The following is a 57,067-nucleotide window of genomic DNA, read 5'->3' as shown; positions in this document are numbered from 1 at the left end:
GCTGATACCATTAAGATTCAGATGTAATTTACCCGCTTGAGTGTATTCTGGTAATTCCCCGCTTGGCAAATCACCCACTCTCCATGGTTCACCGCTTTGGTTTTGTTCTCCTTTGATTGACATTCTTTCGATTATTCTAACATAACTTTGCATGGATATTTAACATTTTCAACAAATACTTGTATTAAAATGAATAAGATTTAAACTCATTACAATGCTAAAAAAGCAAATACTAATTTCTGCTGAGTCACCCAAAATCTACGACGAGTTTTCATCACTTGGTATCCCTTGCACATTTCGTCTTGGGAAAGTTGCTCACAACCCATCACAAGACTTAGATACAATTGAATTTGCTCACACACTTTCTTCATACTTAGCGCAAGGGGCTTTCCCAGACAACAATACGATAAGTATCGGAATTACAACAATTGTAGTCGTAAATAATCACAAGATAAAAAAACCTACCGATGAAAATAATTTGTACGAACTATTCATCCTACTTTCAAAAACACCACATACATTTGTAACCAGTTTTACGCTCCTTGACGAAGAAAACAATCATAGCCAAAGTAATCACAAAGAACATGTGGTAGAAAATTTTACGAACTACTTAGGGCAATCTTTCAACAACCCTCGAAGCAAGGTAAAGAATATATTTGATGATATGTTTTATAAGTACTCACTTGTTGGCGATCTAGTCAAAGAAGCGGTGAGTAATTTTATACATCCATTAGAAAATGCGAACCAAATACGTACCTCCATACCTGTATATCAAAATTCACTTAACACTTCAATCTTTAAACATGTCGATAAAAATGTTTACGAAACTACTTCATTTGATAAAACTGGGTCATCAACATCTTTTAGTATCTATAACGTTTCTACAAACGCTTCGTTACCTAAGACTGGCCACACATCAACAACGGAAGTATTTCGCGATAGTCAAAATATAGTCACTCAAAATGATACCGTTCACACGGTAGAGCAAAGGATTATTAACAATGAAGCACAAATAATATTGGATAAACCAGATAGAATTTTTCAACAAGATATGACACGCGAGAAAGATGTAAGCCAAATAGAAAAGACTGGTATTCATTTCAAGTTTAACATGAATTTAGACAAGTCTCACGACTCTGATAACAATTTACAAGATGTGAATAAAACGACGTTTAATAAAAGAGCCAATCAGAAATCAAATATACAAAAAGAGAGAGTTAAAGAACATGACAGCGATTTGATAAGTAATGAAAACACAGAAACAAGCACAAAAACACATACCGAAAAAGGCAATAAACAAAGTATACGGACAAGCACTCATACTAAAAAAGATTTTGACAAGCGAGAAAATATTATTAATAATGTCGGGAAAATAGTTGAGTTATATCAGTGGTTTTCACAAGGGGATTTCATTACCCGTTTTATTTTTGCGCTTATAATTGGTTTGGTTATTTCTCTAGTAATGTTTGGCATTGCAGTATTGTAACCACACTTTGCTATGCATTAGTATTTTTTTCGTAAACGGATGAAAAGGTTCGCAAAATGAGTCAAACCTGTGAATTAACTTTATATTTTTTTTCAAGATCAAAACCTGGTGGATACTATTAGGTGGAAGTTTTGTTATTTAAATAATGCGCTTACTTACAACTATTAAAGATTAGTGTGTCGCCAATAGTATGGTTTAGTTACTAAAATAAGTATAATAAGTTATGCATAAAAATATTTATGTCTCACAGGCGAGAAAAAAAATTAGTCCTTTAACATCATACTTTGAAAATTTTAGCCGTAATTTCACTAAGTCATACGAGAAAAAGGACAATTTATCGGGTGAAAATGTGAAAGTGAGCCAAACGCTAGGCAGTATTTCCTATGTGTATGAGAAAATCCGTAATTCCGTGGAGTATAAAGGCGAGAACGTAATCAGAAGAAATGCTGTTGAAAGAATACTCAAAAGACTTCTTTGGGAAAAACCAAACTTGGAAAACGTTGATTTTGAGAAAGTATCAAGCACTTTATTAAAAGAGTTGGTTCAGGCAAAATACCTCCAAAATGACACTATTCCGGTTGAGAGTATAGGTGAAGTTGCGCAAATACTAAGTAAGTTTAACTTCATACTAAAAAACGCTAAATATTTGGCTAAATCAAAAAAGGATATGGAAGGTTGGTTAATTGGCATCGCATCAAGTGAAATAGAAGACTTACTTGATCCTTCCAACCGTGATCTTTTTGTTGATCTAATGCATCACTGGTTTATGGCAAATTTTACATGGAATGACGATGAATTAACCGAAGAGGAGAAAAGTTTGCAAGTCTATTTAGCAGTTCACCGGTCTTATACCAAGTCGGATGATGCGATTATGCGTTATCATTTGCTCACTAAAATATTTTTAACATGGAACAAAAATACAAAAGAAGATATTACACAATTTATTGATAATTTTTCCGAGATCTATGGTTTAATTGAAAAAAGCCTAAGTCATCCCAAAAGATTTCTGATATATAGAAAAGTGAAAAAAAGTGTTGCACCTTTCGATATTCTCCACGAAGTAGCTGTAAGTGAAAAAACTACACTAAATAAACTTGTTAATAAACCACAATTGTTCGAAGAAAATATTAGGCAGGTCTGCCTTAAAAAATATCAAGCTATAAAAACCAAAACAAGGAGAAGTATCCAAAGAAGTGTTGTTTATATTTTTGTAACAAAAATATTTATCGCACTTCTTGTCGAAATCCCGATCGAAATATATCTCGATGGTTCAGCTGATATATTTCCTCTTGTTTCAAACGTATTATTTCCACCCTTTTTAATGATATTAGTTGGATCAACCATAAAAACACCGGGTGAAAAAAACACCGATATCATTGTTAGAAGAATTCAAAACATCGTGTATCAAAAAAATACAAATAAAATTAGTGAATTTGCCTTAACATCCGTCAATAAAGGCTCGAGGTTAAAAACTATTTTTTCACTTTTTTATCTAATTACCTTTTTAGTGGTCTTTATGCTTCTTGCATTTATTTTAAGTTATGCGGGTTTTTCCGTAATTGCAACATTGATTTTCTTTGCATTTCTATCGTTAGTTCTCCTTTTTGTTATGAAAATTAAATTAAACGCCAATGAGATTAAGATATATTCCGATGAAGGAACAATCGGATTAATATTTGAAGTTCTATCGCTACCGTTTTTAAATCTTGGAATGTATCTTTCTCAAGGATTTTCGAAACTGAATATCTTTTCTGTAATTTTAGATTTTCTTATTGAAGCTCCACTTAAATCGATGGTTGAGGTATTGGAGGAGTGGTTTGCTTTTATCAGGAAAAAACGTGATGAAGTTGTTGACGTACCTTAAATAACCACTACCTAAAAGGTTAAGGTTTTCTGGTGAAAAGTTTGATCACAGCTTCGCTTAAAGTACACGTTCAACACGTAGCTTTCGTGAAGTTTAAATAACAAACCCAATACCATTCTGTGCGAATACCACGATGTGCAAGTGACGATTAAAAAGCAACTTTCCCCTTGTATTAATCATGGCAAATAATCTCTCGAAGCAATAAATATACTTCATTTAATTAAAGTAAGTATTACAAGTACTTTCATTATTAATTTATATATTCTCAAAAAAACTGCTAAAATACACGTATGATTATAGGACATGGCATCTCTAAAAATTACGGCACGGAAAATATTTTAAGTAATATTTCTTTTAAAGCCGGTAACGGTAGAAAAATCGGCGTTGTCGGAGCAAATGGTTGTGGCAAAACAACTCTTTTCAAAATAATTGCGGGAGAGATAAGCACGGACTCCGGAAGTTACCACAATCACGGCGAAACAATTGGATATGTTCCTCAAGAATTTGAATTTCCCGACGTAACTATCGGAGAATATCTCAAGAGTAAATTAAGTGAAGAGTGGGAAGAGTATAAGATTGATATTCTAATAAGTAAATTAAAATATGTAAATTACAATCCGGAACAAAAAATATCAACACTTAGTGAGGGTCAGAAGATGAAGGCAAAAATGATTGAGATGTTACTTGTCGACCCAACCATTCTTATCATTGATGAGCCAACCAACCATCTTGATATTGAAGGTATTGTATGGTTTGAAAATTATATTAAAAATTTAAATGAAACAGTCCTTCTAATTTCTCATGATCGACAATTTTTAAACATGGTAGTTGATGAAATATGGGAAATCGAAAAATCAGGTATCATTCGCTTTGTTGGAAATTACGATTTTTACAAAGAAGAAAAATTAAAACTAATTGAGAAATGGGATAATGACTTCAAACTATTTCTTAAAAAGAAGGATAAACTCGAACAGTTGTTAGCGAGTGCGAGAAAAATATCGGACGGAAAAAGCCGAGGAAAGGCAGTCAGTTCAGCCAAAAAAAGGATCGAAAGAGAAACTAAGGGAGAGAACGAAAAACACAAATATGAATCAAAGAGGCTAAAGGATATCGAATTTGTGACAGATATTACACATCGAAAAATGATGCTTGCCTTCAAGAATGTAAGTAAAGTTTATGACACTAGGGAAGTTTTTAAAGATTTAAACTTTAGTGTCTTGGGAGGAGAAAAGGTTTGGTTGTATGGTCCAAATGGTGCGGGTAAATCAACAATCGTTAAAATGATAGCAGGAGACGAACAACCAACCCATGGTGAAATAGAAATTGGCAATAATGTAAAAATGGGTTATTTTGCCCAGAAACAATCAAAAATATTAGATAATCGAAACTTGCTTACATGTTACCTGGAAGAAACAGGCTGTGCATACGGAAAAGCCTTCGGGGAATTGAAAAAGTTTTTATTCGAGAATGACGACCTAAAAAAACCGGTCAAAAATTTAAGTCCGGGTCAAAGGGCGCGATTTGCTCTGGCAATATTTACTCACAATAATTATGATTTGCTAATCTTAGATGAACCGACAAACCATTTAGATATCGAAACCAAAGAAGTTGTAGAAAATTCTTTAAGAGAGTTCAAGGGAACGGTTGTGTTGGTTTCCCATGACAGGTATTTCGTCGAGCGTGTGGGGATTACCAAGATGGCAAATCTAAGAAACGCTACGCTAAGCGTCTACAACGTCTAAATAGTCCTCTTTTCTAGCTTGAAAATTACAAACGTTTAATAACAACATACATTCAAAAAAGGGGATACGTGACCAATCCAAGTTACTACCAAGGTAGATGAGTTTTCTTGCGCAATATAACTTACTGCTTCGATATTTCTCCGTTAATCATTTCTTTAATACAGTGTATTATAAAATATCGATGATTTATGAAAAACACTGATTACACTTATTTGATTTTTGCAATTTTCTTTAGCGTTATTGTTACCGTTGGTGTTTCTATATTTTTTAGCAAAACACAGAACGAATTGGCTAATAATACTTATTCAACCGATTTACCTCAAACAATAAATCTACAGGAATTAAGTAAAACTGCTGCGATAGATACCGAATGTGATACGCTTAACTTACTTGAACACGTTGCTTACACTCAAGACGAAATAATAAGTGTAAAACTAATTGATGACAAATTGTGTGAAATGGATCTAAGTTGGGATAAAAAGATTGTGTATCCCTCCGCGTGGCATGCTATGTATCAAAAAACAAAATGGCCGGAGATTTCTTTTTACGAAATATCCGAACGTGAAGATAATTTACCCGATATAACTTTTAGAAAAACCAGCCTTGTGTACGACAAAACTATCGAAAATTCGCTGGATGAATTTCTTACGGCTCAAGACGAACAAATAGCTCACATGGCAGATAATGACCTTTTGGTATCTCCGCTATTTGTGCGTGATAATGTCATTGAGCAAACCTCATATGACTTTTTTGGTTATGAGGCAATAAAAGTTCATGTAAGAGCCTCAACTAATCTTGATTCTTATTATTATATTTTTATCGATCAGGATAACGCAATATGGGTAGCCATATTTTACGACGACGAGCTTATTGCAACGAATAAAGAATATTTATCTCCGGTCGTCACTTCGATTATTACGAATTAAACAACTCTGGTAATTAAGGGCAAAATCTGTAATGCTTAATAAGTGATTAATCTGCCAAAAAATATCAATCCGGTTGCATATTTTTGTGTTGAATTTGGTATAGATAATGAGTTACCTACTTACGCCGGAGGGTTGGGGATACTTGCCGGAGAAGTAATAAGTGCCGCCGCTGATATTAATTTTCCCATGATTGGTATTGGCTTGCTTCATAAGGGTAGAAAATTTGTCCAACATATCGACGAAACCGGTTATCAGCACGATTTGGATTCTGTATTTGACCCAAACACCTCTTTTCTTAGGGAAACGACAATTAACGGAAAACCTTTGATTATTGAAATATCATGTGGAGAAACAATAAAAGTACGCTCGTATTACATTCGTCTTGCCGACCACACTTTATTGTTTTTTCTTTCACCAAATGTTGACGGAAATTCCGAGGATTGGCGAGGACTTCTAAATACCATCTACTGGGGAGATGAAGATACTCAAATCAAGCAAAACATATTACTTGGAGTAGGTGGCGTCAAATTACTTGAAGCCTTAAAAATTAAGCCCTCTTTCTATCATTTAAATGAAGGTAGGCCTGCTTTTGTCGTTACGGAATTGATTAAACATCTTTCTGGTGTAGACAAGAAAGATGTCGAAAATTCTTGGAATTTAGCGCAGCAGTCAATTGTATATACTAACCACACTTTGGTAAAAGCAGGGAATGTAAGTTATGATCCACAAAAAGTTAGGCATTACTTAGAATTGATTGACGTACACAAACAACTTGATATCAACTTTATTATTGAAAAAGGAATTGAACAAGAAAGCAAGAGATTTGATATGACGCGATTTGCCCTAAACGCTTCACACAAGGTATCCGCAGTTAGCAAAGCGCATGGTAAAATCTCAAAAAAACTCTGGCCAAACTATAATTGGTATGCAATAACAAACGGAGTGCATTTACCACGTTGGCAGACACATGCTTTCAGAAACACTTCCATACACGACCGAGACTTATGGGACAATCATGTAAGAAAAAAAGCTGACCTGTCAAAAATGGTGCTAAACAGAACCGGTTTCAAATACGACCACAATCGTCTTGTCGTTACGTGGGCTAGACGGGTAGCCGGTTATAAGCAACCAAAAGCTGTAATTTCTGACTTAAACCGACTCGTTAAGATAATTACCCGTGAGAACAAAGCTATTCAACTTTTGTTTGCCGGCAAAGTTCACCCAGGCGATGACCAAAATAAGTTAGTTCTCCAGGAAATTATTCGCTATATGCAAAACGAGTTATCGGGATACGCTATTTTTGTACCCGATTACGACATATCACTCGCTAAATCTCTCGTATCAGGAAGCGACATATGGTTAAACACACCTAAACCCAACGAAGAAGCATCGGGAACATCAGGTATGAAAGCCTTGTCAAACGGAGTTCTTAATATGACAACGGTGGGTGGTTGGGCAAAAGAGGTCAACTGGGAAAATGTAGGTTGGAAACTTGATGACAACAATTTAAGTGCAAGTATTTATTCATCACTAGAAGAAGCTCAAGACATTTATTATGAAACAACCGGCGATTACCCTAAAACGTGGGTCGAGAGAATGCGTAAGTCTATCGAGCTTTCCAAAAATTTCACAGCCGATAGAATGCTTAAGGAATACGTAAAGTATTTATATTCTTAAAGTTCCTCTTCTTCCTCTTCTTCTTCATCACCAAGAGTTACATGTGTGGCAATAGTAGGTTTATCGTCATTTAAGACCTCATCGGCTAGGTAAAAATCATCTCCGGGTTTTAGTCTCGTAGTGTAATCGTTATTTGAATCTGCCGTGTCATCATCGGACTCGGGATCAGGTGAAGATCCTGCAATCGTATTTTCACCATAAACTTCGTCGTCCTGCCTTTTAATTATTTGTTTAATATCGGTTCTCGACATACAGGGGAATTTTACTATCTCACCGGAATCAAAACAAGAGGATGTTGACAACACGATACCAGATGTTTCACAATGGTATAAGCTATCGAATATGCCAAAAGACACAAAAAGTAAACAATCGTTGGATCAGATTGACTCAATTGAGAGCCAGTTGGCGGAAGATAGTGAGGAAAAAGTAATTAGTGTACGCATCCCTAAAAAGAAAAGCGAAAAAGAGGTTCCTCAAGAAAAAGAAGAAAAGGTTAACTCTTCGGATGATTTGCCCACACATGACGAAAAAGAATCAGATACCGAAAAAGCTGGTGTACAAAAAGATACTCAAGAAGTGGAAAATGTATCCTCTTTTAGCTTGCTTGATGCCGACAAAAAAGATGAAGATACGAAAATGGATAAAATACATAGTCCAAAAACTCCTTCACCCGACACGACTGGTGACAATGAAAACCCCGGAGAAGCAAAAACCGAGACACCGGTTTCACCTGATATAAAAAAGGATCCGAAAGAAGAAATTAAACAATGGCTCGATAGTGCCGATGGTGAAAACTCAAACGATGAACCTTCAGGAAATAAATTAAAAATATTTATTGTCTTCGTTATTGTCGCAATTGTACTCGGAGTCATAGGCGGAGGATTGTTTTATTATCAAAAAAATACACCTGATGCGATTGATAATACCCAGGTTACACCTACCCCGAATACCGTAATTCCAAGCCCAACTCCGCTACCCAATGTGACAACCAAACCTCTTGATTTGGAAAACATTAGTGTCAGTGTATTAAATGGATCGGGTAAAGCGGGGGAGGCGGGTAAGGCGGCTAAATTATTGACAGACGCGGGCTTCCAAGAAGCAACACCTGACAATGCCGACAGTTCAGACTTCACCATCACTTATGTTGTAGTTAAAAAAGATGCACCTGACGGATTGTATAAAGAAATTTCAGAGGTATTGGGCAAAACATATCAGGTAGAATTATCAGATGATATTCTCGATGACAAGTCAGAGTTTGACGCAGAAGTTACAATCGGTAGTTTAACTGCACAAGAAAGTCTTGAAAAAAGCGAATCCGAAGAAGAATAAGTTATTTGACTTCCTTTCCCACAGCCTCCGATAGATTTTTGTAACCGTCTTTTTTCATAAGGTCAACTATGCCTTCGTTTATTTGGGCGATAAGCTGAGGTCCCTGATAAATCATGCCTGTAATAAGCTGAACCAGAGTTGCACCCTTTTTAATTTTTGTATAGGCATCCTCAGCCGAGAATATGCCACCTGTTCCTATAATAGTTAATTTAGCTTTGTATTTTTTATATGTTTTCTCAATTAAAGCATTAGACAAATCCCAAGTGGGTTTTCCGCTTATCCCGCCTTTTAATCCTTCGGGGATAGTATCTTTGATGTTTTTATCCTTGTGATTTTTATTTAAGTTACCAATAACTACACCCGATACACGATATTTGATGCAAATTTTAAGCAACTTATCAAAGTCATTCCAGGCTAAATTGATAGGCATTTTAACAAATAGCGGTTTGTCGTATTTTATCGTGTTAATTTTCTTAAGTAGCTTGTCTAATTTTTCCGGTGTGGTAAACGGTTCCCCTCCGAATGTATTCGGGCAACTGATATTAAGAGTATACAAATTACCAACTCCCGCTTCGACTACTTTTTTGAAACACGAATAATAATCATTAATGCCACCGATGGTTGTTGAGGTAGTTGAACTATTTGTTTTAGCTATCGAAATACTGATTGGAAAATCCTGTGGAATATTGGATGTTTTTAGTTTTTGAATTATTTTTTTTACTCCAATATTTTTCAAGCCATAATAAACCACAAGCGCTTGTGATTTTGGCAATCGATATAACCTTGGTTTTGGATTTCCCTTGTAAGGTTTAAAAGTAATACTTCCTATTTCTGCAAATCCGAAACTGACATAGGGGAGTATGTCCACCAGGTTGGCGTTTTTGTCAAATCCTGCCGATAAACCAACGGGGCTTTTAAAGCGAATACCGTTTACTTTTTGCTCTAAGACGAAGTTTTCATAGTCGAAAAAATAACCGGTTAAGGTTTTGGTAAATGCGTACTTACCCAATAACCCCCCCACAACAGTAATCGTGTCGTGTACCATCTCAGGATCGAGTTTAAAAAACACCGGTTTCGCAAGGGTGCCGTAAAGGCGTGCTATCGTTTGGTAATTCATGCTAAACGCATTATAGCAAAAATCCGCACCTTTAACTTAGACTAATAGTGTGATGACTTTATATATTTATTTATAAAGTGTAAGTGTAAAGTGTAAAATACCGTTAATGGAAAATATAAAACCAAACGCCAGGGCATATGAACTGTTTCTTGCCCAGCATGGCATAAATCCGGTCGATGAAAAAGAGATCGTACCAGGTATAAACCCCCAACGTCTTTCGTATTTAAGACATTTAAGAGCACAGGAATATCTGCAAGGCAAAAAAGGAAGAAAAAAGAAATCTAGACGCTAATCATTAATCGACAACTATTCTCTCTCGGGCCAAGGATAAGGCATTAGTGAGGAAATAGGTATTTTATTTATAAGTCCATTCTCTTCAATAATTATTTGAATTTCAATATTACTTTTTAAGCTACTTTCCCATATCAACTGTTTACAAATATGACAATTTGGTCCCGTGATGGCAATAATATTAGTCTCACCATGTTGTGCGGCATGTGTCAAAGCGACGGCTTCAGAATGCATTGTCAGTGTCGCTGTGTCGGATTTGTAAGATGCACCTGTATAAATATTTCCCTTGTCAGTAAGCACACTTACACTAAAACCTTCGTTTTTGACTGGATAGCAATGCTTCATGGCTTTTTTGGCCATATCAAGCATTTTTATTAAATCGGCATGAGGTATGTCGTATAGCTTTCTTTTGTCTACTGTCGTATAAGAGTATTTCATAACTTGCGCTAAATATAGTTACATAGTCAATGTCTAACTATTTATTAGTCAAAAGGTTTTAATGTTATTGCAAGAAATCGGTAATTAAGTTTGCAATTGAAAATTTGGTATCGTTTCGCGGATCCTCGATAATAGTCCAGCCTTTTATCTTTACTAATTTTTCAAGTTCGTAATCATGCTTACCCACTACAACTGGAATATCCACTTTATCTAAAAAAGTAAAATCAGCGATACTGTCTCCAAAACCAATCGTCATACTATCTTTGTTTATGTCACTAAATATTTGTTTGACTATATCCTCTTTACTTTTGGAAAGTCCGTTATTTCTAATCACTTCACCCGAAAAGACATTATTCTTCTTTACAATTTCTGTCAAATAAGATGTATCGAAATTCAATTTGTGTACCAAAGGATATACGATTTCATTGATTGAACCGGATATTGCTATTGTTTTTGCGTTCACTCCATGTAGATAGTCAATACTTAATTTTGCGAATTCATAAACCTTATTAAAATTATATGCCCAAAACTTCTCTGCCTTAATTTTAATATCTTGATAACCTTTTCCCTCCAAACCCTTGGTGAATACATTAATTGATATGTCTACGGCTTGATCATAAGTAATAATATTTTTCTTGTATTGCAAAAAGGTTTCTTTTAGTTTGTCATATTGTTTGACAGGGAAGTCTCCTTCCGAATGCATAAATTCAACAAAATCAATCAGACTATAACCTTCATAAATAGTCTTGTCTATGTCAAAGATAGCTGTAATGTCTCTTGTCATGTGAAGATGTAAGTCATTTTATGGAAATTATAAATTATCGCGCCATCTAATAATATCACTTGATATTTTAAAACAATCGATTACTGGAAGATATAGCCATAAACATACGGATATTTCAACTGCTCTAGTTATCTATTTGACTTACACTTATGTAACTTTTTCAATTTCTTTTTTTATACTTTTCGAAAATAGTATACGTGTATGACCGACAATATCAAGTTTAATATTAATTGCACCCTTTATCGTTAGATTCTTATTCGGTATTACATGATTATCAAGTGAAGGATATATATTTACAATTTTAGAATTTACGCTTGTAATTGCATTTTGCCTTACCAGTAGTTTGGACCCAGGTTCAATTTCTTCTAAGTTAAATACTTTCAATTTCCCAAATACACTTCCACCAAACGGTACGGCAATACATATTGCCTTGTTTATACGTCTTTCGTAATCGGGTAACAGCAACAACTCCTTGGCAATAATTCCACCCTTACTGTGTGCAACAATTACAAAATTCTTGAGGTCGTTTTTGTCGATCAAGTTTTTAACTCTATTAACGCTTTCTTCTATCGAGAGAGTGCCGTGTACCAGATTTTTTACAGGAATTATTTTATAACCTTTTCTGTTTAACACATCACCAATTTGTTTCAAGCAATACCAATTTCCTCCAAAACCCGGAATGATTAAGGCTTGTTTTTCGCCAATATTCCATATGGCGGGAGGTGTTTTGTGAACAATCGACAATATTTTCAATTTGAGAATTAGAAAATATTCTCTAAATACATCTAAGATGTTTTTAATCATTATCGTAAAGTAACCAAATTTGTTAAATCGAAAAATAAAAAGAAGTTGTGTCTAACTTCGCTCAACGATCCCTTCTTTACTTTTTAACATCTTTAGAAAAAATACAGACTAGTTACACTATGTCGTAATTATATTTATTAACAAGAAGGTAAAAATACCTTGATATCCTGGAGCGGGAAACGGGTCTCGAACCCGCGACCTTCAGTTTGGAAAACTGACGCTCTAACCAACTGAGCTATTCCCGCGAATCTTTGAGCGGGATAAAATATTTCTTTCCCCCGCAATTAGCTTTCTATTCTACTACATGGCAAAGAATCGCTCAACGACATAAGCATACTGCGTTTACAAACTACACCTCGTGTATTCAAAAGCGATTACCAGTATTAATGATACGTAAAAAAGTACATTAAATATAAACGAAATATTTTTATATTTTCTTCTCTCCAGTAAATATACCAGGTGGTATGTCAATGCCAAAATAAATCCCAATATCCCGGCTATATAAATATCGGTAGATTTAATAATTGGTGTTTTTAGATACCCGATTGTAAACAATAGATACCCAAAAAATAACTTAAGGAAGAAAGTTTCACCTTCTGATAAAAGAATTTTTATGTTTACAGTCTTTTTTGTTACTACCCCAAGGGAAAACTTAAGGATAATAAAAATGCCTATAATTAGCGATATCGTAGCTAATTCTTCGCTTAAATATTTAAGTGTGTTAGTTTGTATTAGACAATTAAACATTGTTACTTTTCATTACTGATTCTAATTTTATAAATACAACTCCAACAATGCAAAGAAGAGTTGAAGTACAAGCCGACAGCATGCAGTATGGGCAAATTGATTTAAGTACAATTAACTGAAGATAGACGAAGTAGATTGAAGCAAGTAGTCCTACAAATGTAAAATAACTAACGATTTTAAGTAGTCTCTCCTTTTCAAGCAACCACGACAAGACACTAAGCACTAATACTAAGCCGTAATACAACATACCGGTTAACGACAGGGGGATTATACCAAATATTACAGAGTACTTACTGGTTGTAACTTCCTGACAGCCACCCAATGTACAACCACCAAGGGGATTGATGTAATGCTCGTACGTCAAATAGCCGGCATCAACTAATCCAATCAGCGCTATAAGTGACAATATTATCCAGATTTTTGACTTCCACTTCATTATTTAGTGTCGGGGTGGCCGGGCTCGAACCGGCGACCTCACGCTCCCAAAGCGCGCACTCTGCCAACTGAGCTACACCCCGAATATTAATTATTAAATTCCAACAAACTTCGCTTTCAACGCATACACGTGTATGTAGGTAAATAGCTAATCTTTTTCAGATAACTAAAAACTAATAGCCATCATCTAAATTGTGCCGAGGGCGGGACTTGAACCCGCACGACCAATAATGGTCACAAGATTTTAAGTCTTGCGTGTCTACCGATTCCACCACCACGGCATATTATTTATTTAAAAATCAAATCACCTGCAAGCAAAGCTTGACAAGATTTGTCGTTTCACTCCTCCTCACACCTTGTTCGGACAAGCTTGCGTGTCTACCGATTCCACCACCACGGCATATTATTTATTTTAAAAATCAAATCACTGCAAGCAAAGCTTGACAAGATTTGTCGTTTCACTCCTCCTCACACCTTGTTCGGACAAGCATGCGTGTCTACCGATTCCACCACCACGGCATATTATTTATTTAAAAATCAAATCACCTGCAAGCAAAGCTTGACAAGATTTGTCGTTTCACTCCTCCTCACACCTTGTTCGGACAAGCTTATGTGTCTACCGATTCCACCACCACGGCATATTATTTATCTAAAAATCAAATCACCTGCAAGCAAAGCTTGACAAGATTTGTCGTTTCACTCCTCCTCACACCTTGTTCGGACAAGCTTATGTGTCTACCTTCCTGCAACTACTAACGCACTGCCTATTGCAGGCGAGCTTACCCGCAAATGTTAAAGTATAAGTTTTTAGGTGTGTCAATAAGACTACCACCCTTAAAATAAATACATATTAAGTCGAACTTAATATTAGAGGTATTTTACCATTTCGACATAGCTTTGGGCAAAGTAAATATTAGCAAGGGAACATTCTCAAGCCAACGCCTCATCATCAATAATCTTATTAAAGATGTTTTGTTTACGGTTAAATATTACAACCTCGTATTTTTCTTTTAGTTTCGCCATCTCACTCTCGTTTTTGGTATTTAATGCCAAGTAATCCTCTCGCAGTTTATCGATTGTTTCCTTCCATGTAGGTTCGCTAATTAGCTTAGCCAGTACATTTAAATACTCCATAACGGGTACGGTTGTTAACATCCTTGACTCGAGAAGTTCCCATCTTGTCAAAACAAGTGAATTATTGACATCTTTGGCAAAATATTTAAGTAAAGGCAAATGTAATAATTTTTTCCTCATACGCGACAATCTGAGACGCAAACTACTCAGAGAATTCACTGCCTGATCCATACTCACCGCCTTACCCGAATATACTTCCGGGTATTCAAGTGCGTCAATCTGTAAATCAAGCTGAGCTTCAAATTCATATGCTGACATATATCCGACTCGTCCGATTGAGAGCAATTTTTCTAATTCTGCTTTTTGAATCTTTAAGGCTTCGTACTTCAGACTATTCTCAATTGTCTGCATGTCTTTTTCAATAATAATTTCACTTAAGATGCTATTTTTATCGTTAGTAATTTTTTGTTTCCATTCGCCAACCAGATCACTCGTCAAAACACCCTGTTTATACTTTCCAACAATCCCATACAATTTCTCATCGTGGACAAGTTTGTTTTGTTTTTTGGCCAGTTCTTCCATGCGATCCGGTAAATGCAAACCCAATTTAAACAATAAAGGCTTTATCGTTAGTGCATTTACAAATAAAGTAAACAAAAGACACCCCATGGTTAGATCAAATATTACTTCATAGTACGGATAAGTTGGCGGTATGGAAAAAACGAGAACGAGTGGTATCACTCCTCTTATTCCACCCCAGTTTAGAACATGTTGCCACGAAAGTGGAACGTTAGGCTCGTTTCTAAAAAAGCGAGTAGTGTTTGTAATTAAAAGCGTCAAGTATACAGAAAGTGATCTTGCCGCAAGCATTGCAATGATTGCATAGGCAATAAAAATATAATTCAAACTAAAGATATTAAGTTTTAACGTAAAGGAAGCGAGAAAAAATACGATTGATAAAGCAATAAAACCCAAGTATTCCCAGGTTTCCACCACAAAAGGCATGATTTTGTCGGATATTTTTGCCTTCCCAAAATTGCCCAACACAACTGCGGAAATGACACAGGCAATTACGCCCGAAAGGTGGAAAAAATGCTCGGCTGCTGCAAACGAGGTATAAGCCAAAACGATTGTTATCGATGCTTCAATCAATCTATCCGTGTGTATTTTTTCAATTATCCATATCGCGACAAAGGCAATTAGTACACCAAACACCATGCTTCCAAGAAAAATATATACGAAGTGAAAAAAACCCGCCAACATTGTGTGAGCCGTAAAATATGACGACCCTAACGCAATTCCAAGTAGAATTTTAAATAAGATGACAGCCGTGGCATCATTAAACATGCTCTCTCCATCAGCAATTAAACCCAACCTCCTTGGTGCCCCTAGATTTTTAAAAATCGCAAGTACCGCAATCGGATCGGTAGCAGATATCAACGATCCAAATAATAAAGCTGCATAAATTGGCATACCCGTGAATATATTTAATATAAGTGCCACTGTTAGTGTCGAAACGATAATCCCAAAGGTGGCAAGAAAAGTTATCGTTTTAAACTGGATTTTGAATTGATGAATGTTTATTTGGATTGCAGCCTCAAACAGAAGTATGGGTAAAATTATCATATAAATAATATCCGTGTTTAGTTTTATATGAAGAGGAAGGGTAAAATAATCAACCAAAAACTGAGCGGTAAATCCAAATAACAAAAGACCAACAGTATAGGGAAAACTGGATTTTGAACTAATATGCCGTAGAATTGCAATAATTAACAAAAAGACACTTACAAACCCTATGTTTATTATGATTCCGTGCATATTTAGATTATTTTACATTAGAAGTTCGTTATTATAGCAATTTAGCTTCGAGCAATTTATTTCTTACCACATTTAAACTAAATATTTCTAACACTACACATGGTTTTAATTATTTTAGTTTCTATATTTGGTTAGCTATAGTATCCTAACCGGAATAGACTGAATTGTTAGATTTGCAGCGGCGTCCAAATCCCAGAACTGATCCTGCGTCGTTGCGTTATTTGCAATGAATCTATATAGCTTGTGTTTTATATATTCCTTTGGACTCAGTCTTCTTTCAAGTTGGATATTGGGCTTAAGAACGTGTACCGACCACTGCGAAGGATGGATATCTATGTTAATTTCTTTGTGTTTAGCAAGACGTACAAGTATTTCATTAATACGAGGTTCTTCCATAAAACCATACTTGTATTTTACTAAAGTAATACTTCCTTTCTTATCGTCTTCAAAAAATTTTTTCACCTGATATTCTTTTTGTGTAGCGTGAGGTACTTTCAACCTGGATATATGAAGTAATAGTATGTGTTTGGGTAACATACCAACTCTTTCCCAGTATACTTGTTCAAGTGTAGAAACCGTACTATTTTCGTCCAGTATATTTTCCGAGGACATGAAGACCACCGATTTATCGACGAAGTGTTTTGCTGTCTTTTTTATGTCAACTAGGTTTTTAATTGTTAACGTACCTAAATCACGTAACGCATGCTCGGTATGTTTTTCACCCCAATTCCACGATTTCATAATTACATATAGTGAAAGGGCAATCATTAACGGCACATAACCACCTACAAAAAACTTAACTGAATTAGACAACAAAAAGCTTAAGTCAATCAAAGCCAGGGGTACAAATAACGAAAGGGCTTTTATTTTTGACCAGTTCCATTTATCAATGGTTACCTCGATCATAACTAAGGTAGTTATAAACATTACAAGAGATACTGCTAATCCATATGCAGCTGCCATGTTACTGCTGGATTTAAATACAATAACCAAACTAATGCATCCCACATATAATGCCCAATTTACAAAAGGAACATATATTTGGCCTTCATGGTGTTCATGTGTATGAATTGTTTTCGTGAAAGGCAATAATTTAAGATTAATAGCTTGAGTGGTCAAAGAAAATGCACCTGTAATTAATGCCTGCGATGCAATTATGGTTGCAAGGGTAGCCAAAACGACCATTGGAATTAGAGCCCAATTTGGATACAGGCTAAAAAATAAATTACTATTAATTACTTGCTGACCGGACAAAAGAAACGCCCCTTGGCCAAAATAATTTAAAAGTAATGCTGGCATTGCAACTCAAAACCAACTCATGCGAATAGGTGTTCTACCAAAATGCCCCATGTCTGCGTACATTGCTTCACCTCCAGTTACAACTAGCATTACGGAACCCAATATCACCATGATGTGTTTTATGGACTGGTGGTTAACAAAATGAATAATATAAATTGGATTGATCGCTTTTAAAATCTCAGGTGTTTGTAAAGTATGCCAAAGACCAATGGTTCCAATACAAATAAACCAAGTTAAAACAATTGGTCCAAATATTTTTCCAAGTTTAGCCGTACCCCTACTTTGAATAGCAAAAAGGCCGGTAAGAATGACAATTGTAATAGGCACGACATAATGTTCAAAATCGCTTGTAAGAACATTTAGTCCTTCAACTGCGGATACTACGCTTATGGCAGGTGTAATTATCCCATCTCCAAACAGTAAACCTGCACCTAAAACCAACAATGCCGAAAATATTCTTTTAAATCTCGATTTGATCGTTGAAATTAAACTATAAAGAGCAAATACACCACCTTCGCCTTCGTTGTCTGCTCTCAGCACAAAAACGATGTACTTGAAAGAAACAATAACCGTTATTGCCCAAAATACCAATGATATCGCACCCAAGACGTTTAGTGTTTCAATCTCCAGGTGATGGTGAATTCCAAAAAATATTTCTTTAATTGCATAAAGTGGGGATGTACCAATGTCACCATACACCACGCCAAGTGCGCCGAATGCCATCATTAAGACACTGGTATTTTTATTTGTTTTCATAATTAAGCACTTATCCTCTTTACGATATTAAACTACCTGTAAGTGGGGGATGAATATCACTTTTTCCAGACTCTTAAGTATACAACAATTGTGTATATTATCTTTTACATACTATTTAAATCAAGTAGCAAGTAACTGACAGGGGAAATGTTTATTGTGAATTAATTACCGATAATTAGTGTGTTTTCTCACTTAAACCTTTAACCCAAAATATTACTCTCGGTATCTTATCTCTTGCCAATCCCGAACAAAGTGCGTATCAGAAGGTAGAACAATCATTAAATATTGTGCCCCCGGAAGGAGTGTAAACCCCCATATCTGGTTCGCAAAGACCAGTGTTCTAATACGAGTAAAACGAGTATCAAGGTTCTTATTACGAGTAAAACGAGTATCAAGATGCTTATTACGAGTAAAACGAGTATCAAGGTTCTTATTACGAGTAAAACGAGTATCAAGATGCTTATTGCGAGTAAAACGAGTATCAAGGTTCTTATTACGAGTAAAACGAGTATCAAGGTTCTTATTACGAGTAAAACGAGTATCAAGATTCTTATTGCGAGTAAAACGAGTATCAAGATGCTTATTACGAGTAAAACGAGTATCAGAAAGTAATATACTTAATATATATTGTGTGCCCCCGGGAGGAGTCGAACCCCCATATCTGGTTCCGAAGACCAGTGTTCTATCCATTAAACTACAAGGGCATGTAGGCTTGAAATAGTTTAATCAACAAGCTTTGCTTAACCATTAAACTACAAGGGCGCACTGCGTGAACACCCAACAGTCAACAACCAACAAGTAATACTATTTCCGTATCTTTATCCCAGATCAATTAGACATAGAAATCAATGCTTTATATTTAATCTTTGATTTTTAATATTTAATCTATGATCTATTATACCTGACAAATATTCAATTGACACTTACTTCAATCTAAAATAATCTTAATAATGACAGGGGGTGATTATTATAAAAAGATACAAAAAATTCATGATGTTGTGGGTTGCTAATTCCGCGTTACTTTTTTCTGCGAGTTTGCTTTTCCCGGCACATTTTACATTGGGAAATAATTTGTTTACACCCATACAAGCGGCGATATTTACCGGATTTGTCTGGAATTACATTTTATGGCAAATCGAGCCAACATTTACTGATCTTGAAATAAAAGTGAAAGGTCAAACAAATATGGCACTTGTCTATTTAGTCATAAACTTTGTCTCACTATGGACCATCGCCAGAATGGCGTTTGCATTTGGTTTTGGAATAAGCAGCTATGTTTGGGTATTTATACTTTCTGCCATTGCAAACTTCGTACAATATACCGTTTGGACAAAAACCGAAAAGGCAAAAAAGTAATAACGTACATGCTACCATCTATAACCAATAGTCGGGTGGGTAAACATTTTTTTGTGAAATTAGCTATAATTTCACCATGGCTACTATCAGAGAACAGCTAGATGCAATCGAAAAGGAAATCCGTGAGACGCCGTACCACAAAGGTACCGAGCACCATATTGGAAAACTCAGAGCAAAAATTTCTAAGCTCAAATCGGAAGAAATTGCAAAAGAGCAAATTTCCAAAGGCGGAGGTGGTGGAGGGTATGCCGTCAAAAAACAAGGTGATGCAACCGTTGTCTTAGTCGGTCCGCCATCCGTCGGAAAATCTACCTTACTTACTAAATTAACAAACGCTAAAAGCAAAATTGCTCCGTACGCGTTTACGACACTGACAGTCATTCCCGGAATGATGCATTACAATAACGCAAACATCCAAATACTTGACGTGCCAGGAATTATTGGCGGAGCAGAAAAAGGAAAAGGTAGAGGCAAAGAAGTTTTGTCGGTTGCCCGTGGAGCCGACCTAATAATAATTATTACGGACATTGATAATTTAGAGCAAGTTGCCAAAATAAAAACTTCCCTTTACGGAAATGGCATTCGACTTGATATTAATCCACCAAGAGTTACCGTCGAGAAAAAAGCTCGAGGCAATATTCAACTAAGAAACAATATCAAACAAGACTTAAACCTGGAAACGATAAAAGAAGTTGCAAAAGAATTCGGCTTCAGAAATGCCGAAGTAACAATCAAAGAAAAACTGACTATGGATAGACTCATTGATGCATTTGCGAGCAATAGAGCATACTTACCTTCGTTAACGATAATAAACAAATCCGACGTTGATAGTCGAGCTAGACTTCCGGATGCACTTAATATCAGTGCCGAGAAAGAAATTGGATTGGAAGCATTAAGAGAAGCTATCTGGCAGAAACTGGCATTTGTGCGTGTTTATCTGGTTCGACGTGAAGAAGAGCCAAGTTTTAATAACCCGATAATTGTTGCACGCGACCAAACGTTACATCAAATTATTAATGATGTGAGTACGGATATGGCCAAGGAGATAAAACAGGCAAAAATATGGGGGAATGGTGCAAAATTTCCCGGACAAACGGTGTCACTCTCAACTAAAGCCAAAGACGGCATGCAGGTTAGGTTTATTTAACCTTCATCTTCATCTTTTGCGGTTCCCAAAGGCACTTCGCCAAGTTGTTCAAGTCGACTCCATGTAGCACCCATTAATCTCGCCAGTCTATCTTTTGACGCTCATGCCGGATCTATTGGTGATCTTAAGCCACTTTCAAGATGAACTTGTAAATTATAAACCTCTTTTTCATGTAATTCACTAATATATTTACGAAGTCTATCCTTGGGACCTCCGTTAAATTCATCTTCGATCATATTTTTATATTTGATAAACTCTGCGTGATACTAAATATTTACATACTCTATCACAATCTTTATTGCACATATAATTTAGTGGTTAACGATATTTTTGTGGAAATCTTCATAATACTCTCGATTTTCTCTTTGGAATCTATCACTAGCCCGAGGGACATCCTCATGTTTTATATATTTACCTCTTCTAAGCAATAATTCGCCGTAGGCGGGGATCGTTATACGTCTTGTGTTGTTATTTCCACTCGGTCTATTGGTAATTTGCTTAGCGTCTTTCAATAAATTATTTTCTAGATAGATAAAACTTTTCCCTTGGTCATTATATCTATAATCAATCGCCATATCATCCTGATTTTGGAAATCACAATCAACTACAATCAAATAAGTGTCCCCAAATGCAGTAATAGCACCGTAGTTACCATCTCCACCTATATTTGCTTTATTGTCTTCAAATTTACACTTAGTCAAATGTGCAAGTGACCCAGCGCAAAGTACATCTACCGCCGATCCGGTATCGTTAGCCGTATTATTTACAAAACTACAACTTTTTGCAAAAAATTGACCACCCATAATAGAAACACCACCTCCACACACCTTGGCATTGTTGTTTAATATAGCGCAATCCACTAAAGTTACTTTCGAATTGCCCATTGATATACCTCCACCATCTAAATATCTAAACAGATTTAACTTGTCTCCCGGATGATTTGCCGTACTCATCCGCCCTTTAGTGTTCGCTGTATTTCCACCTTCTATTTTAAGATTAGACATGGTTACATTTGCCTCATCGCCTACAAAAACTACATGACATGCGCCATCTCCTCGTAAAACAGTATTCCCAATACCGACTATTTCAAGCTCCACTCCGTCGGGGATACGTACTAGACTAAAAGAGGGTTTGTCTACTTCAAATTCACCTTCAAGATAGATCACTTTCTCACCCGACCCAATCGCTTTGTCTATGTGTTCTTGTAAAGTAATTTCTTTGTCAGGCTTAATGATTTTATCTATTAAAGCCACTCTAGGTTCTTCTTCCACAAGGCTCATATTGATAGCTCTATTTTATACTTTGAGTCATTGGTTATCAATTTAATAAAATTTATTCTCATTAAATCTAAAACCATTGAATTTAATCAGTGGATATGGATTGAATCCATGAAGACAAATACCGTCTCCCCAGGTCGGTAGGGGGCATTATTCAAATAATGTTAATTTGAATATGTATAAACATCTCATATTTATTATTAATGATTTCAGGATGATTGTTTAACCAATTAAATCAAGTTTATAATACCTTATGCCTTGGCAAATCTATCTTATAATTAGTATTATTCTTATCTCATGCAATGGAATATTTCATCGAAGCTTATTGAAAGATGATAATTCGAGTCCACAAGCACAAACTGTCGCATTTTTAGGTCTAGGTGGTACTGTTGCAGTAATTATTGCAATAATACAAGGAAAGCTGAATTTATTATTTTCTCCAAATCTTACCGTAAATTTTTTACTTCTTGCCTTACTTTTTACTCCTGCATATTTACTTAAATATCGCGCATATCAACTTATTGGTGCATCTGAAGTGGTAATGTTTTCTGTCACAGCTCGTTTATGGAACGTAATTGGGGCAAACATGTTTCTCAATGAAGTACTTACTCTTAAAATACTTCTGGGGACATCTTTGATTATTTTTGGTGTAATGCTTACACGCTTTGAAAAAAGAAAACTAGTTATAAATAAGGGTATTATTTTTGTACTAATATCATCTTTCCTGTTTGGGATTGGTGAAATAAATGGATTTCACATATTAGATTCTTATGATTCTACAAACTATCTTATTTATTCTGAATTTATTCCTGTTGTAGCATTGCTAATTTTGCAACCAAAGACTGTTCGTAAACTAAAGTATTACTTTCGTAAAGAAAAAGCAATTAAAATCTTACTTCTTAGTTTATGCGATGCTTTTGGAATGCTCACGCTTTATCTCGCTTATCAAACAGGTGGAAATGTGTCCCTAATTGGCCCACTCAGGGCGACAAGCATAATTATCACCACAATTATTGCATTTATTATTCTCAAAGAAAGAAACAATATTACCAATAAATTAATTGGCTCAGTTATTGCAGTACTTGGTGTGGCTTTGCTTTTGTAGTCTATTCAAACTTTTCGTAAACAACGTGATACAAGCGTGGCGTTAGCCTTGCAGTAATCATACTTTTCAGTAGAAAACAAGGCTATTCAAGCCGTGGTTGTTTTTTTATGTTAAAGAAACATGTTTTCAAGAAATGCAAATATAAATACTGAATTAAGCTTTGAGAAAACTAACTGATTTTTCTAATTTTATAAACACCTGCTTTTTTTCCGGAAACCAACGTGGTGTATTTATTTTCAAGAATCAATCGGCTCGGGTATTTTTCAAGTAAATTTTCAATAAGCTCTTTTTGGGCGGTGAGAACAACTATAATTCCATCAGCTTTAAGCACACGATGAAACTGCTTTAGCATTAGCGCGTAAAAATTAGGAATATCTTTGTTCGTATCAAACAATCCCCATGGTGGATCGGTTACGATTTTGTTAATTGAACTATCGTCAAATGCTTTCAAACTAAGAGCATCAACCGAATCTACTATCACCTTCACATTAAATTTCTTGCGAAGTTTCGTCAGTAAATCGTTATCAATTTCACCTGCATGTATTTCTTTATGGGGGAAAAATAATCGCTGAGCCGTGATAGACCCATGTCCCGCAAAAGGATCCAGAAAGATGTCGTCTTTTTTTGGTTCGGAAATTAAACAGAGTATATAGGCAAGTTCGGGATAAAGTTCGCCTTTACTTAGTGTCTTTTCATAATTTGGTCTGCCGGTAAACTGAACCCCCACCAAAGCAAAACCCTCACTACGGATGGTTATTAGAATTTCCAAATCTACCAGACTTCGATCAACCACAAAGTTACTTTGCAACGAAGTAATCTTATGCTCTAGTTTCTTTACAATATTTTTATCTAGGGAAACGTGCTGATTTTTGATTGCCGCTCGTATGCGAAACCTTCTGGTTCGATGAGGGAAATGGTTTTTAAGATCGGAAAAGATATTGTCATCGGAAAGCATACTTTTTGAGATTTTATATAGAAAACGCTCGTCCACATTGTGATAGTGTTTTAATAATAAAAAGCTATTATTGAAATATTTTAGATTCTTTATTTCGTTTGGTCTTGTTGCGGTTTTATAAATCACCAGCCCGTCAGTCAGTAAATCTATGTGGATATCTTTTATGTTTTCCAACAAAGCTTGAGATACAACTTCACTAAAACCGGTTGTAAACGTAGAAAAATACGAGGTCATACCTACACATTATATCAGTACTTCCTAAGTTGTTATTTGTTTGTTTTACAAATTAATATCCGGTTAAATCACACTAAAATTAAATATAAGTATATATTTAAAATAACGCAAAAAATAATTTATCAAATAGTAGTAAGTAAATAGAAAAGAAAAAGAGGTCACAACAGATATGGATAAGATAAGTTAGTAATGTATTTGTCTTTTCTTTAATCAATCCAAGAACCAAACCTGATGGAATACATGAAAGCATTTGTAAGGCTACCGTTTGCCAAGGCCAAATAGACAAATTTACTACATGCCAAAGTGAAAATAGTAAAGTTGTAAACCATATCGCCTTAGATATTTTTAACAAGCTACCTCGTATAACTTCATGTGACTTAGTTTGAATAACACCTCTTAAAATAAATTCTTCTCTAAACACAACAATTATCCAATTGACCAAGTGAATTACAGCCAGAGAATCAGAAACATTTTTAATGTGAAGAGAATATAAGAAAAAATAGCTAACTAAAATTAACACAAGTAATGCAAGAGCAATTACCTTGCGCAATTTCTTTGGAATCTCTAAACCGTAAGACTTGCCGGTAAGCACAGATATTGCCAATAAAATGATAGTTAGTGTTGCAACTTTAATCAAAGTTATCGAGGTGTCCGGTAGAGAAAACATTGTCACGACAGGTGCAATGATTAGTCGCTCGATTCCGGTAATCAAAAACGGCAACATTGTCAATGAAACAATCGTTTTTACTCTGGACATACAGGTAGTATATCTGGTTTATTCTCGTTAAGTCTAAATCCACTGATTTCAATCAGTGGTTTTAGATCGAATCCCTAAAAGAAGACGGATACTAACGACTTTTGTCGGTAGAAGACGTCATTGCCTATTGCGTCACATTGCACGAGTTATTAGCTTAAATTATTGGCGGCAAATATAGTAAACTTGTAATTGATGAAACCAAAGTTAGTACTTGTCACTTTTTAAAGAGTCAACACATGATCGAGACACATCCATTTGGTAGTTTTATTCCCAATAAATCAAAGTATTTATTGTTGGGAAGCTTTACAACGAAAGAAGCTTTTGACGATACGAAAAAAGCCGCATATGTTTGGTTTTATTCAAACGGGGGAAGAAATCAGTTTTGGCCGATCATGGAAGAAGTGTATGGACTCAAATTAACAACACGGAAAGCCATGCAACAGCTTTTTTCGAATATACATATGGCTTTAGCGGATATTATTTATCAATGTGAAAGAAAAAATACAAGCAATCTTGATATTAACCTGACAAATATTGTCTATGCGTTTGACAATATAACTAAGATTTTAAAAGAAAATAAGATCGAAAAAATATTTTTTTCCAGCAGATTTGTCGAGAAAACGTATCGGCGGGTTTTCAAAGATATCATATGCCAATATCCCAAAATTGAATTGATCACACTACCTAGTCCATCTCCACGGTATGCACAAATGACGAAGATTGAAAAAATTAGACGCTACAAAGAACTGTTGCCCAAGTTAAAGTAACACCCTCGGCTTTTTTGATAATCGACGCACTTTCGACAAATTGGTTACCTGTCATTTGAAAATAAATAGATAAATTGATTTATCGTTTGATGACCATCCTTTTATATTAAATTCGTTATTGAGTGATGAATATAAAACCGAGTCCAAATAAGTTTATCCCAATAACTATGCCAAACCCAACCCAGCTTTGTAGTTGTAATTTATTAAGAAACTACAAGATGATATGAGAAGATTTCATTAAACAACCTTAACTTGTTCAACGTCTTTCATTTTACCATCGGCCATTTCAAACAATACTGCCGTCTTATCTTGAGATTCATTGACTACTGCATGGGGAATATGTGGCGGAACAGTTATAAGTCTGATTTGCCCGTTGGGATGCATGTGCTCAGTATATTTTTCTCCTTTCTCGTCAAGCCAGACAAAAGTTAAATCTCCAATACCGATAAACCATTCTATACGAGGGTGTTTGTGATTTCCACCAATACTTTTTGGCGCCAAGTGTATAATTTGCATATCTTTTATAAGCTTTTTATCAATCGGAATATCCTCGGTATTTAAAACCCATACGTCTGTATCCGGTTTTTTATAAGTGTAATTTAGATTTAATATAGTTGGTGATGACATAATTATTATTTCCCTAACTTTGTCTTTTTGAGAACTTACTTTTTACCCTTAGATCGATTAATTGTTTTTACTGTCTTGAAAATTACTTTGGGACAAAAAGCGCTCTATTTTATTAAGCATATCTGACGTGTCTAAATACGACTAAATAAAATTAGTAACTGCTTGTAACGAACCGGATATCTTACTTCCTTCCTTATATATACAAAATATTGGCACAAGAAAACTGTCTGCCCAGCCCAACTCGATACCTTCACCGATAGCAGGGTAAGAAACTTCAGCAATAACAAAATGTGAATTTTTTATAATGTCTTTTGAATTTACAAACTCGTCCGTTTCGTGTGGTAATACAAACTTATATTGTGTATTTAGGGGAGAATTTCTAAGTGGAGCATAAAGATCACTTTTATAGTCAAAATCCCTTGAATGAGCTACATAAATTTGTAACATATAACATATTGTAACTTATATGTCGTTTATTTTGTATGATTGCCGCGTTCGGATTACATAGTTAATCGGTTCGGTCATTGTAGTCGCAGGAACTGCACTTCTTCTATAAAAATTCACACTAATTGTCATACTTCCTTCGAAATACAGTTACCAGCACAAGTTGTTTATTCAATAAAATATATTTCGAAAGTGTAAATATATTTTTTGTTTTGCATGTTACTTAGTGGAGCAAATTACCGCCTCCATAAGATATAATGGTTTTCATGCACATCATTGAAGAGATTTCAAGTCTATTAAAATTGGTTAACACAATACATCCTCAACGAGTGGGCGAATTGGTTACTAACGGGTCAATTAAGTTGCTTGTCGAAAACAATCAGCTTGCCGAAATAACCACTAATCATGTATTCCTGTGCGGACATGATATTACCAACAAACTATTTGCCAAGTCGGACAAATTGGATAAAAAGATTAAGTTGGAAGAATTGGCAATTTTCTTTAGTAGAACGTCAGATTCCTTTCTAAGACTAAATCATATAGGTATAAGTTATGCAGTGGCGGATATCAATTCTGAAGTTTCATTAATTAAAAGCTTCTTGCTAAATACTTATTTTAATCTTTATGAAGAGCCGTCCGGTGATCCAAATACAAAATGGTTATTTGTGGGCGATACTGCTAATTGGGAATCGTCATTATTTGAGATTGTTTTGACAGAAGATATTAACAATTCTGAAAATTTATGGCGCCCTCATTTTCAAATTGATATAGACACCAAACTGAAACAAGGTGAACTGGAAAATCATTTGATTGATTGCTTCGGTAAAGATTTTATTCAGTGGAAGTTAAACATTCCTGGCTACGGAATAGTTTTGGAAATGGGAATGTTGGGAAGTGTGCAAGGTACCAAAATTTATCTGGGTGTTGGTACCAACACAAGAAACACACAATTTCACCGAGAAAAAATATTGCAAAAACTCCAATAAAACTTCAAATACACAGTTTTCAAGTTATAATCAGTTTACCAAATGATCTCTGTGGTGAAGGTGTCTTTTGATTTACCTTAAGCTTTGCTTACTTAAGAAGAATTGATGGTACAACTTATGATTCGGTTTGAACATAAGGTGTCTTTATGGTTCAATTCTTCCAAATATTTTCAATAATTTTAGCTTGTCTAAAGTGATTATCCCTGTCCATTCATTTTTTGCTTGATCCCAATCGCTTTGAAAGTTGTCTCCCCACGACCAAGTTGGAAACCAAGCTCCGCTACTATCTTGTGTATCTATTTCATAATCGAGATTTTCCCCAACCGACTTCGCCAATTTGTTAATAAATATTGAATCTGGCGAATCAACTACTTGTAGCGGTCGTAACCCGTATCCACTCCACCTAGATAAATCTTTAAGGATGCATGAATCAAGAAGTCTTAGTAACTCTAACTCAATTTCTTTTTTAAGGGTTTCATTTAAGTTCTTTGATTCATACAATCTTTTGCAACACAAAAAATCGTGCATTTCGATCTCATTTAAATTCCTCAGTTCAGTAAGCACTCTGGTGCTAAGTGATAATATCGTTTCAGCCGGAACAAGATCCTTGTAATCATACAAATACCCTAGTATTTCAGCTGCCGGATTTAGATGAAAACCATGGAAGTTATCTTCTCTGTCAGTTTGATTCCACCATGGAGCGTGTGGCGCATCTTCTGCTTTCCTCGGAATAATTCTCCAAGACTGATCAGCCTCATTGTAATTTTTCAAAATATATTGAACCGCTGACTTAACGAAATCCAAATCTCCCATCTCGATTTCTAAAGATCGTAAAACCTGAAGGGCTATAGATGTTCCCAAAATTGAACTAGCGGGAGTTCTCAAATCAGGCTCCATAGCATTACCAAAACCACCGTCTTCGTTTTGAAATGTCTTTAAGGCACTTATGACACCCTGAGAAGATTCGCCAGCAAAATGAAATTTTACGAGTGATTTTTCGAGAGGACGACCGTTATTTCGAATCCATTCTTTTGCTTTTTCTAATGATACTTTGGTCAATTTCTTCATTTTATGTATTTGTCAAGTAACTTTGTGTACATTTCTGTAGTTAATTGTCATATGGAGCTGGTCACCGTAATTGGCTCGGACCTATTTGATCTTGATGACGATATCAAATCATATCTACTCAAACATTCTGATATGTCATTTGCAACAGCGGTAAAAATAATTCTTCGCTATTACGTAACAGCTGACGTTATTTTACAACTAAACGTATTCGAAGACTATCTTGAGAAAATAAATCCATTTCTATTTCTTGAAGCATTCGGCAAACGTCACAAAGATCGAAAAATATGCTAATATTTGGTTACCGAATGGTTTCTGTAGTGAAAGTACCTTTTAAGGGAGCGAATGTTGGCATTGATATATCAATGATCCATCTTGGCTACAGAGATCGAATCTAATAAGATATAACTATGACTGACACAAATAAGAAATGGAAATTAATTAAATCAAAACTGGTATTTGAATCAAAGTGGCTTTCTGTACTTGAAAATGATTACGAACTTCCAGATGGCAAAGAAGCAAAAGGTTATTACCATCTTTCAAGACCAAACTACGTATTAGTTATTGCAATCGATAAGAACAACAACCTCATTGTTGAAAAGAATTATCGAAGGGGAGTTGATGATTTTGTATACGAACTACCGGCGGGTTGGATAGAAGAAAATGAGACTATCGAGCAATCGGCTAAAAGAGAGCTATCTGAAGAAACTGGATATTCGGCAGAAGTTGAGATTATCGGCAAAATCTATCCTCAACCAGGATTTAGCTCAATGTTAGCCTATATTGCTTTGGCGAAAATCGACGATTCACAGAAAGGGGTGCAAACGCTAGATGTTGATGAAGACATCAAGTACGAATTAATCAGTCTAGACAAAATAAAGGAAATGATTGCCAAAGGTGAAATAAAAGACATGGGATTTCTTGCGGCACTTCAAATTGCATCGTTATAAAACATAGGTTCGACTCCGGTTACCGGTATAAATTTTCCAAGGCTAAATACAAAACGTCAAAAATAGTAACTCGAACTCGGGAAAAGATTGATTTCTTGAGGAAAATTGGAGAAAACTCAAAATCATTTCGCTATTGAGCGGGTCACCGTACTTTGCTCGAACCTGCCCAGCCTGGATGACCATGTCAAATCATATCTTCTAAGCCAGTCTGACATGACGTTTCCTACTGCTGTCAAAATTATACTACGGTCTTCCATTACTCCAGAATTGATTTTACAACTGACAGAATTTAAAAACCATCTCAAGACTGTTGATTTCTATTTGTTTCAGGAAGTCTTTGGTAAAAAGAAGAAATCAAGTCTACAATAATAATATGTCTTGGCAAATCTATTTGACTATTAGCATTTTTCTTATTTCCTGTAATAGCTTGCTTCACCGCAGTTTATTAAAGGACGAAAACTCCAGTCCACAAGCTCAGACTATTGTCTTTTTAGGGCTTGGGGGGATTATTGCTATTGTCATCGCACTTGCTCAACACAAATTGAACTTGTTTTTTTCGCCACTCCTAATCTGGAATTTTCTCCTGCTTATAGTTTTGCTAACCCCAGCTTTCCTCCTTAAATATCGCGCCTTTCAACTTATAGGGGCTTCAGAAGTCGTTATGTTTTCTGTCACTGGTCGCCTATGGAATGTTATTGGAGCTAATCTTTTTCTTCATGAAGCTATTACCCCAAAAATTGTTCTAGGAGCAATTTTAATCTTATGTGGTGCCATGTTAACTCGCTTTGAGAAAAAGAATTTTACCATAAATAAGGGCGTTATCCTGGTACTTTTCTCAGCTATATTTTTTGGCTTCAATGATATCAATGATTATTTCATTCTGCAAAAATTTGATTCCACCAACTATCTAATCTATTCATATTTACTTCCCGTATTTGCACTCACATTTCTCCAACCTCAATCACTCAAAAAAATCCGTTACTACTTCCGCAAAGACAGGGCTTTTAAAGTTCTCCTCTTAAGCCTTTGTGATACCTTGGGCATGTTATCTCTATACCTTGCCTATCAGACGGGAAAGAATGTCGCCGTCATTGGTCCCCTTAGATCCACCAGCATTATCATTACTGTAGTGCTCGCGATTTTATTTCTCAAAGAGAGAAACAATATCGCCAACAAACTCATTGGATCACTAGTCGCCGTTGCAGGCGTAATCCTACTTCTTTAAATTTCTTAACGACCTAAAAATATGTTACTATCCTATTACCGAATGATCTCTGTGGTAAAGGTGTCTTTTGATTTATCTTAAGCTTTGCTTACTTAAGAAGAATTGATGGTACAATTTATGATTCGGTTTAAACACAGAAATCGACAAAATAATATGTCGTTAGAAATCATATCTTGGAATATTTTAAGCGGTGGATTTAGCGATTATGGAAGCACCGAAAAAAATCCCAAGCGAATTGTTAATTTGGCTCGTGCCATTAAAGAACTAAAACCGGACATTGTTAGTCTTGTTGATACCTATCGTTGGACAGAAGTTTTTACACCAGATGATTTAAAACACATATTTGAATACCCCTGCGTACAATCCGTTAAACTTAATGATCAAAGATTAATAAAAAAGGGGCATGACAATGGCATTACTGTTTTCTCTCGAGTCGCTGGAACGGAAATTCAAACTGTTTGTCTTGCAACCAGAAATGCCATAAAAACCCACATTGTAGGAATAGATGTATTTTCTGTTTATTTTGATGATGTAAGTGAAGACACAAGGATTAAACAAACTCAGACCGTTTTAAAATTGGTTGATCCAAATATCCCAACCATAATTACGGGCGATTTAAATACTTTCGATGAGCAAGATTTAACTGAGACCGTAAATAATCTGAACGAACTTGCCCAAAAATACCCTGGCCCGATGAAAAGCATGGAAGCATCTCTTACTGAAATGGAAAGAGGAGAAGTAACTAAATTACTTGTAAATAATGGTTTTGTTGATTTGGGATTAAGTAAGGGAAATACTGTCCCTGCAAAATTGTTTCCTCTTCCAACCGACGAACCGATATTGAGGATTGATTATGCATTTGGAAACAGCCAAGTGAAATTAGAGGAATTCAAAGTATTAACTGAGGAAAAATATGGAAATCTCTCTGATCACTATCCAATTTGGATGAAAGTTTCAATTTAGTAGGATCGTAAAAATTCTTCAGGTTCTGAAATCTATGATCATTAAAATAACAGTAGTTTCAAAACTGTGATGGCAACCAATAGATAAAATAATTTTTTTATCCAAATATCACCTTTATTAATTGCGACATGGGTTCCAATGTATCCACCAATTGTCATTCCCAGAAAAAGAACTGCGCCCATTTTGTAATCAATGAAATTATTATTTGCAAAAATTACCAAAGAAACTACTGAAAGAAAAAACCACGGAATAATTTTAGTTGCGGCAACTTCGAGAATTGTAAGACCAAAAAAGGACATTAAGTTATAAGAGATTAATATGCCAGTACCTCCGCCAAAAAATGCAGCAAATATCTGTACAAAAAAATAAATGACTGAGCCAATAATCACCTTAGTAATACCAACCTCATTATGTTTGGTGATTACTTCAGACATGAAAATATTGCCTCTTTATTTTACACCGTCCACGGCTAACTAACTTAATCAAATCTTCCAAGTTATGAGACTTATACAAGTGATATACTCGAGCTACCGAATGATTTTTGCTGCGAACTTACTTTTTGAGGGAGCTGATGGCACATATTGTGATCCACCTTAGCCGCAGAGATCGATTTTAAAGTTCTTCTTCCGTTTTTACCTCAATTCCGTTTTCCACTAACAAATCTGCTGTAACACCATTTCTGTCCACTAAGTTACCAGAAAAAGTCCCATCATAAATTTTACATTTACCACAAGAAGGGGATCTGGCTTTAAGAATTGCTAATTTACATCCATTTTCTCTAGCAATTTGCAAAACAGCTTGAGCTCCAGCTCTAAATTCTGCAGTAACGTCTGATCCGTCTTTAGTAATGACTTTTTCATTTTTTCGTTCTGCTGCTACACGGGGAGTTGCCAATCCACCCAAACATTCTGGACAAACTGGAATAGCTTTCCCCGATGAAACTAAATTAACAACCTGTGAATTGGGTTTAGCCTCGCCTTTGTAATTGCAAGGAATTCCAGCCAAACAAGCACTTACTATTATATATTCTTCAATTTCAGCCATTTTTGTTGATTAATGCAAATTTAATACTCCTAAAAAACTCTTTGTCTTTTTCTGCCGTTAGCAATTGTTCAACCTCGTCTACCTTTATCCATCTGGCTTCTGGATTTTCTGGATCTACGGGTTTTAAATCCATTTGTTCTGTTTTAAATAAAAACATATGGATAGTCTTAATTTCTGTAGGATCGTCAAGTCTTGGTCTTTCATAACTTCCAAGTTCTTTTACCAATTGCAAATCGTTTATTCCAGATTCTTCTTCAACTTCTCGTTTTGCAGCCACAAAAAAGTCTTCACCTTCGTTAACATGACCTTTTGGTAGAGACCACGAAGCTCCTTGTTGACTAACCACTAATACGTTACTGTTTTTATTGATAACAACTCCTCCCGCACTAACAGTTTTGTTCATAATTGTATTTGTCAAGTAACTTTGTGTACATTTCCGTAGTTAATTGTCACATGGAGCGGGAGACGGGGATTGAACCCGCGACCTTCTCGTTGGCAACGAGACGCTCTACCACTGAGCTACTCCCGCGCGTCAAATTTGACTACGCTACTTTAAAATTACTTTACTGTTCACTGTATTCTATATTTCTTTTCAAAACTACTTGATTTCTTTATAAAAATACATAAACGGTTTCTAATTATACAACCCTACAAGGGATATTTGAAGTGATGTATGGTTAGTTATGATTACAAATATATTTACTAATTCGAATAACCATCTTCCCGCAACTTTTTTGCAATATCTTTTCCTATTTGACTCATTTCTCGCCTAAGTATTTTCGTTTGTTTTGAACGAGGTCGTATTACTTGTACATAAGGATCAATAAGCACATCTGACTTTTCCACTCCATAAGCATCACGGAGACTACCTTCATGATCAGGATTATCCCTCATATAATCCAATGGATGCACGGCGTCTGGTGAATTTATATCAATTTCCTGCGCACTAAATACATTATTCGCAAGAGGCTCGTGCGCAGTTAGAACATATCCTCTAATATTTTCAGTATTGTCACCAAAGGCTGTTCTTATTAATTTAATCGTGCGTCCAGATCTAATCATTGTGTCATCGATTATTACAATATTAGGATCTGGAGTTGCACATGAAGAAACTATTTCTTTTGCTCGTAATTTTTGCTGATTTAATATTTCTGGTACTTTATCAACTTCCTGCAGTACTTTTCGTTGTTCTTGGATTTGTCTATCGTTCTCTTGATGTGTTTTTCTATCTCTAAACCATTTATAAAGTGTGGCACCTTTTTTAAGATTTATTAGTGTCTCTTGAGTTGCTGTCTTTGCTTCAGCAATAGAACCCCAATCATTTACTTTTCGCAGTGCAATTTTTTGTGCGCCGCCAGGTGTCTGAAAAAAAACAAAGTCGGGTGGACGAACTCCACGCTGTCGTGCGATGGACCTGAATATTGGGTCAAACAGATTTCTTAGAGGTCGAGCTGACGTATCTGGAAGGACTATTACATCAGGAAGATTACCCGGGTAATTTTGAATAACTTCTTGTGCTATTTTCAAGGCGCCATTTTTTAACAACACTTTATCATGTTCTGTTAGCTGTTTCCCGCTTTGAATTTTTTCGGGATTTTCATGATGTTCATTCATGTTACGATCAGATTACAAACACCGCAAAATATCAAGAAGAAGTATTTGTGTGATTATTAATATTTGATAATAATTATTAATTACAAGTTGTATTCGAATTCGAATAGTTTGGTCAAATTATTCAAGTGCCGAGGATGTGAGTCGAACACATATCTGACGTTCTTCAGACGCCCGCCGTGACCACCTTGGCTACCTCGGCATTTCTAGCCCTTTATGATACATGTTTTAAATATTTCAAACAAGGTAAATTAATATTCTTCACCCAAATATACTCTACATCCAGTATTCATCAAATAGTTTGTCAAAAATGTCCTTTTTTGACTTGGCAAATTATATTCACCGACATAACCCACATGAGAATGATGAAAGTAATCCCACATAAGCATTGCTTGAGCGGGTTCTGGTCTAGTGTTAAAAAAACCTAAATTTGCCCCCCCCATTCACAGGATATACCACTGTAGGTTTGTTTTTAAAAATAATAACCGAAAATTTGTCTATTTCATTTCTTTCGTGCATATAATTTAAGTGGGTAGTGAGGGACTCGAACCCCCGACCTTTCGGATGTAAGCCGAACGCTCTAACCAGCTGAGCTAACCACCCAAGTCAAAGTTAGTTTTGCTTTTACAATTCGCTATCGCTTAGTGTTTACCGCTTCACTACTTCTCCTTCTCAAAATTGCAATACAATTTTGTTATACAAAAATATCAATTCAAAATTTGTGCCGAGGACAGGACTTGAACCTGCACGCAGTTACCTGCACTACGTCCTCAACGTAGCCTGTCTACCAATTCCAGCACCCCGGCCAGTTAGAACCCAAGATGTAAAATCCTTAGTATATAACGATAGCTAAACAATTAGTATTTATACATGCGTCTGGTACCAGGGTTCTAACTGGCCCCAGGCGTTATTTTATTTAAATAATACCTAATTCTGTATTTAATGAACTTTCTTCCAGGTCCACTTTTTAGATAACGTTCTCTCTTTATAGCATCATATTCATTTATACATGCTTCATAGTATACCAATACTACTGGCAATTTCGTTTTGGTTGAATATACCAAACCGTTAACATGGTTATGAAATCTTTTTCTCAAGTCTTTGGTATAACCAATATAAAAATTACCGTTCGATACTATTAAAACATACGTATGGAACATTCTTTAAGTGCCGAAGGAGGGACTTGAACCCTCACGCTCGTAAGAACACACGCTCCTGAAGCGTGCCTGTCTACCAATTCCAGCACTTCGGCAAGCTGACATATTATAGCAGGCATTTTACTTTGAGTGAAATTAAATTCGTGAAGGTTTGACAATAATTACATATTGACGTTTTAATTCGTGTTAAACTTTGATAATGTACAAAAACTATCAAGATATTGATACATACATTTCACACGCTCCCGGCAATATACAAAACAAGCTAAACGCGATTCGAAAGTTAATCACTTCTAATAATTCCGATATCACAGAATGTATTAATTACGGTATACCGACGTTTAAATATAATGGCAAAAATCTGGTGCATTTTGCGCTGTTTAAAAGTCATATCGGGTTTTATCCCACACCAAGTGCAATAAGTCATTTTTCAAAACAATTACAAGGATACACAACCTCCAAAGGAGCAATTCATTTAAAGCTTGATCAGAAAATTCCCGTAAACTTATTAAAATCAATTGTTACGTATCGGATTAAGGAGGAAATCGATAATTCGAGTTTAACAAAATCTCAACAACGCTGGATTAATCATTTGTCGGATACCGATACGATAACGATCCTTCCTTTTGATAAAACGGCAAGCATCAAGTTTGAAATGGTGCAAAAACTAATACAAGACAAATTGGGAAGTGAAATACCGGTTGAGCATCACGGGGCATCAAGCCTTGGTATTTCCGGTCAAGACGAAATTGATATTTATATTCCGGTTCCAAAAGTTAAGTTTGTTCCTCTATCTAAAGAGTTAACAAAAATATTTGGAGCGCCAAGAAGTTTTTATCCATATGAGCGAGCAAGATTTGTAACAAACGTTGACCGAAAAAATATTGATATCTTTTTAGTCAACAAAAGTCATAAAAACTGGAAGAATTCAGAAATATTTAGTAATTACCTAAAAACTCATCCCAAGGATCTAGATACATATCGTTTACTGAAAGAAAGGGGAAACGGTACATCGATGCGCGAGTACTACCGGAAAAAAACACTATTTATCAATAAAATCGTTCAAAAAGCCAGTGAACAACCTTCATCTTGAGAGTTTCCAAACTACACTTTCTTTAATTTGAAATTAATGTACTTTGGCAAATTAACATACACTTGGGTTTATTTTTTATATACTAAAAATTGACAGACGTATTTTTTGCAACTCATAAATTTTCCATCTTCAGTTAAATTACGCACTTCAAACAATCAATGTATTAAAATATAATTCACTTAATCACTATGAAAATTATTTATACAACGCTAAATAATTCCAATGAAGCCAAAAAGATCGGCAAATTACTGCTTTCTAACAACCTGACAAATTGTGTAAACTTTTTTCCCATAACTTGTATTTACAAATACGACGGAAGAATTACCGAAGAGCCTGAAGTCGTTTTGATAATAAAAACTCTTGATAATAAATTTGCAGTAATCGAAAAAATAATTAGAGAAAATATTTCTTATGATAATTTTATAGGCGAGTTAGGTGTAACAAACGTAAATTCCAGTTTCGAGAAGTGGATATTAGGTTGTGTCAAATAATATCTCCCAAATGACATTTTCAGCTCAAAGATGTAAAATTAGACATTATTTTGCTCCCGTAGTTAAACGGATATAACAAACCCCTTCTAAGGGTTAATTCGAGGTTCGATTCCTCGCGGGAGCACATATTTAGCTGTAACTTTGCAACTTGTGAACTAACGTTTATGGCAAGTTTTACACCTTCGGCGCAAATACTACTTACCATCAACTCTTCATCCACGCAATAAATCGTATGTATTTGCCAAAAAGAGAAAATAAATCATCGTTAACACCCCACTGATATAATTAGCTATAACAATACTACACGGTATGTGGTTAACTTATGACTGTGGTTTTTTAAATGAAAAATTTTAGTAAATTAATTCTTATCTTGTTTTTATTTATCGTGCTACCGGGTCATGCTTTGGCAATTAGTGATCCAACCAATGCCATAAACAATAAATACGGTATTCACATCAATGACGAGAACGATCTGCAAGATGCATCTCAATTAGTTAATTCCCGGGGTGGCGATTGGGGATATGTGACGTTTGTTATTCGAGAAGATGAAATGGATGTTGTCCGCTGGTCAAGAGCATTTGAGAAGATGCGCGAACTCCATCTCATTCCGATTGTGCGAATTGCCACATCACAAAGCGATATGGGGTGGATTCAAGCTTCTGTTTCCGGTACAAGCGTCTGGGCTGATTTTCTGGATGCTCTTCCATGGGTAACGCAAAATCGTTATGTAATTATCGGCAACGAACCAAATCATGCAACAGAATGGGGTGGAGAAGTAAACCCCGAAGAATATGCGGATTTTCTCGTCGAACAATCCCGTGCTCTAAAACTTAAATCAAGTGACTTTTACATTCTACCTGCAGGACTCGATGCGTCGGCACCAAATGATTTAACACACATGGATGAAGAAAAATTTCTCGAAAGAATGCTTATTCACCAAACCGATCTTTTTGATTACATTGACGGTTGGACTTCACATTCGTACCCAAACCCCGGATTTTCCGGTTCCGTCGACAAGACCGGCAGGGGGTCGATAAAAACGTACGCATGGGAAATTGATGTATTAAAAAAATTGGGATTACAAAAAAAATTACCTATTTTCATTACAGAAACAGGGTGGGCTCACAATAGCGAAAGTGGAATCGGCTTAGATGAAAAAATCGTATCTGAAAATTTAATCAAAGCCTATCGTGATATTTGGATCGATGACAATATTGTCGCCATTACCCCGTTTATTCTAAACTATCCCGGAAAACCGTTTACTCAATTCTCCTGGAAAGACACAAGTGGTAAGTATCATCAATTTTATTTTGATATTAAAAATCTAAACAAAGTACAGGGTCAACCAATACTTGTAGATAAAGAAATCACTAAGCCACACGCTACTTTAGAAACGGTTGTAAGATCAGTTTACAATTTGTGGCATAGTTTTTGGACTGCTTAATATATAAAGGCTCCAGGCAAACACCCTCAGTTTTAATTTGTGCTAAAATACCTAAGCATAAAGGTATTTGCGCCCATAGCTCAGTGGTAGAGCATCCGGCTCTTAACCGGCAGGTCGTGGGTTCGAATCCCCCTGGGCGCACACACGGTGGGTTGGCGGAGCGGACAAACGCACTGGTCTTGAAAACCAGAGTCATTTATGGCTACACAGGTTCGAATCCTGTACCCACCGCTCATATCCATTCGCGCCGTTTACAGTTTCGATGGACACACAAGTATTGAATGTATTCTTTGTGTAGCGAATGGATTTAGAATTTAAAATAATCCGACACTATATAGAATTATTGCTATACTTGATCTATGAGTAAAGCTTTGAAAATTTCACTTCTTTTTATATTTATAATTTCAATCTACCTTTGTGTCGGGTACTTTAGAGTTTTGAATTATCCTTCATATGAATTTGATAACTGTTTGAGGGATTGTCCGAAAGGAGCCTTATGTGACGCTTGTTCACCACATTGGAACAAAATTAATTATGACTATTCAGATATTGGAAGGTTAAACTTTTGGAAACACGTTCTTATTTGGCCGTACAACGTATTCAGACTAAAATATAATTTTTAAGAAGACTAAATTCATCATATCTACTCCTATGGTTGAGATATGTTTTTTGATCTTAACATGAATAACTTCATCCTTAATATTAAATTACCCATATATTAGAAGGTGTAAAAAAACAATAACCAACTTATAGAATTGAGTTTACTTACACGGAATATATAATCTTCTGAATCGATTATATCCTTAAATTTATAGCAATCAAATTCACTCATTTATTTTTTTCTTGACTTTAGTTTGGGTCTATGTCATTCTGATCATTAATACTATAAAGGCACATGCAAGACACGTCTGCCACTATACACACATTCTCAATTTGGAGAAAATTTACATTTATATTTCTGTTTTTTGTGTTTACTCCAATAGCCCTTGGTACAAGCTTAGTTTCTCTTTTGGCAATTGAAGAACCAAAAAACAATACTACCGAGAACGCTCCGCTTTCTAACCATCAAGCCAATTCCGGTGTCCAAGTTTATGCATCTCTACCCTCAAATTTTCCAAGTGTTTCCGGAGAAATACTAGGAGCTGACGCACGAAGTGAGATGCTCAAACAGTATTTGCAGGCTAACAATTCACCATTGATGGAGTACTCGTCATTGCTTGTCAAAACTGCAGATAAATATAATTTGGATTACCGACTTCTTATTGCCATTGCCAAAAAAGAATCCGGACTTTGTAGGATAATTCCACCTGGTGGTCATAACTGTTGGGGATGGGGGATACACAGTGAAGGAACGCTAGGCTTCGACTCTTACGACGAATCAATCGAAACAGTCGCCAAGGGACTAAAAGAAAATTATCTCGATAAGGGCTTAGTTACACCCGAAGAAATCATGTCACGGTACACCCCACATTCACCCGAAGGTGTTTGGGCAAAGGATGTTTCTCGTTTTATCGAAGAAATTTATTAGTTTTATAGTTCCTTAATGTTTCCTGCCTTACATAAACTTTTTGTGTTTAACCTTAGGTAGCATGGGCTTTTCGACAACATTCTCACAATCCAAAAGGATACTGAAAGTTAACCAAATTCTATTCCCAATGATCTTAATTGGCACGAAATTAGTAATTACCAACTTAAGCATGATAAAATTTAAGCTTGGAAGTATATAGACAACTAATATTCCATCAAAATAAACAATGTCAGCTCATTACGACAGTTACGACTACCCATCTTATTGGGAAGGAAGAACTTATGAACACGAAGCGGAAGTTAGTGCGATTAAATATTTGCTAAATAAGATTGCACATATACGCACCGTCATCGACATCGGTGCGGGTTATGGCAGGTTGTCACCCCTATATATCCACAGAGCTCGAAAAATAATTCTCACCGACCCTTCCAGTAAACTCCTTAAAATCGCCCGACTCAAATTACCCAACAAAAAAGTAATCTTTTTACAAGCTAAGGCGGAGACCCTTCCCGACAAATTACGAAAAAAATCGGCGGATTTAGTTATATGTGTACGCGTTGCTCACCACATTAACGATATCGATACGCTTCTAAAAATAACCAACGACTTACTGGTAAATAATGGTTATTTTATTTTCGAGTTTGCCAATAAACGCCATCTTAAAGCTATATTTTCTGAATTTATCCAGGGTAACTTCACTTTTGCACTTGATATATTTCCGATTGATTTAAGAAGCAAGCGTGCTAAAAAACAACACACCTTACCTTTCGTCAATTACCACCCTGACGTCATAAAAAGAAAACTTGTGCAAAATGGTTTTGTAATTAAGGAAGTATTGTCGGTGTCAAATATCAGAAGCGCATTTTTGAAAAAACATATGTCAGTCAATAATTTGATTGAAATTGAAAAACTACTGAGAAAACCTTTTTCCAAATTCAGTCTCGGACCATCGGTTTTCATTTTGGCTCGTAAAAAGGGATCTCTGTAACACATTATTTATTATCCTTCTTTGTATATTTAGCGTGCTTGCTTTGTAATTCTACTGCCTTATTGACAATCCTATAATAAAGTGCTATATTAACAATACGTTCTGAGGCAAACTCCGTTTATTCGGTTGTGAGCGTTGGAATTTTATATGACCCCATACCTTGGTATGGGGTCTTCTTTTTTGTGGCCATTCATAAACCTTAAAACAGATGAATGACTAGGTAGGTGTGAATTTGTTTGAAGTTTAAACTAATTTTCTCTAGATCACATTAGCTAGGAATAAAGCTGGTAACGGTTGAATTTATAAGTATATGAGATTAAGTATTTTACTATTGGCGATATTATTTTTCTTTAGTATTAAATCTGTTTATGCGGGGGAATTGTTGGTGGCCGGAAATTCTGCCTATCTCAAAAAGACAACTGTTACCCATAATGACTATCGAACGACTGTCTTGAAAAACTACCTTGAAAGTAAAAACTCACCTCTGGCTTTGTACACTGATGAATTAATTTTTGAAGCAGACCGCAATGGCTTGGATTGGCGTCTTATTCCCGCTATAACCGGTGTTGAATCCGGTTTTGGTAAACGTATTCCTCCAAACTCACACAATGCGTATGGTTGGGCAGGAGGAAAATACAAGTTTGATTCTTGGGAACAGTCAATTAGTATAGTGGCAAATACTCTTCGCGTAAAATATATTGATAAAAACGCACTTACCGTTCATCAGATCGGCCGTATTTACGCGCCTCCTTCCCAAACATGGGCGTACAATGTGGGCTACTTCATCAAACAAATAGACGAAAGTCCATTAAATTTTTCACTTTAAATATCTGTTTAACGCTAAAAATATGCCTCACAGGGTTAGGCTATTTTTAAATTATCCTTGCTCTTGGTATTGCAATCATACATATAAGTTTTTGTAGGGTAGAATAAAAATAGTATAATTGTTTTGTTCTAAGACACTTTGCCGGGGTGGCGGAATTGGCAGACGCGCAGGATTTAGGATCCTGTGAGATTTATCTCGTGGAGGTTCGAGTCCTCTCCTCGGCACTTGAGTTTTATCTTTAGACTATCGATTCACAATAACATTTCTTTTATTTTGCAATTTTTATATTGATGCATCCAATACATAAGTGTTAGTATTAATTAATTCTTCAATGCCTAATTTAAATCATAAATACGAACACAAGGAGGTATTTGATTTCAAGATACTCTATATTTTGATTCCGATTGTCTTGTTTGTTGTTGTCGCCATGGTTTTTTATACTCACACCCGACAAACCAAGCAAATTATTTCTACCGAAAATACTCCTCAGCAAATAAACGAACAAACCTTTACTTCTATTACGCCTACAATAAACAAAGAAGAAATTAGAAATATAGAAGAAGAGTTAGGTGAACCCACTCTTTAAATGAATAAATATTTCATATTGGCATGTATAGTCGCATCTTTAGTATTTTTATATATCTTCAAAGATAACCACTATCTTCACAATATTATAAATTACCAAACAGCGGTCAATGAAAGCAAGCGCACTCTAACCGAAATAGAAATTAACGGTGTTGCCATTACTGTCGAAGTAGCAAAAACCGAAGAAGCAATACAAAGAGGATTGTCGGGAAGGGAAGTACTGGCCACAAACCATGGTATGTTATTTATATTTGACAAAGGTAATCGGTATCCCATATTTTGGATGAAGGATATGAAATTTCCTCTTGATATTATCTGGATAAATGACAGTACAATAGTTGATATTTCAAAAAATATCTCAAATCCGAATCCGGGAGACACCACTAATCTACCTCTTTATAAACCCGGTCATCCAGCCGATACCATTCTGGAAGTTAACGCTGGTTTTAGCGACATTCACAACATTCGTGTCGGAGATTTAGTCAAATATAAATTGGAGAATTAATTTTAATAACAATCATAGAAGTTCTAGCGCTTGTTTTCTTACTTCATCAATTCACTTATTCCACCAAAAGATATCCTGTCAGGTATTTTGTCGCGGGCTATCACCATACGCAATGGAGTAATGCTAAATTCGCCCCATCTTTGATTGATTGAATCGATCGACTTAGCCACGTTTAGACCTTTTTCAATGTCGCGAAATAAATCCAACTGCAAACCACTTTCTTTAATTAAATCATATACATTTTCGGCTATGATTCTAACCGGCTTTATTTCCGGACAGTAATTCAAAATATTTATCATCTCTTTATAAATATCGCGGGAGTCAAAAATAATTTTTTTTAGATTTTTACTCCGATGCCAATAACTTCCGTCTTTAAAAAGCAGTGCCAAATATACTCCTTTTGTTCTATATCCGTTTTTCCTCAAACGGCTGCCTGTTTTCTCTACCAACTTTTGAAGTATCGGCAACAATTCACTCTTTGTTCCTTTTGAACCGGGAAGTGCATAAGAATTACCAAAGGTTTTTCTTGAATATTCGACATCATCGATATCCCAACCTCTCAACCTAAGATACCAATAGTAACAAGAAATTGACATAAACGCTGCTTTCAACCAAGCCGGTTCGGCCCTGTAAAAATCGAGTACCGAGTATATACCTACTTTGTTCAACCTTACTTTATTGTGGTAATTTATACCGTGTAGATCTATCAAACTGAGTTTAGAATAAACTTCTTCCACATTGTCTTTGTTTATTTCTTCCAATCCATCGGGCTTTTTCAAATTGGATGCCATCTTTGCAATAAACCTACTTGGTCCCATACCAATAGAAACGGTGATCCATTCACCAATTTCGTCTGTTATCCTCTTTTTTATATCGCCACCAATTTGGTAAATAGTTTTACCCGAAACGGTGACATAATCATTAATGTCTAGGACAAATTCGTCAATCGACTTCGCTACCACACAACTTGAATATGGAGAAAGTAGTTCCCTTAGTTTTATGTGTACATAACGATATTTGTCCGGATCCGGAGTTAATATTTTGAGGGTGGGACAAATCTTTTTTCCATCTTTGACACGCATACCCGTTTTTACTCCACCCCTTTTTGCTTCGACCGAAGGAGCCAAAATTACAGCGTTCGGACTGGCATAGGCGGCAACGGCAATCGGTTTTCCTCTTAAAAATGGGTTAGCCTGTTGTTCGATTGTCGCAAAACATGAATTAAGATCTATATGCATAACAGTCGAAGGACGGGGATTAAAACCAAGAGAGGAAAAACTATTCTTACTTAAATGCATTAGTTTCTTTCAGCTATTTCTTCCAACTTCCAAGAAAGACTGTCGGTATCTAAAATAAGCCTTAAATAAGCACCTTTACTTACCACGGAAAATACATGATAAAGGGTTCTACCCTCACGAAAGGTGTGATGTAAACCGACCTTTGTCACGGGGCGAAGTTTGCCTTTCCAAATTACCCACCTGGGAAAAACTTGTTGTTTTTCACTGTCGTATGCAAAACTTACAGAAACCGATTCTTTTATTTTCATAGATTATGATACCCGAATATTATACGAAATATTATCTTATTTATACTACCGAAGATAATCCAAAGTCAATAGGGATTATTTGCAAAACAACAGTATATTTCAAAATATACTTTATTTTTTTATGTCTTAAAATTGACTATCTATGATATATTTTTTGCTATTTTGATGGTCTTGACAAACGAGTAATTTTATTTTTAAGATGTCCTCAATAGTATTTCGTCTATGCCAAAGAGACAACTACATTACGCGATTCTTTTTGTTGTGTTAACAACGGCTTTTTATTTATATAAGTCGTTTAGCCCCCAAAACGTTTATTCCGCATTATCAAATCATGTTGTCATCTCTGAAATACAAATTTCCGGTAATTCCGCCAATGATGAATTTGTGGAACTATATAATCCTACAGGTAGTGCAATTAATCTCGAAGGTTGGAGATTAACTCGCAAAACAGCAAGTGGTACAGAGTCCAATCTTATAGCAAACATTTCAGGAACAATCCCGGCAAATGGATATTTTCTAATTACCCACGCAAGTTATGAGGGAAGTACCACTGCTGACTCAAATTATTCGGCAACATCAAATGCCATTGCAAGTAACAATACCGTCATTTTATATAGTGATGCTGGTGTAACCATGATGGACAAAGTGGGGATGGGTAATGCTATTGACTTCGAGGTTCAAGCAGTTTCAAACCCCGAAGCACTCGGTAGTATCGAAAGAAAAGCAAATTCATATTCAACCAGTCAATCGATGTCTGCCGGAGGATTAGATGAACACTCAGGTAATGGTGAAGACTCCGAAAACAACGTCTCCGATTTCGTAGTCAAAACAATATCGACACCGCAAAATAACCTTTCACAAACGGAAGCAAGTCAAGCTGTTAGCGCTACACCAACACCATCTGTGTCGACCACACCATCTCCGACACCAACAACTACCCAGTCGGTGGTGTTGATATCTGAAGTTCAAATATCCGGTACAACTGCAACTGACGAATTCGTGGAACTCTACAATCCCACTCAGAATGTCATCGATCTAACCGGCTGGAAACTCGCTAAAAAGACCGTAAGTGGTACACAATCGAATCTCGTTACTGAACTACCGGAAAATTCACTGATTAATTCATACGGGTATTTCTTAATTGCACACAATGATTATGATGACCAGATATCTTCCGACCAACAATATTCGACGTCATCATCTCTTGCTTCAAACAATACAGTAATCCTAATTGACGCTGATGGAAATATATCTGACAAAGTCGGAATGGGAGAGGCTGTTGATTTTGAATCTCAAGCATATAATTCACCCGACACGGACATTAGTATTGAAAGAAAAGCTTCTGCCGGCTCAACTGTCGAAACAATGCAGACAGGCGGGGAAGATGAATACATGGGGAATAGATATGATACAAATAACAATCACAATGACTTTATCACTCGCAACATTCCAAATCCACAAAATAAAAATTCTGCCTTGGAACCTCGCACCGACAATGTAACCCCTACACCGACTTTAGGCATTACATCAACACCCACACCAACACTTACCACCACCCCAATTCCAACAACCGTCCCAAGCACTCCCACTCCAACCATCGGCTTAACTCCGACACCTACTCCAACCCCAACACCAGGTAATCAAGGAATGGTAATAGCCTACTTTCCTCTTTCCAATACCACATGCCGTCTGCATTTCGAGATTAGAAAATTCCGATTTTTCATAATGATTTCCCCCAGAATTGTGTGTAGCAAGTAATGCTTGTAACATCGCATGATGATAATTTCTTTCCACTTGGTAACTAACGTTATTAATCCAACAACTGTTGTATATCGTTTAGCTTTTTTGGGAAAAAATACAGATCGACATCTCAAGTTTAGGAAATGTGTTACAAATTCCTCACGATAATTAATCCTTCTATTTATGGAGTATATAGATATCTTGGTTATAATCACTAATATTTACAAGTTCACCTTCACCCAAAAATACTCGCTCCATATCCCGACAGGCAAAACAGCCATTCTTTGGACATTTTAAGTGATTAATCTGCCGACCCAACTTTATTCTTTTGGCAATGTCTAACACTTTCTCACGAGCTTCTATTAGAGGCGGAAGAGTCATTTTCAGCGGCTCACCATCTTTGTCCAAATACCAATAATATGCACTCGATACTTTTCTTCCTTGGGTATTAGCAACCAATAGGTGATAAATAGGTAGTTGTAAAGAATCCTCATGTTCTTCATTTTTCCCGGTTTTGAAGTCTACAATATCGACAGAGTCGTCTTTCTCGTTCCATTTTAACCAGTCTATTTTCCCACATAGAATAATATTCTCGCTTTCATCCAAGTAATAATGAGGAAGATCTTTTTTAATTTTGACAGCTTTTTCCAAAATAAGCCCTGGTTTCTCTTCTATTCTTTTAAGCATGTTATAAGCCCGGTCTTTGTAATCTTTCTCCTCATTTCGATTTTGAAATCCACCTTTTTTACCTGATATTTTTTCCCATGCAACGTCGAGCTTTTTCGACAACGGTACTTGCAATCTTATATCTGTCGGTAATTTTGATAACCCCTCAACAACTTCGTGGACCGCCTGACCCAACGCCAGTGGGGGTGTCATGAGCGTAATTTTATGGTTTGTTTTGGGATCTTTGTAAACATTGCGTAAATAATATAATCTAGGACATTTTAGAAAATCACCAATTGAAGAATGACTTACCCAAACAGCACTATATTTATCTGTGGCCATCTCTAATTTTAGCACGACCTGACAAACACAATCTAAAAGTTCGTAGTTGCCTGGCAAACTAAAATAATTTGTTGAGAGTTTATTCAAAGCTTCACAATATCTGAAAGCTTTGTACTTAGGGTTTTCGTTAATTTCGAATTAATTTTTGCTTATTTCTTTGGAGAAATGTTCATAAACATCAGCTGACCGATTATTAACCGATCTTAACACATCAATTATCATTTTTCTTATTGTCGCCGAGGATATGTGTTGACAACCCGTGTCGCGGACATTTTCATATACCAATGATGTGATCAGTTCCGCAATAACTTTCGTAACTCCGGCATTGGTCATTGATGTTACCATCTTTTGCCTGTCCCAGTTTTGAATCGTGCTATTTCTTTTTATAACTTGCAACATAGCTTATATTATTAATAGTAACAAATCTTTGATGTGTTTTATACCAATTACGCTCAGTCGTATAGACGGGTGGGTGTTTTGATTACGTAGCCAATCATTGTAATTTTTCACATATTTCATTCAAAATGACTCCACTTTGTAGCTATATCAAATAACATGTATTACGAAACACTTTGGTAATAAAATAAATAGTAGCTTTTGCCGACTTGCTATCTTATAAACGGGCGACAAATATAGATCCGATTAGTTTGTAGAAACTATTCTCATCACCCATGTATTGCGGTGGAGAAATAGCCAACTTCTTTATGTCGTTTACTAAACTTCTCGAAACACCCAGAGCTACCGCAAAAGGAAATATTGCGTCTACAAACATTCTTTTATTTAGTGTGTCACTTTTCCACATGCTTTTATTCAAGTACCATTTCAAGCCTGTAGCTTGCCGATAATAAGAATAGCCTTTTGAGGTTTTGTTGGGCATCAGATAAGATAAAATAAATCCGGGGATTAACAAACACGTAAAAACTACTACATCTTGATTAATCGCAAAACTATTCATATAGATTATTAGAAATACGACAGAATTCATAATCAAATAATACATTAGCCACACCTTGCGCACTTTGTTCGGTTTCGTATAAAAAAATCCATCATGCACCATATTGTCATATAATTTCTCTGTATATCCCGACAAGCTTTCGTGGAAATGATATCGAAGACCTTCATATAAAACATATTTCTTCTGTGAAATTTTCTTGCCGATCGATTCAATTTCGCTTTCCTCAATGTCGTACTTTTTACACAAATATTGAAAGCTTCTTAAATAGTTCGAAAATCTAAATAGCTCGCGTAATAAATATCGTTGATGGTTTTTGAGTTTACCTATTTCTACCTCATCCAAAGTTTTTGTTGTTTTGATGAAGCAATATTCATCTTTAAGTTTTTCGAAACCTAATTCGGATAGTTTTTTAACATCAACAAAACCTTGTCTAGCAAGTTCAAATATCTCAGCATATATATCAACCATGTTGACACGCTCATCGATTATTACACCCAGTTCGGAAGGAGTGATACCATCAATCGGATGGTATACAAAAGGTATAAAATTCTTTTCAAAAAGCGAAACACGTCTTTCACTTCTATCGTCAGGGGTGTAATAAATCATGTCACTTCGATATCTATTGTCTCGTCCACGTAAATACCAGAATATAAATAGTATAAAAAGAGGAACACAAGCTAATATAATCATAAAGTTACCAACTTCCTCCGCCACCGCCACCAAATCCACCCCCTGAAAATCCACCAGAAAAACCGGATCCACCCGACGACGCTGATTTTGGGCGTGTCGCATTTATGCCTTGAGAAAACGTATTATCAAAATTACCTAAAGCTCCAATAAAAAGTGACGGGTTAAAATTACCGCTGGATTGATACCAATCGGGTGGTTTGATTTTTGCGTCTTCAAACGCATCAATAAATTTATGGGTTAAACCAAATGCTATTGTATAGGGAAGAATCTCTTCAAAATAATTCCATAGTTCGTACTTTTTTTGTCTCCACAATCCCACCCTCACGTACTCCCTTAAACCAACAACGTCAGATAACAATTTCCGTCCCTTAGCGGTTCGTGCCGGCATAAAAATTCCAAATACAATAATAATCACACAAGATAATATTCCCGAGAAAACAAATCCACCTACACTCAAGAATGGGTATTTTGCAGTTAATGTCGATAATGCAATAAACGAAATTAAAATTACAACACCCCATACGACATATTTATTCCTCACACTATTGGGGTTGCCATGAAAGAATTTATTTTGAGTCATGTTATTGTAAAGCTTGTCTTTTATGTCTTGCTGATACTTATAAGCATCTTTGGGCAATTTGTTTAAACTAACCAGAGTGTCTTTGCTTCTAGTAGGTGAAAAAAGCATATCAAGTACCGACTTTTCAAAATCTTTAAGCGCATCTTCATTTAATCCGCTAAACGTCAATTCGTACTCGGTAGTTTTAAATATTTTTCCTTTTTTGATTTCCTTTATTTTGAAATATCCTTTTCTCGCAAGGTCGATGGTAATCGCGGTAATATCGCGCATGTGTACCCTCTCGTCGACCAATAACCCGACCTCTCCAGGTGATAAATTGTCAATTGGCTTGTAAATAAATGATTCCCTAACCCTTTCGAAAGGTGAGACGAAATCTACACCCGCTTGTTCAAAAAATATATTTTTAAATTTTCTATCTCGTCCATTTTTCATATAAAGATAGAGCATTATTAAAAATACAAACAAAGGAGATATATAAATCACGTTATCTTGGACAAACCATAAGATTTCTTGGTTAATACTTGGAAATATCAACTTATTTTTGTCTAGCGAGACGGCAAGTGTAAAATTTTCACCTGGGTTTAAATATCTTGATTCAATTACCACAACATCTTGTTGGTAATTAATTTTACAATCACTTGTACTTGTACCATAAAACCCAGCGAAACAAACGGTGTCTATAATCGACCCTTTTGGTGCATGAATTGTTGCTGTCGGTTTTGTAATAATTACCGGCCAATCGGTTCCATTTACATTCCAGTAAAATTCAGCAGTGCTACCAGGTTGCGTCAAGCCTCTTGTCAGACCATAGCTTATTACATAGGTTTGTTTACCGGTCACGGTTGTATCTGGATCTCCGATCCTGATAGTCATTTTGTTTCCGGATTTTTTGACACTCGTGGACAGTAAATTACCATCGACATCCGAAACACCATGCAAATTAAATTTCAGATCTATATTGTTCCCACTAGCCGTTTTGTAAACAATCGGGATATCTCTGTAAATGCCATGTTTATTTAGATCGTAAAAATCTGTTGAGATGGTTTCAACAATTTCAATACTCGTATTTTCATTTATGGTTATATCGGAATGAAAACTGTCAATAATCCACCCCGTATCACTCGAGGCGCTTACCCGGGTAACACCAAAGAATATACACACACATGCTAGACAAGTAATAATACTCCGTCGACTATAGACCGGGGTATCATTTCCACCTTTGGCGTGGATACTATTCTTCATCCACGCAATAAATCGTGTAGAATTTCTAATAGAGAAACTAAGCTTTGACATAGCTAATATTATGGCTCAAATATTTCCGGATTGCCATTAGTTAATGCTTACATAATTGTGGCAATTTACTATGTGTAAGATGTACACTCATTAATTAAGTGAAAACCATGACATTTTGCCACGGTAATTATAAAGAGGGAATATTAAAATTCCCTAAGTCAACAATTGTAATTAGTTAAAAATTTCAATTAATTGTAAATGGCAATATTACGGTATTATTTAACACTTGATTTGTATTTTTTAGTTCATATATACTAAATTACATGAAGGAAAGAGAGCTTAAACAAAAGAATCTAATTATTCTTCTTGGTGCTGGTTTACTTGTTATTTTAGTATTACTTGTCGGCGGTTTCTTCAAAAATAGCAGATTTGCTCCTGGATTTAATAAACTAAAGGTAGCTCTTCCTCAAAATATCGTTAACAGGATCAGTTCTCCCCACGGGAACATAATAGAAACCGTTTTAGATAATCCAAATTCACTTAGGGCGAGACTAACGGATGTAACAAAGGGAACTTCTTCGGGGGTTGCTTATGTGCTTCACGAAGAAAATTCCTTGACTCACTACGTCAAGGCCAATCTTCCTGAATTGACCGATGATTTTTCTTACGAAGGATGGCTCGTTAATCCCACGACAAACGCCTATATATCAACCGGAAAATTTAACAAGGTAGGGGAGGGTGAGTATTCACTTACTTACATGACGCAGAAAGATTATATGGGTTACGATAAAGTTGTTGTCACTATAGAAAAAATTCTCGATAGTACTCCGGAAACTCACGTTCTTGAAGGTCTTGCCAAATAATCTTCTTTTTGTTTCTTGATCATACATGCGCTTAATATTAGACTTAATCAGTTGAAGTAGTTTGTATTATTACGGGTTGATATGTTTATTGTTCTAAAGTTTATAATCGTTTCATACCCGTAAATTTACATACGTGGTTTTTTACTTGATACACATGTCTAAACTTAATCCTTTACTTATTCACAAAGAGCTTCCTAATCCTTGGCCACTAAAAAAACTTATTGGTCCTTCTTTTATAATTCTAGGTGTCGGACTCGGAAGCGGTGAATTAATACTCTGGCCATATCTCACCTCAAATTTTGGGTTAGGAATTATGTGGGCTGCAGCTCTTGGCATTACTTTCCAATTCTTTCTCAATATGGAAATTGAACGGTATTCACTTATTACAGGCGAGAGTATTTTTGTCGGATTAACAAGAAAGTATGGCCGGTTTACTCCTTTGTGGTTTATCCTCACGACACTCATTCCATGGATGTGGCCAGGAATAATAGCTTCCTCGGCAACCGTGTTGGCTTATGCAATGGGGATCGAATATGCTGCATGGATTGGTATTTCACTTCTTATTCTCCAAGGTTTTTTATATAGCTTGGGACACGTAATTTATAACACCCAAGAAAATATTCAAAAAACAATAATTCTTGTGGGTGTTCCCTTTATTTTTCTTCTGACATTGTATTTTGCCGATACGACCAGCTTGAAGTTTTTATTGTCAGGTCTTATTGGTAGGGGAGAAGGTTTTGTTTTTCTTCCAAAAGGAATTCCGATTGCGACGTTTCTAGCGGCGCTTGCATATGCCGGTGCAGGAGGTAATTTAAATCTTGCGCAATCGCTTTACGTTAAAGAAAAAGGTTATGGCATGGGAAAATTTTCAGGACGAATTACAAGTTTATTTAAAGGCAGCAAGGAAAACATTACACTGGAGGGAACTACATTTGAAATAACTCCGCAAAACATGCTCAAATTTAAAATATGGTGGAAGAGAATCAACATCGAACACATAACTGTTTTTTGGTTTACCGGCCTTATGACCATGATCATGCTATCACTTCTTAGCTACGTGACCGTTTTTCATAACCCTGATGTTGTAACCAGTATTAATTTTGTAATCCAAGAATCTGTCGTCATTGCTCACAAAACTTTTCCGTTTTTGGGCAATTTCTTTTTAATCATGGCAGCGATTATGTTATTCGGAACTCAATTTAGCGTATACGGTAGTAATGCAAGAATAGCTAGTGAAAATCTCGTCATACTAAATAAAGAAAAGTTTAAAATTAATAATTTACCAAAATATTTTTACGTTTTTCTTTGGCTTCAAATCGCGGCAGGAATTTGGATTTTAGGATCGGGATTTACCGAACCTTTGACTTTAGTAGTCACCGGTGCCGTGTTAAACGCTTTTTCAATGTTTATCTACTCGGGTCTTATTTTGTGGTTAAATTTAACGTCTCTTGCAAAACCGTTGCGTCCCGGTTTTATTAGAATATTTTTTGTCGGGCTTGCTTTTGTCTTCTATGGAAGTTTCAGCGCTTATACCATTTATCTAAATATCACTAAATTTATTTAGATATACCTACCTCTTGGAATAAATTACCCACCATAACTTTTTTCCCAATTATTCCATGTGATTAAAAGAAAATTAAACAGAAAATACCCATTGAATTTTCTACCTTTATATTTTGTTACGACCCAAAATATCCTTACGTTTATATTAGTTGGCATAAAGGATACGAGTCTAAAAAATCCATAATATTTTTGTAAACTAAATAAAAATTACTAACCACTTAAATTTGTTTACGGGCTTATGATCCACGATTTTCGTAAAGCCTAAATTACCCCGTCTATTAATTTTTAATGGTAAAATAACTTAATGAAAATTAACTATATTATATTATTTATAAATATTCTTGCTACCTTATTTTTGCTATATCTTTATTTAGTAAATAATTCCAAGACATCACTGGACACAAAAGTTGTCAGTGTTGAAACTCCTCTCAATAAATATACGATTGAAAATTTGTCACACGTCAAGCTAAATAATTACGATATCGTCGCAACCACTACGATTGAAAACGATAATTACACTTCACTAATTTTCTCATTTGAATTTAATCCCGATTTTGACTCAACCGATACAAAAATAACAACCGGTTTAATCAACATTCCCAAATCACAAGGAGAGGTAAATAAATTTCCATTAATTATAATGATCAGAGGGTATGTCGATCCGGGTAACTACGAAACGGGAACAGGCACAAAAAACGCAGGTTACTATTTCGCAGAGCATGGTTTTATAACACTTGCTCCCGACTTTTTGGGTTACGCAGGAAGTGACATTAATGCAACGGACATTTTCGAGTCGAGATTTCAAACTTACACAACCGTCCTTGCACTAATAAGCAAATTAGGTGATCCACAGTTTATGAAACTAATCAATAATACATGGGATCAAAAAAACATATTCATTTGGGCACATTCTAACGGAGGACAAATAGCATTAACGGTATTAACTGCACAAGGATATACATTTCCTACATCACTCTGGGCTCCTGTTACCAAACCTTTTCCGTATTCAATTCTTTACTACACAGATGAATCAGAGGACGGTGGTAAATTCATTCGACGTAAACTGTCCGACTTCGAGCATCTCTATAATACCGATTTATTTTCCTTTACCAATTATTTAGATAATTTGCATGCCCCGTTAATGATTCATCAGGGAACTAACGACAACGCCGTCCCCAAATCCTGGAACGATAGTTTTGTAATAAATTTAAACAATTTGGACAAAGAGGTTGAATATCACACGTATCCAAATGCCAATCATAATCTACAGCCATTCTGGGATGAAGTTGTCGAAAAAGACGTGATGTTTTTTACAAGTCACCTGATTGACAAAGACCATCTATTTTAGTCATTATATAAGCATGCGTATTATAATCAAATTATCGATAAGTATCTTCGCTTTGGCTGTTGTATCATATCTTGTTCCCGGTTTTGTGTTCACCAATGTTTACGCATTAATTGTCGCGGCAGTCGTAATTGGAATAATAAACACCTTCATTCGCCCGGTTCTGCAAATTGTTGCACTCCCACTAACTATTATTACGTTTGGGGTATCCGCATTCTTGATTAATGTATTCTTGTTGTGGTTGGCAAGTGTTCTCGTGCCCGGATTCGAGATCACTAATTTCTTTACAGCTGTTGTCGGCTCTATTGCCTTAAGCCTGACAACTTTCTTTCTACGCCGACTCGAGAAGAATGGAAAAAACTAACACTTAGTTAACATATGGATAATTTTAATATATAATAGCCACATGCCGAAATCTAATAAAAAATCAAATGATGACTCGTCTAAGCCTGTTGCAAAATTCAATACACCAAGTAGCATGCGTATCAAGAATTTAAATAGTAATGTTAAGAGTCAGAATTTCGCGCGAATTCCGGTTAATGTTGTTCGCCACAAAGTTTAAATGCCAAAAAATACAAAACTTACTCCCACAAAAAGTGAAGCTTCACCAAACACAACTGTAGCAAGAAGTGACGATGGGACAGTGCAGATCACTTTTACCATTCCTGAAAGTGTAATCACAGCTAAAAGAAAAACTGTTCTTGAAGAAATCAGCAAAGATGTCGAAGTCCCCGGGTTTAGAAAAGGCAAAGCACCGCTGGACAAAGTTGAAGCACACGTTTCCAGCGACACACTTATTCAAAGAACCTTATCGCAGATATTACCCAAACTTCTCGGTGATGCCATTAAAAGTGAGAATTTACGTCCGGCGTTATATCCCAAGTTTGAGTTACTTAAATCCAATCCAAACGAACCATGGGAAGTAAGAGCGGTTACATGTGAACTACCACAGGTTGACCTCGGAGATTATAAGTCTAAAATTTCAGGAGCCTTAAAAGCAAGTTCCATTTGGACGCCTGACAAAGGTGGTCCGAAAGACAAAGATAGTAAACCCAAAGAAGTATCACGCCAAGAGAAAGAAATGAACGTAATCAAGGTGTTACTAGATACGATTAAACTAAATTTACCCAAATTGTTAATTGACGAAGAAGTAAACAACAAACTATCACAACTTTTATCAAGAATCGAGAAACTTGGCTTGTCACTCGATAACTATTTGGCATCATTAGGCAAAACACCAATCGAGCTCAGAAATGAATATGAGATACAAGCCAAAGATGCGATATCACTTGACTTGATTCTCACACAAATAGCCATCAGTGAAAAAGTAGAGGTGACTGAGGCAGAAATTCAAAAAGCCTTGGAAGCTGCAATGGCTGATCCTTCATTTTCCAAAAACGAGGATAACGGTCAGCAAAAACGAGTAATCGAGTCAATTCTCCAGAGAAGAAAAGTCCTTGACAGGCTCATTGATCTCATGTAATTTCCCCACACTACGTCGGCGCCTTGCGTGATAAATTGAAAAATATCGTATTTTGTAGTAAAATACACTCAATTTCCAAGCTTCTTTTCCAGTGGTTTGTGTGTATGAATACTAATAATAAAAAGGTTTTTAGCGCAAACGTTATTGAGACAATTCGTAGCGTTGATGGTTTGTCGGGCAAAATGTTTACAGACCAGTTTGAAAAAACAGGTAAGGCAAGTCTTAAAGCTTTAAAAAAAGAACTTGCCAAAGTACCTCAGGATTTTATGGATCAACTTTTTGGTCCGGATTTGGAAGTCAAAAAATCCGCCGATATAAAACCGGGTGAGTCGCTTGACGTTAAA

61 protein-coding genes and 13 tRNA genes (2 of these 74 cut by a window edge) are annotated in these 57,067 nt (G+C 35.8%); 36 read left to right on the top strand and 38 right to left on the bottom strand.

All coding sequences use genetic code 11. From position 1 onward, the window contains the following. On the bottom strand, positions 1-153 hold the 5' portion of the coding sequence (locus IPM62_03475) for a hypothetical protein (protein ID QQS38417.1). The gene continues 102 nt to the left of window position 1, outside the view; the window shows 153 of its 255 coding nt (coding positions 1-153); its start codon is at positions 151-153; its stop codon lies beyond the left edge, outside the window. A 61-nt stretch (positions 154-214) separates the two neighbouring features. Here IPM62_03475 and IPM62_03470 point away from each other — a divergent pair, with 61 nt between their 5' ends. From IPM62_03470 to glgP, 5 genes are all read left to right on the top strand, one after another. Then, positions 215-1,486, top strand: a complete 1,272-nt coding sequence (locus tag IPM62_03470; GenBank protein ID QQS38416.1) for a hypothetical protein — start codon at positions 215-217, stop codon at positions 1,484-1,486. Between the two features lie 223 nt (positions 1,487-1,709). Next, positions 1,710-3,350, top strand: coding sequence for a hypothetical protein (locus IPM62_03465; GenBank protein QQS38415.1), 1,641 nt, complete (start codon positions 1,710-1,712; stop codon positions 3,348-3,350). 290 nt (positions 3,351-3,640) lie between these two features. Then, complete coding sequence (locus tag IPM62_03460; GenBank protein QQS38414.1) at positions 3,641-5,092, top strand: ABC-F family ATP-binding cassette domain-containing protein; 1,452 nt, start codon at positions 3,641-3,643, stop codon at positions 5,090-5,092. 188 nt (positions 5,093-5,280) lie between these two features. Beyond that, the gene (locus tag IPM62_03455; GenBank protein ID QQS38413.1) at positions 5,281-6,018 is read left to right on the top strand and encodes a hypothetical protein; all 738 of its coding nucleotides are present in this window, start codon (positions 5,281-5,283) and stop codon (positions 6,016-6,018) included. Between the two features lie 42 nt (positions 6,019-6,060). Beyond that, positions 6,061-7,695: an alpha-glucan family phosphorylase gene (gene glgP / locus IPM62_03450; GenBank protein ID QQS38412.1), complete on the top strand. Its 1,635-nt coding sequence runs from the start codon at positions 6,061-6,063 to the stop codon at positions 7,693-7,695. On the opposite strand, the gene IPM62_03445 is transcribed toward glgP, so the two are convergent. Next, positions 7,692-7,946 carry a hypothetical protein gene (locus IPM62_03445; protein ID QQS38411.1) on the bottom strand — a complete coding sequence of 85 codons (255 nt, stop codon included), beginning with the start codon at positions 7,944-7,946 and terminating at the stop codon, positions 7,692-7,694. The two genes, glgP and IPM62_03445, sit on opposite strands and share 4 nt — an antisense overlap. A gap of 91 nt (positions 7,947-8,037) precedes the next feature. On the opposite strand from IPM62_03445, the gene IPM62_03440 reads away from it, so the two are divergent. Then, complete coding sequence (locus IPM62_03440; GenBank protein QQS38410.1) at positions 8,038-9,024, top strand: LytR C-terminal domain-containing protein; 987 nt, start codon at positions 8,038-8,040, stop codon at positions 9,022-9,024. A gap of 1 nt (position 9,025) precedes the next feature. Here the strand turns inward: IPM62_03440 and IPM62_03435 are convergent, their stop codons facing one another. Further along, positions 9,026-10,141, bottom strand: coding sequence for a quinone-dependent dihydroorotate dehydrogenase (locus tag IPM62_03435; protein ID QQS38409.1), 1,116 nt, complete (start codon positions 10,139-10,141; stop codon positions 9,026-9,028). Between the two features lie 106 nt (positions 10,142-10,247). Between IPM62_03435 and IPM62_03430 the strand changes: the two genes are divergently transcribed. Next, a complete protein-coding gene (locus IPM62_03430) occupies positions 10,248-10,433 on the top strand; it encodes a hypothetical protein (protein QQS38408.1) in 186 nt (61 codons plus the stop codon). A gap of 14 nt (positions 10,434-10,447) precedes the next feature. On the opposite strand, the gene IPM62_03425 is transcribed toward IPM62_03430, so the two are convergent. From IPM62_03425 to IPM62_03370, 12 genes are all read right to left on the bottom strand, one after another. Further along, positions 10,448-10,870 (bottom strand): hypothetical protein, encoded by a 423-nt coding sequence (locus IPM62_03425; protein QQS38407.1) that lies wholly within the window; start codon positions 10,868-10,870, stop codon positions 10,448-10,450. A gap of 64 nt (positions 10,871-10,934) precedes the next feature. Next, positions 10,935-11,654 (bottom strand): haloacid dehalogenase-like hydrolase, encoded by a 720-nt coding sequence (locus IPM62_03420; protein ID QQS38406.1) that lies wholly within the window; start codon positions 11,652-11,654, stop codon positions 10,935-10,937. A gap of 147 nt (positions 11,655-11,801) precedes the next feature. After that, a complete protein-coding gene (locus IPM62_03415) occupies positions 11,802-12,458 on the bottom strand; it encodes a hypothetical protein (GenBank protein ID QQS38405.1) in 657 nt (218 codons plus the stop codon). 168 nt (positions 12,459-12,626) lie between these two features. After that, positions 12,627-12,703: transfer RNA gene (locus tag IPM62_03410), tRNA-Gly, on the bottom strand. 97 nt (positions 12,704-12,800) lie between these two features. After that, entirely contained in the window at positions 12,801-13,205 is a 405-nt protein-coding gene (locus IPM62_03405) for a hypothetical protein (protein QQS38404.1), read from the bottom strand. Continuing rightward, the gene (locus tag IPM62_03400; GenBank protein ID QQS38403.1) at positions 13,198-13,641 is read right to left on the bottom strand and encodes a vitamin K epoxide reductase family protein; all 444 of its coding nucleotides are present in this window, start codon (positions 13,639-13,641) and stop codon (positions 13,198-13,200) included. The genes IPM62_03405 and IPM62_03400 overlap by 8 nt, the downstream gene beginning before the upstream one ends. Before the next feature lie 9 nt (positions 13,642-13,650). Then, positions 13,651-13,723 (bottom strand) — tRNA-Pro (locus tag IPM62_03395). A 112-nt stretch (positions 13,724-13,835) separates the two neighbouring features. Continuing rightward, positions 13,836-13,921, bottom strand: a tRNA-Leu gene (locus IPM62_03390). A 649-nt stretch (positions 13,922-14,570) separates the two neighbouring features. Continuing rightward, complete coding sequence (locus tag IPM62_03385; GenBank protein ID QQS38402.1) at positions 14,571-16,532, bottom strand: sodium:proton antiporter; 1,962 nt, start codon at positions 16,530-16,532, stop codon at positions 14,571-14,573. A 135-nt stretch (positions 16,533-16,667) separates the two neighbouring features. Next, positions 16,668-17,831 carry a KUP/HAK/KT family potassium transporter gene (locus tag IPM62_03380; protein ID QQS38401.1) on the bottom strand — a complete coding sequence of 388 codons (1,164 nt, stop codon included), beginning with the start codon at positions 17,829-17,831 and terminating at the stop codon, positions 16,668-16,670. Between the two features lie 6 nt (positions 17,832-17,837). Further along, entirely contained in the window at positions 17,838-18,587 is a 750-nt protein-coding gene (locus IPM62_03375) for a KUP/HAK/KT family potassium transporter (protein ID QQS38400.1), read from the bottom strand. A gap of 632 nt (positions 18,588-19,219) precedes the next feature. Continuing rightward, a tRNA-Arg gene (locus IPM62_03370) sits at positions 19,220-19,291 on the bottom strand. A gap of 286 nt (positions 19,292-19,577) precedes the next feature. Between IPM62_03370 and IPM62_03365 the strand changes: the two genes are divergently transcribed. Then, the gene (locus IPM62_03365; protein ID QQS38399.1) at positions 19,578-19,943 is read left to right on the top strand and encodes a hypothetical protein; all 366 of its coding nucleotides are present in this window, start codon (positions 19,578-19,580) and stop codon (positions 19,941-19,943) included. 76 nt (positions 19,944-20,019) lie between these two features. Continuing rightward, positions 20,020-21,090, top strand: coding sequence for a 50S ribosome-binding GTPase (locus tag IPM62_03360; protein QQS38398.1), 1,071 nt, complete (start codon positions 20,020-20,022; stop codon positions 21,088-21,090). A gap of 311 nt (positions 21,091-21,401) precedes the next feature. Here the strand turns inward: IPM62_03360 and IPM62_03355 are convergent, their stop codons facing one another. Then, the gene (locus IPM62_03355) at positions 21,402-22,370 is read right to left on the bottom strand and encodes a hypothetical protein (protein QQS38397.1); all 969 of its coding nucleotides are present in this window, start codon (positions 22,368-22,370) and stop codon (positions 21,402-21,404) included. Between the two features lie 250 nt (positions 22,371-22,620). Between IPM62_03355 and IPM62_03350 the strand changes: the two genes are divergently transcribed. Beyond that, complete coding sequence (locus IPM62_03350) at positions 22,621-23,472, top strand: EamA family transporter (GenBank protein ID QQS38396.1); 852 nt, start codon at positions 22,621-22,623, stop codon at positions 23,470-23,472. Between the two features lie 169 nt (positions 23,473-23,641). Here the strand turns inward: IPM62_03350 and IPM62_03345 are convergent, their stop codons facing one another. Continuing rightward, complete coding sequence (locus tag IPM62_03345) at positions 23,642-24,661, bottom strand: hypothetical protein (protein ID QQS38395.1); 1,020 nt, start codon at positions 24,659-24,661, stop codon at positions 23,642-23,644. 97 nt (positions 24,662-24,758) lie between these two features. After that, positions 24,759-25,418: a CPBP family intramembrane metalloprotease gene (locus IPM62_03340; protein QQS38394.1), complete on the bottom strand. Its 660-nt coding sequence runs from the start codon at positions 25,416-25,418 to the stop codon at positions 24,759-24,761. Positions 25,419-25,654: 236 nt separating this feature from the next. On the opposite strand from IPM62_03340, the gene IPM62_03335 reads away from it, so the two are divergent. Beyond that, positions 25,655-26,185, top strand: a complete 531-nt coding sequence (locus IPM62_03335) for a hypothetical protein (GenBank protein ID QQS38393.1) — start codon at positions 25,655-25,657, stop codon at positions 26,183-26,185. Positions 26,186-26,422: 237 nt separating this feature from the next. Here IPM62_03335 and IPM62_03330 read toward each other — a convergent pair whose 3' ends face one another. After that, the gene (locus IPM62_03330) at positions 26,423-26,812 is read right to left on the bottom strand and encodes a hypothetical protein (GenBank protein QQS38392.1); all 390 of its coding nucleotides are present in this window, start codon (positions 26,810-26,812) and stop codon (positions 26,423-26,425) included. Between the two features lie 141 nt (positions 26,813-26,953). Further along, entirely contained in the window at positions 26,954-27,259 is a 306-nt protein-coding gene (locus IPM62_03325) for a hypothetical protein (GenBank protein QQS38391.1), read from the bottom strand. 263 nt (positions 27,260-27,522) lie between these two features. Here IPM62_03325 and IPM62_03320 point away from each other — a divergent pair, with 263 nt between their 5' ends. After that, positions 27,523-28,242 carry a hypothetical protein gene (locus IPM62_03320; GenBank protein QQS38390.1) on the top strand — a complete coding sequence of 240 codons (720 nt, stop codon included), beginning with the start codon at positions 27,523-27,525 and terminating at the stop codon, positions 28,240-28,242. A gap of 144 nt (positions 28,243-28,386) precedes the next feature. On the opposite strand, the gene IPM62_03315 is transcribed toward IPM62_03320, so the two are convergent. Further along, positions 28,387-29,310, bottom strand: a complete 924-nt coding sequence (locus tag IPM62_03315; GenBank protein QQS38389.1) for a hypothetical protein — start codon at positions 29,308-29,310, stop codon at positions 28,387-28,389. A 51-nt stretch (positions 29,311-29,361) separates the two neighbouring features. Here IPM62_03315 and IPM62_03310 point away from each other — a divergent pair, with 51 nt between their 5' ends. The 4 genes from IPM62_03310 (at position 29,362) to IPM62_03295 (ending at position 32,445) form a co-directional block, all read left to right on the top strand. Then, on the top strand, positions 29,362-29,601 hold the full coding sequence (locus IPM62_03310) for a hypothetical protein (GenBank protein ID QQS38388.1): 240 nt from the start codon (positions 29,362-29,364) through the stop codon (positions 29,599-29,601). A 116-nt stretch (positions 29,602-29,717) separates the two neighbouring features. After that, positions 29,718-30,257 (top strand): NUDIX hydrolase, encoded by a 540-nt coding sequence (locus IPM62_03305; GenBank protein ID QQS38387.1) that lies wholly within the window; start codon positions 29,718-29,720, stop codon positions 30,255-30,257. A gap of 373 nt (positions 30,258-30,630) precedes the next feature. Beyond that, complete coding sequence (locus IPM62_03300) at positions 30,631-31,482, top strand: DMT family transporter (protein QQS38386.1); 852 nt, start codon at positions 30,631-30,633, stop codon at positions 31,480-31,482. 153 nt (positions 31,483-31,635) lie between these two features. After that, positions 31,636-32,445 carry an endonuclease/exonuclease/phosphatase family protein gene (locus IPM62_03295; protein ID QQS38385.1) on the top strand — a complete coding sequence of 270 codons (810 nt, stop codon included), beginning with the start codon at positions 31,636-31,638 and terminating at the stop codon, positions 32,443-32,445. Between the two features lie 41 nt (positions 32,446-32,486). On the opposite strand, the gene IPM62_03290 is transcribed toward IPM62_03295, so the two are convergent. From IPM62_03290 to IPM62_03240, 11 genes are all read right to left on the bottom strand, one after another. Next, positions 32,487-32,879, bottom strand: coding sequence for a sulfite exporter TauE/SafE family protein (locus tag IPM62_03290; protein QQS38384.1), 393 nt, complete (start codon positions 32,877-32,879; stop codon positions 32,487-32,489). A 178-nt stretch (positions 32,880-33,057) separates the two neighbouring features. Beyond that, positions 33,058-33,489 carry a DUF523 domain-containing protein gene (locus IPM62_03285; protein ID QQS38383.1) on the bottom strand — a complete coding sequence of 144 codons (432 nt, stop codon included), beginning with the start codon at positions 33,487-33,489 and terminating at the stop codon, positions 33,058-33,060. Further along, the gene (locus IPM62_03280) at positions 33,482-33,892 is read right to left on the bottom strand and encodes an NUDIX domain-containing protein (protein ID QQS38382.1); all 411 of its coding nucleotides are present in this window, start codon (positions 33,890-33,892) and stop codon (positions 33,482-33,484) included. The genes IPM62_03285 and IPM62_03280 overlap by 8 nt, the downstream gene beginning before the upstream one ends. Before the next feature lie 51 nt (positions 33,893-33,943). Beyond that, a tRNA-Gly gene (locus IPM62_03275) sits at positions 33,944-34,018 on the bottom strand. Positions 34,019-34,191: 173 nt separating this feature from the next. Continuing rightward, positions 34,192-35,103 carry a hypothetical protein gene (locus tag IPM62_03270; protein QQS38381.1) on the bottom strand — a complete coding sequence of 304 codons (912 nt, stop codon included), beginning with the start codon at positions 35,101-35,103 and terminating at the stop codon, positions 34,192-34,194. A 126-nt stretch (positions 35,104-35,229) separates the two neighbouring features. Beyond that, positions 35,230-35,302, bottom strand: a tRNA-Phe gene (locus tag IPM62_03265). A 49-nt stretch (positions 35,303-35,351) separates the two neighbouring features. Then, entirely contained in the window at positions 35,352-35,543 is a 192-nt protein-coding gene (locus IPM62_03260) for a hypothetical protein (protein QQS38380.1), read from the bottom strand. A gap of 86 nt (positions 35,544-35,629) precedes the next feature. After that, positions 35,630-35,703: transfer RNA gene (locus IPM62_03255), tRNA-Val, on the bottom strand. A gap of 119 nt (positions 35,704-35,822) precedes the next feature. Then, positions 35,823-35,906, bottom strand: a tRNA-Leu gene (locus tag IPM62_03250). 84 nt (positions 35,907-35,990) lie between these two features. Continuing rightward, on the bottom strand, positions 35,991-36,260 hold the full coding sequence (locus IPM62_03245; GenBank protein ID QQS38379.1) for a GIY-YIG nuclease family protein: 270 nt from the start codon (positions 36,258-36,260) through the stop codon (positions 35,991-35,993). An 8-nt stretch (positions 36,261-36,268) separates the two neighbouring features. Continuing rightward, positions 36,269-36,352: transfer RNA gene (locus tag IPM62_03240), tRNA-Leu, on the bottom strand. A 104-nt stretch (positions 36,353-36,456) separates the two neighbouring features. Here IPM62_03240 and IPM62_03235 point away from each other — a divergent pair. The 12 genes from IPM62_03235 to IPM62_03180 all read left to right on the top strand — a co-directional run bounded on the left by IPM62_03235 (position 36,457) and on the right by IPM62_03180 (position 43,717). Then, a complete protein-coding gene (locus tag IPM62_03235; GenBank protein ID QQS38378.1) occupies positions 36,457-37,350 on the top strand; it encodes a GrpB family protein in 894 nt (297 codons plus the stop codon). 188 nt (positions 37,351-37,538) lie between these two features. Beyond that, the gene (locus IPM62_03230; GenBank protein ID QQS38377.1) at positions 37,539-37,841 is read left to right on the top strand and encodes a divalent-cation tolerance protein CutA; all 303 of its coding nucleotides are present in this window, start codon (positions 37,539-37,541) and stop codon (positions 37,839-37,841) included. A gap of 52 nt (positions 37,842-37,893) precedes the next feature. Beyond that, positions 37,894-37,965, top strand: a tRNA-Arg gene (locus IPM62_03225). Between the two features lie 216 nt (positions 37,966-38,181). Then, complete coding sequence (locus tag IPM62_03220; protein QQS38376.1) at positions 38,182-39,285, top strand: hypothetical protein; 1,104 nt, start codon at positions 38,182-38,184, stop codon at positions 39,283-39,285. 69 nt (positions 39,286-39,354) lie between these two features. Continuing rightward, positions 39,355-39,426: transfer RNA gene (locus IPM62_03215), tRNA-Lys, on the top strand. A gap of 5 nt (positions 39,427-39,431) precedes the next feature. After that, positions 39,432-39,516: transfer RNA gene (locus IPM62_03210), tRNA-Ser, on the top strand. A gap of 664 nt (positions 39,517-40,180) precedes the next feature. Continuing rightward, a complete protein-coding gene (locus IPM62_03205) occupies positions 40,181-40,813 on the top strand; it encodes a hypothetical protein (GenBank protein QQS38375.1) in 633 nt (210 codons plus the stop codon). Between the two features lie 226 nt (positions 40,814-41,039). Beyond that, on the top strand, positions 41,040-41,801 hold the full coding sequence (locus IPM62_03200; protein ID QQS38374.1) for a class I SAM-dependent methyltransferase: 762 nt from the start codon (positions 41,040-41,042) through the stop codon (positions 41,799-41,801). A 310-nt stretch (positions 41,802-42,111) separates the two neighbouring features. Continuing rightward, positions 42,112-42,627 carry a glucosaminidase domain-containing protein gene (locus IPM62_03195; protein ID QQS38373.1) on the top strand — a complete coding sequence of 172 codons (516 nt, stop codon included), beginning with the start codon at positions 42,112-42,114 and terminating at the stop codon, positions 42,625-42,627. A 140-nt stretch (positions 42,628-42,767) separates the two neighbouring features. Then, positions 42,768-42,851, top strand: a tRNA-Leu gene (locus IPM62_03190). Between the two features lie 107 nt (positions 42,852-42,958). After that, positions 42,959-43,213 carry a hypothetical protein gene (locus IPM62_03185; protein ID QQS38372.1) on the top strand — a complete coding sequence of 85 codons (255 nt, stop codon included), beginning with the start codon at positions 42,959-42,961 and terminating at the stop codon, positions 43,211-43,213. Beyond that, positions 43,214-43,717 (top strand): DUF192 domain-containing protein, encoded by a 504-nt coding sequence (locus IPM62_03180; protein ID QQS38371.1) that lies wholly within the window; start codon positions 43,214-43,216, stop codon positions 43,715-43,717. A gap of 38 nt (positions 43,718-43,755) precedes the next feature. Here the strand turns inward: IPM62_03180 and IPM62_03175 are convergent, their stop codons facing one another. Together IPM62_03175 and IPM62_03170 are read right to left on the bottom strand one after the other, a co-directional pair. Beyond that, on the bottom strand, positions 43,756-45,015 hold the full coding sequence (locus tag IPM62_03175; GenBank protein ID QQS38370.1) for a hypothetical protein: 1,260 nt from the start codon (positions 45,013-45,015) through the stop codon (positions 43,756-43,758). Further along, complete coding sequence (locus IPM62_03170) at positions 45,015-45,263, bottom strand: hypothetical protein (GenBank protein QQS38369.1); 249 nt, start codon at positions 45,261-45,263, stop codon at positions 45,015-45,017. The genes IPM62_03175 and IPM62_03170 overlap by 1 nt, the downstream gene beginning before the upstream one ends. A 222-nt stretch (positions 45,264-45,485) precedes the next feature. Here IPM62_03170 and IPM62_03165 point away from each other — a divergent pair, with 222 nt between their 5' ends. Further along, positions 45,486-47,021, top strand: coding sequence for a lamin tail domain-containing protein (locus IPM62_03165; GenBank protein QQS38368.1), 1,536 nt, complete (start codon positions 45,486-45,488; stop codon positions 47,019-47,021). 159 nt (positions 47,022-47,180) lie between these two features. Here the strand turns inward: IPM62_03165 and IPM62_03160 are convergent, their stop codons facing one another. The 4 genes from IPM62_03160 to IPM62_03145 all read right to left on the bottom strand — a co-directional run bounded on the left by IPM62_03160 (position 47,181) and on the right by IPM62_03145 (position 51,478). Beyond that, positions 47,181-48,011 carry a PD-(D/E)XK nuclease family protein gene (locus tag IPM62_03160; protein ID QQS38367.1) on the bottom strand — a complete coding sequence of 277 codons (831 nt, stop codon included), beginning with the start codon at positions 48,009-48,011 and terminating at the stop codon, positions 47,181-47,183. Positions 48,012-48,149: 138 nt separating this feature from the next. Continuing rightward, on the bottom strand, positions 48,150-48,410 hold the full coding sequence (locus tag IPM62_03155; GenBank protein QQS38366.1) for a hypothetical protein: 261 nt from the start codon (positions 48,408-48,410) through the stop codon (positions 48,150-48,152). A 214-nt stretch (positions 48,411-48,624) separates the two neighbouring features. Continuing rightward, entirely contained in the window at positions 48,625-49,656 is a 1,032-nt protein-coding gene (locus tag IPM62_03150) for a DUF2207 domain-containing protein (protein ID QQS38365.1), read from the bottom strand. Positions 49,657-49,660: 4 nt separating this feature from the next. Beyond that, a complete protein-coding gene (locus IPM62_03145; protein ID QQS38364.1) occupies positions 49,661-51,478 on the bottom strand; it encodes a DUF2207 domain-containing protein in 1,818 nt (605 codons plus the stop codon). A gap of 314 nt (positions 51,479-51,792) precedes the next feature. On the opposite strand from IPM62_03145, the gene IPM62_03140 reads away from it, so the two are divergent. The 7 genes from IPM62_03140 to IPM62_03110 form a co-directional block, all read left to right on the top strand. Beyond that, positions 51,793-52,332, top strand: coding sequence for an anti-sigma factor (locus IPM62_03140; GenBank protein QQS38363.1), 540 nt, complete (start codon positions 51,793-51,795; stop codon positions 52,330-52,332). Between the two features lie 154 nt (positions 52,333-52,486). Further along, positions 52,487-53,896, top strand: a complete 1,410-nt coding sequence (locus tag IPM62_03135; protein QQS38362.1) for an Nramp family divalent metal transporter — start codon at positions 52,487-52,489, stop codon at positions 53,894-53,896. Positions 53,897-54,199: 303 nt separating this feature from the next. Continuing rightward, a complete protein-coding gene (locus tag IPM62_03130) occupies positions 54,200-55,243 on the top strand; it encodes a prolyl oligopeptidase family serine peptidase (protein QQS39579.1) in 1,044 nt (347 codons plus the stop codon). A 13-nt stretch (positions 55,244-55,256) separates the two neighbouring features. Beyond that, positions 55,257-55,604 carry a phage holin family protein gene (locus tag IPM62_03125; GenBank protein QQS39578.1) on the top strand — a complete coding sequence of 116 codons (348 nt, stop codon included), beginning with the start codon at positions 55,257-55,259 and terminating at the stop codon, positions 55,602-55,604. A gap of 42 nt (positions 55,605-55,646) precedes the next feature. Further along, a complete protein-coding gene (locus IPM62_03120; GenBank protein ID QQS39577.1) occupies positions 55,647-55,802 on the top strand; it encodes a hypothetical protein in 156 nt (51 codons plus the stop codon). Further along, the gene (locus IPM62_03115; GenBank protein ID QQS39576.1) at positions 55,803-56,723 is read left to right on the top strand and encodes a hypothetical protein; all 921 of its coding nucleotides are present in this window, start codon (positions 55,803-55,805) and stop codon (positions 56,721-56,723) included. It abuts the gene before it with no gap. 104 nt (positions 56,724-56,827) lie between these two features. Continuing rightward, on the top strand, positions 56,828-57,067 hold the 5' portion of the coding sequence (locus tag IPM62_03110) for a hypothetical protein (GenBank protein QQS39575.1). Its footprint extends 420 nt past the window's final position; only the first 240 of its 660 coding nucleotides appear in the window; its start codon is at positions 56,828-56,830; its stop codon lies off the right edge, out of view.

The organism is Candidatus Woesebacteria bacterium (genome assembly GCA_016700095.1).
Classification (GTDB): domain Bacteria; phylum Patescibacteriota; class Microgenomatia; order UBA8517; family UBA8517.
The sequence above is the reverse complement of the archived record's forward strand: the minus strand, read 5'-3'. Positions and strand labels throughout refer to the sequence as shown.

What these genes read in the sequence shown, in the direction of transcription:
- IPM62_03360 (QQS38398.1), top strand. Translation starts at nt 20,020, where the DNA reads ATGGCTACTATCAGAGAACAGCTAGATGCAATCGAAAAGGAAATCCGT.
- IPM62_03160 (QQS38367.1), bottom strand. Translation starts at nt 48,011, where the DNA reads ATGGCCACAGATAAATATAGTGCTGTTTGGGTAAGTCATTCTTCAATT.
- IPM62_03430 (QQS38408.1), top strand. Translation starts at nt 10,248, where the DNA reads ATGGAAAATATAAAACCAAACGCCAGGGCATATGAACTGTTTCTTGCC.
- IPM62_03200 (QQS38374.1), top strand. Translation starts at nt 41,040, where the DNA reads ATGTCAGCTCATTACGACAGTTACGACTACCCATCTTATTGGGAAGGA.
- IPM62_03290 (QQS38384.1), bottom strand. Translation starts at nt 32,879, where the DNA reads ATGTCTGAAGTAATCACCAAACATAATGAGGTTGGTATTACTAAGGTG.
- IPM62_03345 (QQS38395.1), bottom strand. Translation starts at nt 24,661, where the DNA reads ATGACCTCGTATTTTTCTACGTTTACAACCGGTTTTAGTGAAGTTGTA.
- IPM62_03130 (QQS39579.1), top strand. Translation starts at nt 54,200, where the DNA reads ATGAAAATTAACTATATTATATTATTTATAAATATTCTTGCTACCTTA.
- IPM62_03230 (QQS38377.1), top strand. Translation starts at nt 37,539, where the DNA reads ATGAAAATTATTTATACAACGCTAAATAATTCCAATGAAGCCAAAAAG.
- IPM62_03235 (QQS38378.1), top strand. Translation starts at nt 36,457, where the DNA reads ATGTACAAAAACTATCAAGATATTGATACATACATTTCACACGCTCCC.
- IPM62_03470 (QQS38416.1), top strand. Translation starts at nt 215, where the DNA reads ATGCTAAAAAAGCAAATACTAATTTCTGCTGAGTCACCCAAAATCTAC.
- IPM62_03405 (QQS38404.1), bottom strand. Translation starts at nt 13,205, where the DNA reads ATGTTTAATTGTCTAATACAAACTAACACACTTAAATATTTAAGCGAA.
- IPM62_03305 (QQS38387.1), top strand. Translation starts at nt 29,718, where the DNA reads ATGACTGACACAAATAAGAAATGGAAATTAATTAAATCAAAACTGGTA.
- IPM62_03420 (QQS38406.1), bottom strand. Translation starts at nt 11,654, where the DNA reads ATGACAAGAGACATTACAGCTATCTTTGACATAGACAAGACTATTTAT.
- IPM62_03415 (QQS38405.1), bottom strand. Translation starts at nt 12,458, where the DNA reads ATGATTAAAAACATCTTAGATGTATTTAGAGAATATTTTCTAATTCTC.
- IPM62_03355 (QQS38397.1), bottom strand. Translation starts at nt 22,370, where the DNA reads ATGAGCCTTGTGGAAGAAGAACCTAGAGTGGCTTTAATAGATAAAATC.
- IPM62_03310 (QQS38388.1), top strand. Translation starts at nt 29,362, where the DNA reads ATGGAGCTGGTCACCGTAATTGGCTCGGACCTATTTGATCTTGATGAC.
- IPM62_03285 (QQS38383.1), bottom strand. Translation starts at nt 33,489, where the DNA reads ATGGCTGAAATTGAAGAATATATAATAGTAAGTGCTTGTTTGGCTGGA.
- IPM62_03295 (QQS38385.1), top strand. Translation starts at nt 31,636, where the DNA reads ATGTCGTTAGAAATCATATCTTGGAATATTTTAAGCGGTGGATTTAGC.
- IPM62_03175 (QQS38370.1), bottom strand. Translation starts at nt 45,015, where the DNA reads ATGCATTTAAGTAAGAATAGTTTTTCCTCTCTTGGTTTTAATCCCCGT.
- IPM62_03135 (QQS38362.1), top strand. Translation starts at nt 52,487, where the DNA reads ATGTCTAAACTTAATCCTTTACTTATTCACAAAGAGCTTCCTAATCCT.
- IPM62_03330 (QQS38392.1), bottom strand. Translation starts at nt 26,812, where the DNA reads ATGTCATCACCAACTATATTAAATCTAAATTACACTTATAAAAAACCG.
- IPM62_03315 (QQS38389.1), bottom strand. Translation starts at nt 29,310, where the DNA reads ATGAAGAAATTGACCAAAGTATCATTAGAAAAAGCAAAAGAATGGATT.
- IPM62_03300 (QQS38386.1), top strand. Translation starts at nt 30,631, where the DNA reads ATGTCTTGGCAAATCTATTTGACTATTAGCATTTTTCTTATTTCCTGT.
- IPM62_03220 (QQS38376.1), top strand. Translation starts at nt 38,182, where the DNA reads ATGAAAAATTTTAGTAAATTAATTCTTATCTTGTTTTTATTTATCGTG.
- IPM62_03335 (QQS38393.1), top strand. Translation starts at nt 25,655, where the DNA reads ATGATCGAGACACATCCATTTGGTAGTTTTATTCCCAATAAATCAAAG.
- IPM62_03155 (QQS38366.1), bottom strand. Translation starts at nt 48,410, where the DNA reads ATGTTGCAAGTTATAAAAAGAAATAGCACGATTCAAAACTGGGACAGG.
- IPM62_03380 (QQS38401.1), bottom strand. Translation starts at nt 17,831, where the DNA reads ATGCCAGCATTACTTTTAAATTATTTTGGCCAAGGGGCGTTTCTTTTG.
- IPM62_03375 (QQS38400.1), bottom strand. Translation starts at nt 18,587, where the DNA reads ATGAAAACAAATAAAAATACCAGTGTCTTAATGATGGCATTCGGCGCA.
- IPM62_03325 (QQS38391.1), bottom strand. Translation starts at nt 27,259, where the DNA reads ATGTTACAAATTTATGTAGCTCATTCAAGGGATTTTGACTATAAAAGT.
- IPM62_03385 (QQS38402.1), bottom strand. Translation starts at nt 16,532, where the DNA reads ATGCACGGAATCATAATAAACATAGGGTTTGTAAGTGTCTTTTTGTTA.
- IPM62_03125 (QQS39578.1), top strand. Translation starts at nt 55,257, where the DNA reads ATGCGTATTATAATCAAATTATCGATAAGTATCTTCGCTTTGGCTGTT.
- IPM62_03425 (QQS38407.1), bottom strand. Translation starts at nt 10,870, where the DNA reads ATGAAATACTCTTATACGACAGTAGACAAAAGAAAGCTATACGACATA.
- IPM62_03170 (QQS38369.1), bottom strand. Translation starts at nt 45,263, where the DNA reads ATGAAAATAAAAGAATCGGTTTCTGTAAGTTTTGCATACGACAGTGAA.
- IPM62_03435 (QQS38409.1), bottom strand. Translation starts at nt 10,141, where the DNA reads ATGAATTACCAAACGATAGCACGCCTTTACGGCACCCTTGCGAAACCG.
- IPM62_03205 (QQS38375.1), top strand. Translation starts at nt 40,181, where the DNA reads ATGCAAGACACGTCTGCCACTATACACACATTCTCAATTTGGAGAAAA.
- IPM62_03280 (QQS38382.1), bottom strand. Translation starts at nt 33,892, where the DNA reads ATGAACAAAACTGTTAGTGCGGGAGGAGTTGTTATCAATAAAAACAGT.
- IPM62_03195 (QQS38373.1), top strand. Translation starts at nt 42,112, where the DNA reads ATGAGATTAAGTATTTTACTATTGGCGATATTATTTTTCTTTAGTATT.
- IPM62_03165 (QQS38368.1), top strand. Translation starts at nt 45,486, where the DNA reads ATGCCAAAGAGACAACTACATTACGCGATTCTTTTTGTTGTGTTAACA.
- IPM62_03115 (QQS39576.1), top strand. Translation starts at nt 55,803, where the DNA reads ATGCCAAAAAATACAAAACTTACTCCCACAAAAAGTGAAGCTTCACCA.
- IPM62_03150 (QQS38365.1), bottom strand. Translation starts at nt 49,656, where the DNA reads ATGATTATATTAGCTTGTGTTCCTCTTTTTATACTATTTATATTCTGG.
- IPM62_03180 (QQS38371.1), top strand. Translation starts at nt 43,214, where the DNA reads ATGAATAAATATTTCATATTGGCATGTATAGTCGCATCTTTAGTATTT.
- IPM62_03460 (QQS38414.1), top strand. Translation starts at nt 3,641, where the DNA reads ATGATTATAGGACATGGCATCTCTAAAAATTACGGCACGGAAAATATT.
- IPM62_03400 (QQS38403.1), bottom strand. Translation starts at nt 13,641, where the DNA reads ATGAAGTGGAAGTCAAAAATCTGGATAATATTGTCACTTATAGCGCTG.
- IPM62_03145 (QQS38364.1), bottom strand. Translation starts at nt 51,478, where the DNA reads ATGAAGAATAGTATCCACGCCAAAGGTGGAAATGATACCCCGGTCTAT.
- IPM62_03245 (QQS38379.1), bottom strand. Translation starts at nt 36,260, where the DNA reads ATGTTCCATACGTATGTTTTAATAGTATCGAACGGTAATTTTTATATT.
- IPM62_03185 (QQS38372.1), top strand. Translation starts at nt 42,959, where the DNA reads ATGCCTAATTTAAATCATAAATACGAACACAAGGAGGTATTTGATTTC.
- IPM62_03270 (QQS38381.1), bottom strand. Translation starts at nt 35,103, where the DNA reads ATGAATGAACATCATGAAAATCCCGAAAAAATTCAAAGCGGGAAACAG.
- IPM62_03350 (QQS38396.1), top strand. Translation starts at nt 22,621, where the DNA reads ATGCCTTGGCAAATCTATCTTATAATTAGTATTATTCTTATCTCATGC.
- IPM62_03365 (QQS38399.1), top strand. Translation starts at nt 19,578, where the DNA reads ATGATGTTGTGGGTTGCTAATTCCGCGTTACTTTTTTCTGCGAGTTTG.
- IPM62_03320 (QQS38390.1), top strand. Translation starts at nt 27,523, where the DNA reads ATGCACATCATTGAAGAGATTTCAAGTCTATTAAAATTGGTTAACACA.
- IPM62_03340 (QQS38394.1), bottom strand. Translation starts at nt 25,418, where the DNA reads ATGTCCAGAGTAAAAACGATTGTTTCATTGACAATGTTGCCGTTTTTG.
- IPM62_03140 (QQS38363.1), top strand. Translation starts at nt 51,793, where the DNA reads ATGAAGGAAAGAGAGCTTAAACAAAAGAATCTAATTATTCTTCTTGGT.
- IPM62_03120 (QQS39577.1), top strand. Translation starts at nt 55,647, where the DNA reads ATGCCGAAATCTAATAAAAAATCAAATGATGACTCGTCTAAGCCTGTT.
- IPM62_03440 (QQS38410.1), top strand. Translation starts at nt 8,038, where the DNA reads ATGCCAAAAGACACAAAAAGTAAACAATCGTTGGATCAGATTGACTCA.
- IPM62_03260 (QQS38380.1), bottom strand. Translation starts at nt 35,543, where the DNA reads ATGGGGGGGGCAAATTTAGGTTTTTTTAACACTAGACCAGAACCCGCT.
- IPM62_03455 (QQS38413.1), top strand. Translation starts at nt 5,281, where the DNA reads ATGAAAAACACTGATTACACTTATTTGATTTTTGCAATTTTCTTTAGC.
- IPM62_03465 (QQS38415.1), top strand. Translation starts at nt 1,710, where the DNA reads ATGCATAAAAATATTTATGTCTCACAGGCGAGAAAAAAAATTAGTCCT.
- IPM62_03445 (QQS38411.1), bottom strand. Translation starts at nt 7,946, where the DNA reads ATGTCGAGAACCGATATTAAACAAATAATTAAAAGGCAGGACGACGAA.